Source organism: Nocardioides coralli, from assembly GCF_019880385.1.
GTDB lineage: Bacteria > Actinomycetota > Actinomycetes > Propionibacteriales > Nocardioidaceae > Nocardioides > Nocardioides coralli.
Genome location: NZ_CP082273.1, coordinates 956,019 through 1,012,136, shown reverse-complemented (window position 1 = coordinate 1,012,136; position 56,118 = coordinate 956,019). Strand labels below are relative to the sequence as shown.

General features: G+C 72.4%; 56 protein-coding genes (2 of these 56 running past the window's edge). 16 read left to right on the top strand and 40 right to left on the bottom strand.

Annotated features, from left to right (window positions below):
* Window positions 1-25, top strand: partial view of an Rv3235 family protein gene (locus K6T13_RS04930; RefSeq protein ID WP_222897413.1) — the 3' portion only. 476 nt of this gene lie to the left of the window's left edge; only the last 25 of its 501 coding nucleotides appear in the window; its start codon lies off the left edge, out of view; the stop codon is at window positions 23-25.
* Here the strand turns inward: K6T13_RS04930 and secA are convergent.
* The 14 genes from secA to K6T13_RS04860 all read right to left on the bottom strand — a co-directional run bounded on the left by secA (window position 22) and on the right by K6T13_RS04860 (window position 16,442).
* Window positions 22-2,886, bottom strand: a complete 2,865-nt coding sequence (gene secA, locus K6T13_RS04925) for a preprotein translocase subunit SecA (protein WP_222897412.1) — start codon at window positions 2,884-2,886, stop codon at window positions 22-24. The genes K6T13_RS04930 and secA overlap by 4 nt on opposite strands.
* A gap of 57 nt (window positions 2,887-2,943) precedes the next feature.
* Window positions 2,944-4,188 carry a winged helix-turn-helix domain-containing protein gene (locus K6T13_RS04920; RefSeq protein ID WP_222897411.1) on the bottom strand — a complete coding sequence of 415 codons (1,245 nt, stop codon included), beginning with the start codon at window positions 4,186-4,188 and terminating at the stop codon, window positions 2,944-2,946.
* Between the two features lie 59 nt (window positions 4,189-4,247).
* Window positions 4,248-4,928, bottom strand: coding sequence for a response regulator (locus tag K6T13_RS04915; RefSeq protein ID WP_249423940.1), 681 nt, complete (start codon window positions 4,926-4,928; stop codon window positions 4,248-4,250).
* Between the two features lie 73 nt (window positions 4,929-5,001).
* Window positions 5,002-5,625 carry a ribosome hibernation-promoting factor, HPF/YfiA family gene (hpf, locus tag K6T13_RS04910; protein ID WP_222897410.1) on the bottom strand — a complete coding sequence of 208 codons (624 nt, stop codon included), beginning with the start codon at window positions 5,623-5,625 and terminating at the stop codon, window positions 5,002-5,004.
* A gap of 305 nt (window positions 5,626-5,930) precedes the next feature.
* Window positions 5,931-6,656 (bottom strand): ComF family protein, encoded by a 726-nt coding sequence (locus K6T13_RS04905; protein ID WP_222897409.1) that lies wholly within the window; start codon window positions 6,654-6,656, stop codon window positions 5,931-5,933.
* Between the two features lie 60 nt (window positions 6,657-6,716).
* A complete protein-coding gene (locus tag K6T13_RS04900) occupies window positions 6,717-8,447 on the bottom strand; it encodes an LpqB family beta-propeller domain-containing protein (protein ID WP_222897408.1) in 1,731 nt (576 codons plus the stop codon).
* Window positions 8,444-10,054 (bottom strand): MtrAB system histidine kinase MtrB, encoded by a 1,611-nt coding sequence (gene mtrB, locus K6T13_RS04895; RefSeq protein WP_249423939.1) that lies wholly within the window; start codon window positions 10,052-10,054, stop codon window positions 8,444-8,446. Before mtrB ends, K6T13_RS04900 begins: the two co-directional genes overlap by 4 nt.
* Before the next feature lie 11 nt (window positions 10,055-10,065).
* Entirely contained in the window at window positions 10,066-10,767 is a 702-nt protein-coding gene (gene mtrA / locus K6T13_RS04890) for an MtrAB system response regulator MtrA (RefSeq protein WP_222897407.1), read from the bottom strand.
* A 60-nt stretch (window positions 10,768-10,827) separates the two neighbouring features.
* The gene (gene ahcY, locus K6T13_RS04885; RefSeq protein ID WP_222897406.1) at window positions 10,828-12,258 is read right to left on the bottom strand and encodes an adenosylhomocysteinase; all 1,431 of its coding nucleotides are present in this window, start codon (window positions 12,256-12,258) and stop codon (window positions 10,828-10,830) included.
* A 94-nt stretch (window positions 12,259-12,352) separates the two neighbouring features.
* Window positions 12,353-13,375 carry a DUF808 domain-containing protein gene (locus K6T13_RS04880; protein ID WP_222897405.1) on the bottom strand — a complete coding sequence of 341 codons (1,023 nt, stop codon included), beginning with the start codon at window positions 13,373-13,375 and terminating at the stop codon, window positions 12,353-12,355.
* Window positions 13,376-13,468: 93 nt separating this feature from the next.
* Window positions 13,469-14,497 carry an SIS domain-containing protein gene (locus K6T13_RS04875; RefSeq protein ID WP_222897404.1) on the bottom strand — a complete coding sequence of 343 codons (1,029 nt, stop codon included), beginning with the start codon at window positions 14,495-14,497 and terminating at the stop codon, window positions 13,469-13,471.
* A 10-nt stretch (window positions 14,498-14,507) separates the two neighbouring features.
* On the bottom strand, window positions 14,508-14,672 hold the full coding sequence (locus K6T13_RS04870) for a Trm112 family protein (protein ID WP_249423938.1): 165 nt from the start codon (window positions 14,670-14,672) through the stop codon (window positions 14,508-14,510).
* Window positions 14,669-16,045: a phosphomannomutase/phosphoglucomutase gene (locus K6T13_RS04865; RefSeq protein ID WP_222897403.1), complete on the bottom strand. Its 1,377-nt coding sequence runs from the start codon at window positions 16,043-16,045 to the stop codon at window positions 14,669-14,671. The genes K6T13_RS04870 and K6T13_RS04865 overlap by 4 nt, the downstream gene beginning before the upstream one ends.
* A gap of 28 nt (window positions 16,046-16,073) precedes the next feature.
* On the bottom strand, window positions 16,074-16,442 hold the full coding sequence (locus tag K6T13_RS04860) for a DUF3499 domain-containing protein (protein WP_222897402.1): 369 nt from the start codon (window positions 16,440-16,442) through the stop codon (window positions 16,074-16,076).
* A 50-nt stretch (window positions 16,443-16,492) separates the two neighbouring features.
* Here K6T13_RS04860 and K6T13_RS04855 point away from each other — a divergent pair, with 50 nt between their 5' ends.
* Complete coding sequence (locus K6T13_RS04855) at window positions 16,493-16,951, top strand: metallopeptidase family protein (protein WP_249423937.1); 459 nt, start codon at window positions 16,493-16,495, stop codon at window positions 16,949-16,951.
* Window position 16,952: 1 nt separating this feature from the next.
* On the opposite strand, the gene K6T13_RS04850 is transcribed toward K6T13_RS04855, so the two are convergent.
* The 3 genes from K6T13_RS04850 to K6T13_RS04840 form a co-directional block, all read right to left on the bottom strand.
* On the bottom strand, window positions 16,953-18,329 hold the full coding sequence (locus K6T13_RS04850; RefSeq protein WP_222897401.1) for a DUF5719 family protein: 1,377 nt from the start codon (window positions 18,327-18,329) through the stop codon (window positions 16,953-16,955).
* Window positions 18,326-21,145 carry a glycosyltransferase family 2 protein gene (locus tag K6T13_RS04845; protein ID WP_222897400.1) on the bottom strand — a complete coding sequence of 940 codons (2,820 nt, stop codon included), beginning with the start codon at window positions 21,143-21,145 and terminating at the stop codon, window positions 18,326-18,328. The genes K6T13_RS04850 and K6T13_RS04845 overlap by 4 nt, the downstream gene beginning before the upstream one ends.
* 87 nt (window positions 21,146-21,232) lie before the next feature.
* Window positions 21,233-21,487: a WhiB family transcriptional regulator gene (locus tag K6T13_RS04840; protein WP_222897399.1), complete on the bottom strand. Its 255-nt coding sequence runs from the start codon at window positions 21,485-21,487 to the stop codon at window positions 21,233-21,235.
* Between the two features lie 230 nt (window positions 21,488-21,717).
* Between K6T13_RS04840 and cofD the strand changes: the two genes are divergently transcribed.
* The 3 genes from cofD to K6T13_RS04825 are packed head-to-tail and all read left to right on the top strand — an operon-like array spanning window position 21,718 to window position 24,461.
* Window positions 21,718-22,728, top strand: coding sequence for a 2-phospho-L-lactate transferase (gene cofD / locus K6T13_RS04835; RefSeq protein ID WP_222897398.1), 1,011 nt, complete (start codon window positions 21,718-21,720; stop codon window positions 22,726-22,728).
* On the top strand, window positions 22,725-23,669 hold the full coding sequence (gene cofE / locus K6T13_RS04830) for a coenzyme F420-0:L-glutamate ligase (RefSeq protein WP_222897397.1): 945 nt from the start codon (window positions 22,725-22,727) through the stop codon (window positions 23,667-23,669). The genes cofD and cofE overlap by 4 nt, the downstream gene beginning before the upstream one ends.
* A 45-nt stretch (window positions 23,670-23,714) precedes the next feature.
* The gene (locus K6T13_RS04825) at window positions 23,715-24,461 is read left to right on the top strand and encodes a DUF3105 domain-containing protein (protein ID WP_222897396.1); all 747 of its coding nucleotides are present in this window, start codon (window positions 23,715-23,717) and stop codon (window positions 24,459-24,461) included.
* 39 nt (window positions 24,462-24,500) lie between these two features.
* Here the strand turns inward: K6T13_RS04825 and K6T13_RS04820 are convergent, their stop codons facing one another.
* Window positions 24,501-25,580, bottom strand: coding sequence for a mannose-1-phosphate guanylyltransferase (locus tag K6T13_RS04820; RefSeq protein WP_222897395.1), 1,080 nt, complete (start codon window positions 25,578-25,580; stop codon window positions 24,501-24,503).
* A gap of 18 nt (window positions 25,581-25,598) precedes the next feature.
* On the opposite strand from K6T13_RS04820, the gene K6T13_RS04815 reads away from it, so the two are divergent.
* Window positions 25,599-26,303 (top strand): TIGR03089 family protein, encoded by a 705-nt coding sequence (locus K6T13_RS04815; RefSeq protein WP_222897394.1) that lies wholly within the window; start codon window positions 25,599-25,601, stop codon window positions 26,301-26,303.
* 5 nt (window positions 26,304-26,308) lie between these two features.
* On the opposite strand, the gene K6T13_RS04810 is transcribed toward K6T13_RS04815, so the two are convergent.
* The 9 genes from K6T13_RS04810 to K6T13_RS04770 form a co-directional block, all read right to left on the bottom strand.
* Window positions 26,309-29,035: an FG-GAP-like repeat-containing protein gene (locus K6T13_RS04810; RefSeq protein ID WP_222897393.1), complete on the bottom strand. Its 2,727-nt coding sequence runs from the start codon at window positions 29,033-29,035 to the stop codon at window positions 26,309-26,311.
* Window positions 29,036-29,196: 161 nt separating this feature from the next.
* A complete protein-coding gene (locus K6T13_RS04805) occupies window positions 29,197-29,952 on the bottom strand; it encodes an ABC transporter ATP-binding protein (protein WP_222897392.1) in 756 nt (251 codons plus the stop codon).
* A complete protein-coding gene (locus K6T13_RS04800; RefSeq protein WP_222897391.1) occupies window positions 29,952-30,851 on the bottom strand; it encodes an ABC transporter permease in 900 nt (299 codons plus the stop codon). Before K6T13_RS04800 ends, K6T13_RS04805 begins: the two co-directional genes overlap by 1 nt.
* Complete coding sequence (locus K6T13_RS04795) at window positions 30,841-32,889, bottom strand: glycosyltransferase (RefSeq protein ID WP_222897390.1); 2,049 nt, start codon at window positions 32,887-32,889, stop codon at window positions 30,841-30,843. The genes K6T13_RS04800 and K6T13_RS04795 overlap by 11 nt, the downstream gene beginning before the upstream one ends.
* Window positions 32,886-34,067, bottom strand: a complete 1,182-nt coding sequence (glf, locus tag K6T13_RS04790; protein WP_222897389.1) for a UDP-galactopyranose mutase — start codon at window positions 34,065-34,067, stop codon at window positions 32,886-32,888. Before glf ends, K6T13_RS04795 begins: the two co-directional genes overlap by 4 nt.
* Window positions 34,068-34,104: 37 nt before the next feature.
* Entirely contained in the window at window positions 34,105-35,010 is a 906-nt protein-coding gene (locus K6T13_RS04785; protein ID WP_222897388.1) for a glycosyltransferase family 2 protein, read from the bottom strand.
* A complete protein-coding gene (locus tag K6T13_RS04780; RefSeq protein WP_222897387.1) occupies window positions 35,007-35,927 on the bottom strand; it encodes a glycosyltransferase in 921 nt (306 codons plus the stop codon). Before K6T13_RS04780 ends, K6T13_RS04785 begins: the two co-directional genes overlap by 4 nt.
* 53 nt (window positions 35,928-35,980) lie before the next feature.
* Window positions 35,981-37,432, bottom strand: a complete 1,452-nt coding sequence (locus tag K6T13_RS04775) for an LCP family protein (protein ID WP_222897386.1) — start codon at window positions 37,430-37,432, stop codon at window positions 35,981-35,983.
* A gap of 96 nt (window positions 37,433-37,528) precedes the next feature.
* Window positions 37,529-38,038: an acyl-CoA thioesterase gene (locus K6T13_RS04770; RefSeq protein WP_222897385.1), complete on the bottom strand. Its 510-nt coding sequence runs from the start codon at window positions 38,036-38,038 to the stop codon at window positions 37,529-37,531.
* 23 nt (window positions 38,039-38,061) lie between these two features.
* On the opposite strand from K6T13_RS04770, the gene K6T13_RS04765 reads away from it, so the two are divergent.
* Window positions 38,062-39,246: an LCP family protein gene (locus K6T13_RS04765; protein ID WP_222897384.1), complete on the top strand. Its 1,185-nt coding sequence runs from the start codon at window positions 38,062-38,064 to the stop codon at window positions 39,244-39,246.
* A 6-nt stretch (window positions 39,247-39,252) separates the two neighbouring features.
* On the opposite strand, the gene paaI is transcribed toward K6T13_RS04765, so the two are convergent.
* Window positions 39,253-39,675: a hydroxyphenylacetyl-CoA thioesterase PaaI gene (paaI, locus tag K6T13_RS04760; protein WP_249423936.1), complete on the bottom strand. Its 423-nt coding sequence runs from the start codon at window positions 39,673-39,675 to the stop codon at window positions 39,253-39,255.
* Between the two features lie 71 nt (window positions 39,676-39,746).
* Here paaI and K6T13_RS04755 point away from each other — a divergent pair, with 71 nt between their 5' ends.
* Window positions 39,747-40,421: an HAD family hydrolase gene (locus K6T13_RS04755; RefSeq protein ID WP_222897383.1), complete on the top strand. Its 675-nt coding sequence runs from the start codon at window positions 39,747-39,749 to the stop codon at window positions 40,419-40,421.
* 4 nt (window positions 40,422-40,425) lie between these two features.
* Here the strand turns inward: K6T13_RS04755 and K6T13_RS04750 are convergent, their stop codons facing one another.
* Complete coding sequence (locus K6T13_RS04750; RefSeq protein ID WP_222897382.1) at window positions 40,426-41,589, bottom strand: cysteine--tRNA ligase; 1,164 nt, start codon at window positions 41,587-41,589, stop codon at window positions 40,426-40,428.
* 46 nt (window positions 41,590-41,635) lie between these two features.
* On the bottom strand, window positions 41,636-42,415 hold the full coding sequence (locus tag K6T13_RS04745; RefSeq protein ID WP_249423935.1) for a SigB/SigF/SigG family RNA polymerase sigma factor: 780 nt from the start codon (window positions 42,413-42,415) through the stop codon (window positions 41,636-41,638).
* 279 nt (window positions 42,416-42,694) lie between these two features.
* Here K6T13_RS04745 and K6T13_RS04740 point away from each other — a divergent pair, with 279 nt between their 5' ends.
* The gene (locus K6T13_RS04740; protein ID WP_222897380.1) at window positions 42,695-43,267 is read left to right on the top strand and encodes a hypothetical protein; all 573 of its coding nucleotides are present in this window, start codon (window positions 42,695-42,697) and stop codon (window positions 43,265-43,267) included.
* 31 nt (window positions 43,268-43,298) lie between these two features.
* Window positions 43,299-43,745 carry a DUF6328 family protein gene (locus K6T13_RS04735; protein ID WP_222897379.1) on the top strand — a complete coding sequence of 149 codons (447 nt, stop codon included), beginning with the start codon at window positions 43,299-43,301 and terminating at the stop codon, window positions 43,743-43,745.
* Window positions 43,746-43,751: 6 nt separating this feature from the next.
* On the opposite strand, the gene K6T13_RS04730 is transcribed toward K6T13_RS04735, so the two are convergent.
* On the bottom strand, window positions 43,752-44,024 hold the full coding sequence (locus tag K6T13_RS04730; RefSeq protein ID WP_222897378.1) for a DUF7218 family protein: 273 nt from the start codon (window positions 44,022-44,024) through the stop codon (window positions 43,752-43,754).
* Window positions 44,025-44,192: 168 nt separating this feature from the next.
* Between K6T13_RS04730 and K6T13_RS04725 the strand changes: the two genes are divergently transcribed.
* Both K6T13_RS04725 and K6T13_RS04720 read left to right on the top strand, forming a co-directional pair.
* Entirely contained in the window at window positions 44,193-45,143 is a 951-nt protein-coding gene (locus tag K6T13_RS04725; protein ID WP_222897377.1) for a TIGR03557 family F420-dependent LLM class oxidoreductase, read from the top strand.
* Between the two features lie 52 nt (window positions 45,144-45,195).
* Window positions 45,196-45,618, top strand: a complete 423-nt coding sequence (locus K6T13_RS04720; protein ID WP_222897376.1) for a rhodanese-like domain-containing protein — start codon at window positions 45,196-45,198, stop codon at window positions 45,616-45,618.
* Here K6T13_RS04720 and K6T13_RS04715 read toward each other — a convergent pair.
* Window positions 45,575-46,747 (bottom strand): acyl-CoA dehydrogenase family protein, encoded by a 1,173-nt coding sequence (locus tag K6T13_RS04715; protein WP_222897375.1) that lies wholly within the window; start codon window positions 46,745-46,747, stop codon window positions 45,575-45,577. The genes K6T13_RS04720 and K6T13_RS04715 overlap by 44 nt on opposite strands.
* Before the next feature lie 65 nt (window positions 46,748-46,812).
* Here K6T13_RS04715 and K6T13_RS04710 point away from each other — a divergent pair, with 65 nt between their 5' ends.
* The 3 genes from K6T13_RS04710 to K6T13_RS04700 all read left to right on the top strand — a co-directional run bounded on the left by K6T13_RS04710 (window position 46,813) and on the right by K6T13_RS04700 (window position 49,405).
* Entirely contained in the window at window positions 46,813-47,223 is a 411-nt protein-coding gene (locus tag K6T13_RS04710; RefSeq protein ID WP_222897374.1) for a CoA-binding protein, read from the top strand.
* A complete protein-coding gene (gene arfB, locus K6T13_RS04705) occupies window positions 47,220-47,630 on the top strand; it encodes an alternative ribosome rescue aminoacyl-tRNA hydrolase ArfB (protein ID WP_222897373.1) in 411 nt (136 codons plus the stop codon). The genes K6T13_RS04710 and arfB overlap by 4 nt, the downstream gene beginning before the upstream one ends.
* Before the next feature lie 320 nt (window positions 47,631-47,950).
* The gene (locus tag K6T13_RS04700; RefSeq protein WP_222897372.1) at window positions 47,951-49,405 is read left to right on the top strand and encodes an HNH endonuclease signature motif containing protein; all 1,455 of its coding nucleotides are present in this window, start codon (window positions 47,951-47,953) and stop codon (window positions 49,403-49,405) included.
* Between the two features lie 46 nt (window positions 49,406-49,451).
* On the opposite strand, the gene K6T13_RS04695 is transcribed toward K6T13_RS04700, so the two are convergent.
* The 8 genes from K6T13_RS04695 to K6T13_RS04660 form a co-directional block, all read right to left on the bottom strand.
* Window positions 49,452-50,231: an META domain-containing protein gene (locus K6T13_RS04695; protein ID WP_222897371.1), complete on the bottom strand. Its 780-nt coding sequence runs from the start codon at window positions 50,229-50,231 to the stop codon at window positions 49,452-49,454.
* A 2-nt stretch (window positions 50,232-50,233) separates the two neighbouring features.
* On the bottom strand, window positions 50,234-51,376 hold the full coding sequence (locus tag K6T13_RS04690) for a heparan-alpha-glucosaminide N-acetyltransferase domain-containing protein (RefSeq protein ID WP_222897370.1): 1,143 nt from the start codon (window positions 51,374-51,376) through the stop codon (window positions 50,234-50,236).
* A 5-nt stretch (window positions 51,377-51,381) separates the two neighbouring features.
* Window positions 51,382-51,906 (bottom strand): 5-(carboxyamino)imidazole ribonucleotide mutase, encoded by a 525-nt coding sequence (gene purE / locus K6T13_RS04685; protein ID WP_222897369.1) that lies wholly within the window; start codon window positions 51,904-51,906, stop codon window positions 51,382-51,384.
* A 5-nt stretch (window positions 51,907-51,911) separates the two neighbouring features.
* Window positions 51,912-53,078, bottom strand: coding sequence for a 5-(carboxyamino)imidazole ribonucleotide synthase (locus tag K6T13_RS04680; RefSeq protein ID WP_222897368.1), 1,167 nt, complete (start codon window positions 53,076-53,078; stop codon window positions 51,912-51,914).
* 25 nt (window positions 53,079-53,103) lie between these two features.
* Window positions 53,104-53,427, bottom strand: coding sequence for a winged helix-turn-helix domain-containing protein (locus tag K6T13_RS04675; RefSeq protein ID WP_222897367.1), 324 nt, complete (start codon window positions 53,425-53,427; stop codon window positions 53,104-53,106).
* A gap of 63 nt (window positions 53,428-53,490) precedes the next feature.
* Window positions 53,491-54,489, bottom strand: a complete 999-nt coding sequence (locus tag K6T13_RS04670) for an adenylate/guanylate cyclase domain-containing protein (protein WP_222897366.1) — start codon at window positions 54,487-54,489, stop codon at window positions 53,491-53,493.
* Window positions 54,482-54,994 (bottom strand): PH domain-containing protein, encoded by a 513-nt coding sequence (locus K6T13_RS04665; RefSeq protein ID WP_222897365.1) that lies wholly within the window; start codon window positions 54,992-54,994, stop codon window positions 54,482-54,484. The genes K6T13_RS04670 and K6T13_RS04665 overlap by 8 nt, the downstream gene beginning before the upstream one ends.
* 13 nt (window positions 54,995-55,007) lie before the next feature.
* Window positions 55,008-55,778, bottom strand: coding sequence for a biotin--[acetyl-CoA-carboxylase] ligase (locus tag K6T13_RS04660; RefSeq protein WP_222897364.1), 771 nt, complete (start codon window positions 55,776-55,778; stop codon window positions 55,008-55,010).
* A gap of 43 nt (window positions 55,779-55,821) precedes the next feature.
* On the opposite strand from K6T13_RS04660, the gene K6T13_RS04655 reads away from it, so the two are divergent.
* On the top strand, window positions 55,822-56,118 hold the 5' portion of the coding sequence (locus tag K6T13_RS04655) for an acyl-CoA carboxylase subunit beta (RefSeq protein WP_222897363.1). 1,323 nt of this gene lie beyond the right edge of the window; only the first 297 of its 1,620 coding nucleotides appear in the window; the start codon lies at window positions 55,822-55,824; its stop codon lies off the right edge, out of view.

The window sequence follows — 56,118 nt, the reverse complement described above, 5'->3', positions numbered from 1 at the left end:
GGCGGTCGCGCTGGAGTTCGCCTAGCCGCTGGCGCGCGCGGTGAGCCCGGTGGGACCGCCCGGGGCGCCGTGGCACTTCTTGAACTTCTTGCCCGACCCGCAGGGGCAGGTGTCGTTGCGGCCGACGCCTGCGAACGGGTCGTCGGCGTTGGTCACCGTCGAGCGCACGGCCGGGGTGTCCTCGGCGCCGACCTCGCCGATGCCCTCCTGCGGACCGGCGTAGGTCAGCTTCTCGGGCTGTCGGGGCGCCGAGAGGCCCTTGGCGTGGATGTGGGGCGCCGGCTGACGCGACCCGTCACCGGCGCCGTCGGCCGCGTCAGCGGTGGGGACCGGTCGCTGCATCGGCTCGACCTGCTCCTCCTGGTCCGCCGCGTCGCCCTCGTCGTCGTCCTCGTCGACCGACACCTCGAGGTTGAACAGGAAGCCGACCGACTCCTCCTTGATGCCGTTCATCATCGCCGCGAACATGTCGTAGCCCTCGCGCTGGTACTCGACGAGGGGGTCACGCTGCGAGTACGCACGCAGGTAGATGCCCTCGCGGAGGTAGTCCATCTCGTAGAGGTGCTCGCGCCACTTGCGGTCGAGCACGGAGAGCACCACCTGGCGCTCGAGCTCCCGCATCACCTCCTCGCCGATCTCGGCGACCCGGCGGTCGTAGGCCGCCTGCGCGTCCGCCTGGAGGTCCTCCACGAGCTTCTCGCGGCTCAGCGACTCGACGCCGCCCTGCTCCTCGACCCAACGCTCCTGGTCCACACCCACGTCGTAGAGCTGGCGCAGCGCGCTCCAGAGGCCGTCGAGGTCCCACTGGATGGGCAGCTCCTCCGTCGTGGTGGCGACGTAGCCCGCGACCACGTCGTCGATGAAGCCGCGCACCTGCGACTCGAGGTCTGCCCCCTCGAGCACCTGACGCCGCTCCGCGTAGATGACCTCGCGCTGCCGGCTCATCACGTCGTCGTACTTGAGCACGTTCTTGCGCGACTCGAAGTTCTGCGACTCGACCTGGCCCTGGGCGTTGGCGATCGCGTTGGTGACCCGCTTGTTCTCGATCGGCACGTCGTCGGGGATCTTCATGACCTGGAGGATCCGGTCGACCCACTCCGACTTGAACAGCCGCATCAGCTCATCCTGGAGCGAGAGGTAGAACCGCGACTCACCCGGGTCACCCTGACGACCCGACCGGCCCCGGAGCTGGTTGTCGATGCGGCGCGACTCGTGGCGCTCGGTGCCGACCACGTAGAGGCCCCCGAGCTCCTTGACCTCGTCGTGCTCGGCAGCCACCTGGGCCTGGATCCGTTCCACGGCCGCCGGCCAGGCGGCGTCGTAGTCCTCGGGCTTCTCCACCGGGTCGAGGCCCTGGCTGCGCAGGTCCTGGTCGGCGAGGAAGTCGACCGAACCGCCCAGCATGATGTCGGTACCGCGGCCGGCCATGTTGGTGGCGACGGTGACCGCACCCTTGTGACCGGCCAGCGCCACGACCTTGGCCTCGTCGGCGTGCTGCTTGGCGTTGAGGACGGTGTGGGGGATGCCGCGCTTCTTCAGGTGCTGGGAGAGGTACTCGGACTTCTCCACGGACACGGTGCCCACCAGGACCGGTTGGCCCTTCTCGTGCCGGGCCGCGATGTCCTCGACGACGGCGTCGTACTTGGCCTCCTCGGTGCGGTAGACGAGGTCGGCCTGGTCCATGCGTGCCATCGGCTTGTTCGTCGGGATGGGGACGACGCCCAGCTTGTAGATCTTGTCGAACTCCGAGGCCTCCGTCATCGCCGTGCCGGTCATGCCGGAGAGCTTCTCGTAGAGCCGGAAGTAGTTCTGCAGCGTGATCGTCGCAAGGGTCTGGTACTCCTCGCGGATCTGGACGCCTTCCTTGGCCTCGATCGCCTGGTGGAGACCGTCGTTGTAGCGGCGCCCGGAGAGGATGCGGCCGGTGTGCTCGTCGACGATGAGCACCTCGCCGTTCATGACGACGTACTCCTTGTCGTTGCGGAACAGCTCCTTGGCCTTGATGGAGTTGTTCATGAACGAGATCAGCGGCGTGTTGACCGAGTCGTAGAGGTTGTCGATGCCGAGGTGGTCCTCCACCTTCGTGATCCCCGACTCCAGCACCGAGATGGTCCGCTTCTTCTCGTCGACCTCGTAGTCGTCGTCGCGGTGGAGCGTCTTGGCGATCTTCGCGAACTCGCCGTACCAGCGGACCTCGTCCTGGGTGGGGCCGCTGATGATCAGCGGGGTGCGCGCCTCGTCGATGAGGATCGAGTCGACCTCGTCGACGATCGCGAAGTTGTGGCCGCGCTGCACGCAGTCCTCGAGCGAGCCGGCCATGTTGTCGCGGAGGTAGTCGAAGCCGAGCTCGTTGTTGGTGCCGTAGGTGATGTCACAGGCGTAGGCCTCGCGCCGCTCGGCCGGCTTCATCTGCGCCAGGATCACCCCGGTGGTGAGGCCGAGGAAGTGGTGGATGCGACCCATCCACTCCGCGTGGTACTTGGCGAGGTAGTCGTTGACGGTGACGATGTGGACGCCCTTGCCGGAGAGCGCGTTGAGGTAGGCCGGCAGCGTCGAGACCAGGGTCTTGCCCTCACCGGTCTTCATCTCGGCGATGTTGCCGAGGTGGAGGGCTGCGCCACCCATGAGCTGGACGTCGAAGTGCCGCTGCCCGATCACCCGGCGGGCCGCCTCGCGAACGGTGGCGAAGGCCTCGGGCATCAGGTCGTCGAGGGTCTCCCCCTCCTCGAGCCGCTTGCGGAACTCGTCGGTCATCCCGCGCAGCTGCTCGTCGCTCATCGCGACGAAGTCGTCCTCGATGGCGTTGACCGCCTGCGCGACCGCCTCGAGCTCGCGCAGGATCTTGCCCTCGCCGATGCGGAGGATCTTGTCGATGATGGCAGGCACGGTGGGATGACTCCTGGGTGTCGACACTGACGATCGGCCGGTGGGCCGTCGGCCATGCTACCCAGCGGGCGGGGTGAGGTCCGAAACAGTGCTCAGCTCGCTGGCGAGCGCCGCCGCGAGGTCGCCCCGGCTGCCCACCTCGACCTCGTCCAGCCCGAGCCATCCGGCGAGGCTGCGCAGCTCGGCGGCCAGCTGGGCCGCGGTCTCCTCCGGCGCGTGCTGCTCGGCGAAGGCAGCCGGGACCAGCAGCCGGCCGGTAGCCCGGTCGGCCTTGAGGTCGACCCGGGCGACGATCCGCTCCCCCAGCAGGAATGGGAGCACGTAGTAGCCGAAGCGCCGCTGGGGCCTCGGCACGTAGATCTCGATCCGGTAGTGGAAGTCGAAGAGGGTCTCGGTGCGGGTCCGCTCCCAGACCAGCGGGTCGAAGGGGCTGAGCAGCGCCCGCGCCCGCACGGACCGGGGCCGGCGCGCCGAGGCGTGCAGCCAGGCCGGCCGGCGCCAGCCCTCCACCCGCACCTCCTCGAGCTCGCCCGCCTCGACCAGGTCCGCGACCGCCTCGCGCGCGTTGGCCTCGCCGTTGCCGGGCTGCCACCGCATCCGGAAGTAGTCGGCCAGGCAGGGGCCGGACCCGACCCCGTGGGACCGGGCCGCCCGACGCACCAGCGCGCGGGCCGACTCCTGCGGGCTGGGCGTCGGCGCCTCCAGCACCCGTCGCGGCAGCACCCGCTCCGGAACGTCGTAGCGCACCTCGAACTGGGGACTGCGCCCCGCGATGGCGACGTCTCCGACGAGGTAGAGGTAGTCGAGCACCTGGCGGGCGTCGGACCAGTTCCACCCCCAGTGCTCGCGCGTCCGGGGGCCGGAGAACTCGGCGTCCAGCTGGCGCGCGGTCACCGGTCCGCGGTCGCGGACCGCCTGCAGGACCGCCGGCTCGAGCCTCGCGTCCGCGGTGAAGCCCCACTTGCCCCGCTGCGCGCGGTAGTGGTCGCGCCGGAACTGCATGGCCGGCCAGAGGTCGACCGGCATCAGGGCCTGCACGTGCGCCCAGTACTCGACGAGGCGACGCCGCTCGCGGCCGCTCGCCGCCCGCTCGAGCAGTGCCGGGTCGTAGGGACCCATCCGCGAGTAGAGCGGCATCAGGTGGGCGCGGGCCAGGACGTTGACCGAGTCGACCTGGAGCACGCTGGTCCGCTCGAGGGTGCGGGCGAGCGTGCGCAGGGTGGGGACGGCGTGCGGCGGGTCGAGGAAGCCCTGGGCCGCCAGCGCGACCCGCCGTGCCTCGGCCTTGCTCAGCTCGATCACGGGGACGACTCAACCACGTGACGGGGACAGGCTGACCCGGCCTCGTTCCTCGGTCTGCCCTAGGGCAGGTCCAGCAGCTTTTCCTTGACGGCGTACATCACGGCCTCCATCCGCGAGTGCAGCTGGAGCTTCTCCAGGATGTTGCGCACGTGGTTCTTGACCGTGTTCTCGCTGATCACCAGCTCCCGGGCGATCTCGCGGTTGTTCATGCCGGTGGCGACCAGCCGGAGCACCTCGAGCTCGCGCTCGGTGAGCCGCAGCCCGGGGACCTGGCCCTTCTCCGGCCGGGACATCTGCTTGAACTCGTCGATCAGCTTCACGGCCATCGACGGGCTGATCAGCGACTGCCCCTCCGAGACGACGCGGATGGCCTGGGCGACCTCCTCGATGGAGGAGTCCTTGAGGAGGTACCCGGCGGCGCCGCTCTTGACCGCCTCGTAGAGGTCGGCCTCCTCGTCGGACATCGTGAGCATGATGATCTTCGCCGAGGGGACCGACTCTTTGATCGCCCGGCATGCCTCGATGCCCGAGCGACGCGGCATGCGTACGTCGAGGAGGACCACGTCGGGGGCGACGCTCTCGGCCAGGGACGTGCCCTCGACACCGTCGCCGGCCTCGCCGGCGACCTCGATGCCCTCCTCGCCCGCGAGCAGCATCGTCAGCCCCCGCCGGAACAGCTCCTGGTCGTCGACCACCAGCACCCGGATCGGCTCGTCGGACTCGCCTGTGTCGGTCACCACGGCGTCATCATGACACGACCCGCGTCGCAGGAGGCCCGGACGCACACGGGCGGTCCGCCACGCCCCACGTCGGTCAGCCGGCGTCGAGCTCCAGCGAGATCACCCCGTAGTCGTAGCCACGGCGGCGGTAGACCACCGAGGGCCGCTCGCTCTCCTTGTCGACGAACAGGTAGAAGTCGTGACCGACCAGCTCCATCTCGTAGAGGGCCTGGTCGAGCGTCATCGGTTCGGCGGGATGGCTCTTCTCGCGGACCACCAGCGGGCCGTCCCCGGTCACCGAGATCGGACCCACGTTGCGCTCGGTGACCGTCTCCTCCTCGGCCGCCGCCGCCGGCGGCGGCACCGTCTCCATCCCGGCGAGGGTCTCCCCCACCGAGGCCGGCGGCCGGCCGCGGTGCACGCGGCGCCGGTCGGCGGCGCGTCGCATCTGGGCGGCCATCTTGTCCAGCGCGAGGTCGAGGGCCGCCATCTTGTCCTCGGCCGCCGCCTCGGCCCGGATCACCGGGCCCTTGGAGAACGCCGTCAGCTCCACCTTGATCGCCCGGTCGTGCTGGCGGGGGTTCCGCTCGCTCTCGACCTCGACCTGGACCCGCATGATCCGGTGATCGTGCTTCTCGAGCTTGGTCAGCTTCTCGGAGACGTGCTCGCGGAAGCGCTCCGACAGCTCGATGTGACGCCCAGTGACGACGACTTCCATGTCAACCTCCGGTGCGGTGAGGGATGTGAGCGGAGTCCGTCCGGCCGACCTGGTCTTCGACCCCACAGCCGCCTGCTGAGGTTCTCGCAGCTTCTCTGCCACTACTGACCTTCTCCCGGCCGGGCACGCATCTGGCGTGGCGCCGGGGCAGGACTTACGTCTAAGCCGCACCGTGATCCCCCGTCTCCGGGGTTACGTGGACCGCTTCGCCTGCGACTGGCATCGGCTTGTCGGTACGACGCTCCGGGTTCCCGGGGCGTCTCACCGACGCAACCACGGACCCGGACGGACTCCATGCACAGACGCTAGTCCACCGCGGGTGGTGGCGAAAGCCGTCGCGGCGACAATTCGCCCGATCTGGCGACGGCGCGCCGTCGGGTGGCCGCGACGGCCGCCACGGCGACGACCTCGACGCCGGAGGCACCCAGCGCCCGCTGTGCCTCGCGCAGCGTCGCGCCGGTCGTGATGACGTCGTCACAGACCACGACACGGCCCGCCCGTCCCGCCAGCCGCGCGAGGGACCGGCTCGGGCACCACATCGACCCCCGGAGGTTGTCGGCGCGTTCCTCCGCGCCGAGCCCTGCCTGGTCGGCCACCCCGCCACGGGAGCGCAGCAACGGCGCCACGCGGGCGCCGTCGACGAGGCCGGCGGCGCGCCGGACCAGGTCGAGGAGGGGGTCGTGGCCGCGGGCCCGGGTGGCTCCCGGACGGCTCGGGACGGGGACCAGCAGCAGCGGCCCGGCGGCCGCCTGCCGGACCGCGCGGGCGAGCAGGACCGCGAGTGGCCCCGCGAGGCCGGCCACGTGGCGCTCCTTGTGGGCCAGCAGCGCGGCGCGCAGCACCCCGTCGTAGGGGCCGGCCGCCCACGGCGGTGCGAGCCCGGGCGGGGTGGGCGTGGGCCAGGCGGGCTGGACCCCCACCGGGAGGGCGTCCCGGCAGCCGCGGCACAGCGAGCGCCCGGGGCGGGCGCAGGCGACGCAGCCGCCACCCAGGAGCAGGTCCAGCGCGGCGTCGCGCAGGTCGTGGCTCACGCGCCGATGCCAGCACGCAGCCGACGCCCTCGCAACGGGGCCGCGACCGCTTGTGGAGGGTCAGCCGACGTAGGTGAGGAAGCTGGCCTCGGGCTCGGCCACCACCTGCTGGCCGGAGAGCACGTCGACCAGGCCGGCACGGCTCACCACGTAGACGGGGTCGGTGGCCCGCGGCGTCGACAGCACGGCACGGGTCCGTTGGGAGAACGTCGACGCGATGCCGGTGAGCCCGACCGGCGCGCCGTCGACGGCCATGGTCCGCGCCTGGGACAAGGCGCCGTTGAGCCGGTGGAGCACGGCCAGGGAGGTGGGCGACGACCACGCCAGGTCGATGACCGAGGGCCGCGGGATGTCGTCCCAGGCGATCTCCCGGGCCCGGCTGCCGGCCCGGGGCCGGCCCCGGGCGTCGTAGGCGATCCGGCTGACGAGCACCCGGTCGGCCCGACGGTCCCTCACGACCGCGACGAGCCGCGACCCGTCGCGGGAGACGATGGCGTGGGTGACGTCCTCCCCCGTGATGCCGGGGACCCTGACCTCACGCGGCTCACGACCGCGCACGACGGACACCCTGGCGTCGCCACCGCCCCGGTCGACCAGCCACAGGCGCCCGGCGAAGTCCCAGGCCGGTGGCAGCAGGTCCTCGGCCCCGCTCACGACCTGGGTCAGGTCGGCACCGGGGTCGCGGACCTCGGAGACCAGCACCCGGTCACCCTGGACGCTGACGCCCGCCACGCGCGAGCCGGTCAGGTCGACGCCCACCGAGCGCAGACCCTGCGCCTCGGCCCCCATCGGGCCGTCCGCGTAGGACAGCACGTCCGGCGGACCCGAGACGAGCCGGCCCTCCCGCAGCCCGAAGAGCAGGGAGGTCGACTGGATGGCGTCCGCGTCGAAGGAGTCACCCTGGTCGATGGCGAAGGTGGTCCGGCCGCCGGGAAGCGCCACGGGCTCCCCGGCGATGGTGACCCGGAAGCCCGTGAGGGAGGGGTCCTGCGCGAGGGTTCGTGCGAGCTGGGCCACCATCAGCTGGGCGTCCTGCGGTGCCGGGACGACGCCGTCGCCCGTGAGCGCGACCTCGGCGACCCCGTCGCCGGTCACCGGCACCGAGAGGTCGACCTCCAGACCGGACGGGATGAAGCTCCGCTCGACCTGGCCGCCGGCGGTCGGACCCTGCAGCAGTCCGGCGACGAGCGCAGACGCGAGTCGCTCGCCCCGGGGGACGTAGACCGGCTCGGGGATGAGGATCCGCGCGGAGGGGTCGAAGAAGTAGAGCGAGACCCGTCGGTAGGCCTGGGAGAACCAGGACTCCGGCACCACGAGCGCGTCGGGCGCGTCGGCGATCCGCCACTCCCCGTCCTCACGCTGCATGGAGAAGGACAGCTCCTCGGCACGCTCGGGGAGGCTGCCGCGCCAGCGGCCCCGGCCGTCGATCTGGTTCGCCCCGTCCAGCTCCACCGTGATCTGGTTGCTGCCCTGCGGGAGCGACGCCGCGGCATAGGTGATCGTCCGCTGCTGCGGGCGCCAGGTCGAGGCGAAGTCGCGGGTCAGGAACTCCGAGGCCGTGTTGGTCTGGATGGGGATCGCGGCCTGCGCGTCGAGGAAGTGCTTGACGATGTCGGTGGGCGACTCGCCGGGGACCGGCGACTGCGGGTCGTTGTAGTAGCCCAGCTCCTCACCGGTGTCGACCTCGGCCTGGGTCTCCACGACCGGCCCCTCGTCGGGCATGCCGACGCAGCCGGTGCCGAGCAGGCACAGGCCGGTGAGCACGAGGCCGAGCCTCCTCCACCGCGTCATCCGGTCGGCTCCCTCACGTCGTCGGGGACGAGCGGGAGCGGGCTGTGCCGCAGCACGGTCCCCGACCGGCGGGGCAGCGTCAGCCGGAACTGGGAGCCCTCCCCGGGCCGTCCCCAGGCCTGGAGCCAGCCGCCGTGGAGGTGCGTGTCCTCCAGCGAGATGGACAGCCCCAGCCCGGTGCCCCCGCTGGTGCGGGCCCGGGCCGGGTCGGCGCGCCAGAACCGGTTGAAGACCAACGCGCTCTCCCCCGCGGCCAGGCCGACCCCGTGGTCACGGACGGCGATCGCGGCGGCGTGCTCGTCGCCGGCGACCCGGATCAGGATGTCTCGGCTGTCCGCGTGGTCGATGGCGTTGGTGACGAGGTTGCGGACGATGCGCTCGACCCGACGTACGTCGGCCTCGGCCAGGCAGGGACGGTCCGGTGCGTCCACGAGGACCTGGATCCCGTGCTGCTGGGCCAGCACCAGGGTGGCGTCGGCCATCCGTCGGGCGACGTCGACCAGGTTGACGTCGTCGAGGTCGAGGCCGGCTGCACCCGCGTCGAACCGACTGATCTCCAGCAGGTCGACCAGGAGCCGCTCGAAGCGGTCCAGCTCGGTCTGGAGCAGCTCGGCGGCCCGCGCCGTCACCGGGTCGAAGTCCTCGCGCGCGTCGTGGAGCACGTCGCCGGCCATCCGCACGGTCGTCAGCGGTGTGCGCAGCTCGTGGGAGACGTCGGCCACGAAGCGCCGCTGCATCCGGGACAGCTCCTCCAGCTGCCGGATCTGGCGCTGCAGGTTGGACGCCATCTGGTTGAAGGAGGTCGCCAGCCGCGCCAGGTCGTCCTCACCGGACACCTTCAGCCGCTCCTGCAGCTGCCCCGCGGCCAGCCGCTCCGCCACCCGGCGGGCCATCCGCACCGGCGTCACCACCTGGCGCGTCACCAGCCAGGTCAGGGCTGCCACCAGGAGCAGCAGCAGACCGGCTGCGGTCAGCATGGCTCGCCCCAGCAGGCCGAGGGTGCGACCCTCCTCGGTCAACGGGAAGAGGTAGTAGAGCGTGTAGGTGCGCGAGTCGGCCGGGAGCCGCACCTGCGACCCCACGACGATCCCGGGCTCGCGGTCGAGTGATCCGTCCTCGGTGGAGCGCCGGATCTCGGTGTAGGTGAACGCGGTTCCGGCGAGGCCCTGGAAGTGGGACTCCAGGGAGTCGGGCACGCTCGAGGTGTCCAGGCGCGGGGTGTACTGGGCGCTGTCGGCGATCCGCGACTCCCCCGCGGGTCCGCTCAGCACGACCGCGAACTCCCGGGTCTCGCCGAGGGCGATGATCGGCTCCACGAGGTCCGCCAGCTGCTGGGGGGCGTCGGTCTCGGTCGGCGGTACGGCACGCAGCCGCTGCCGGGCCTCCTCGGTCACCCGGGTTGCCTCCGTGACGGCCGCGCGCTCGGACTGCTCGAGCAGCCCGTCGCGCGTCTGCTGCAGGAGGAACCAGAAGACCGCCCCGATCACCACCGCCGACAGCACCACGGTGCTCGCCACGACCCGGACCTGGATCGAGCGGCGCCACACCGTGAGGGCGCGGGTCAGCGCCGCGGCTGCCCGCTGCCGACCCCAGCTGTCGAGCGCCACGGACCCCCGCCTCAGGACGTGCCGGCCTTGTAGCCCACACCCCGGACGGTCACGACGATCTCCGGGTTCTCGGGGTCGTGCTCGACCTTGGAACGGAGCCGCTGGACGTGCACGTTGACCAGCCTGGTGTCGGCGGCGTGGCGGTAGCCCCACACCTGCTCGAGGAGGACCTCGCGGGTGAACACCTGGCCGGGCTTGCGGGCCAGGCACACCAGCAGGTCGAACTCCAGCGGCGTCAGGTTCACCGGGGTGCCCTCGCGGGTCACGGTGTGACCCGCCACGTCGATCTTGAGGTCACCGACGCCCAGCACCTCCGCTGCCGGGGAGTCGAAGCGGCGTACGCGGGCCCGGATCCGGGCGACGAGCTCCTTGGGCTTGAACGGCTTGACGATGTAGTCGTCGGCGCCCGACTCGAGGCCCAGCACGACGTCGACGGTGTCGCCCTTGGCGGTGAGCATGACGATGGGGACGCCGGACTCGGCCCGGATCTCCCGGCACACGTCGATGCCGTCGCGGCCGGGCAGCATCAGGTCGAGCAGCACCACGTCCGGACGGAAGGACCGGAAGTCCGCCATCGCCTGGTCACCGCGCGCGCAGACCAGGCTCTCGAAGCCCTCCTGGCGCAGGACGATCGAGAGCATCTCGGAGAGGGGGGCGTCGTCGTCGACCACGAGGACGCGCCCCCGCGTCGCGAGATCAGCTGCCTGGCTCATGCGCTCAATACTGCCGCACCCGGGGTCGACATCCCCGGGATCGGGTGCTCCGGGACGTGATCAGTAGCGGTAGTGGTCGGACTTGTAGGGGCCGGAGACCGGGACGCCGAGGTAGGTGGCCTGGTCCTCGGAGAGGGTCGTGAGCTTCACGCCGAGCGCCTCGAGGTGGAGCCGGGCGACCTCCTCGTCGAGGTGCTTGGGCAGCACGTAGACCCCGACGGGGTAGTCCTCGGGCTTGGTGAACAGCTCGACCTGCGCCAGCACCTGGTTCGTGAAGGAGTTCGACATCACGAAGCTCGGGTGGCCGGTGGCGTTGCCGAGGTTCATCAGCCGACCCTCGGAGAGGACGATCACCGACGTACCGGTCGGGAAGGTCCAGACGTCGACCTGCGGCTTGATGTTGGTGTGCTCGACGCCGGGGTAGCTCTCGAGGCCGGCCATGTCGATCTCGTTGTCGAAGTGCCCGATGTTGCCGACGATCGCCTGGTGCTTCATGCGCGCCATGTGGTCGACGGTGACGACGTCCTTGTTGCCGGTCGCCGTGATGATGATGTCGGCGACGTCGAGCACGTTGTCGAGGGTGTTGACCTCGTAGCCGTCCATCGCGGCCTGCAGCGCACAGATGGGGTCGATCTCGGTGACGATGACGCGAGCGCCCTGGCCCCGCAGCGACTCGGCACAGCCCTTGCCGACGTCCCCGTAGCCGCACACGACCGCGACCTTGCCGCCCATGAGCACGTCGGTCGCGCGGTTGATGCCGTCGATCAGGGAGTGGCGGCAGCCGTACTTGTTGTCGAACTTCGACTTGGTGACCGAGTCGTTGACGTTGATGGCCGGGAAGAGCAGCGAGCCCTCCTTGAGCATCTCGTAGAGCCGGTGGACCCCGGTGGTGGTCTCCTCGGTGACACCCTTGATCTCGCCGGCGATCTGGGTCCAGCGGTCGGTGCTCTCCGCGAGCGAGGCCTGCAGCACCTCGAAGACGACCCGCTGCTCGGCGCTCGCCGCGGTGGCGGGGTCGGGGGCGTGGCCGGCCTTCTCGGCCTCGACGCCGAGGTGGACGAGCAACGTGGCGTCGCCGCCGTCGTCCAGGATCATGTTGGCGAACCGACCCTCCGGCCAGTCGAGGATCTGCTGGGTGCACCACCAGTACTCCTCGAGGGTCTCGCCCTTCCAGGCGAAGACCGGGGAGCCGGCGGGCGCGTCGACGGTGCCCTCGGGGCCGACGACGACCGCGGCGGCCGCGTGGTCCTGGGTGGAGAAGATGTTGCAGGACGCCCAGCGCACCTCTGCGCCGAGGGCGACGAGGGTCTCGATGAGCACCGCCGTCTGCACGGTCATGTGGAGCGAGCCGGCGATGCGGGCCCCGGCCAGGGGCTGCTCCGCGGCGTACCGCTCACGCATCGCCATGAGGCCGGGCATCTCGTGCTCCGCGAGCGAGATCTCCTTGCGGCCGAACTCGGCCAGGGACAGATCGGCGACCTTGTAATCCACGAGCGACTTCCCCCTCAGGGCTAGGCATGGGCCAGCGGAGCGTGCACTCCGAGGGTAGAAGGCAGGGTGAAGGAACGCAGAATCCTCGACGCGGCTACCGGCCGTCGGCCGGGTCGCCGGTTCCGCCGTCCGCGGTGGACTGCTCCGATGCGTGGCTCTTCCGGTGGCCGAAGGGAAGGACGTGCATGACGGCCACCACGACCGCCCCGACGACGAGCCCGATGACGGCGGAGGCGAGGGTGTTGACGAGCCAGGCCAGCACGCCCCCGAGTGCGCCGGCCACCGCCGCCCGGATGTCCTCCTCCCAGTGGTGGACGACGTCGTAGGGCGCGTGCAGCCCCAGCTCGTCGGCGTTGACGAGCAGGATGTGTCCGCCCACCCAGATCATCGCGGCGGTACCGATCACCGAGATGACGGCGAGCACACGGGGCATCGCTGCGACCAGACCCAGGCCCACGCGACGCGCCCGGCCCGAGCGGCGTAGCGAGAGGTGGAGCCCGACGTCGTCCATCTTCACGATGAGCGCCACGGTGCCGTAGACGACGGCGGTGATGAGGACCGCGACCACGGCCAGCGTGATGCCGCGGATGACGAGGCCGGCATCCGGGTCGCTGCTGACGACCTCCTTGAGGGCGATCGCCATGATCTCGGCCGAGAGGATGAAGTCGGTGCGGATCGCCCCCGCCACCGTGCGTGCCTCGTGCTCGGGGGTGAACTCCCCGCGTCCGGCGAGCTCCTGCTCCTCCTCCTCGAGGTGGTGCCCGGTGACCCGCTCCCACACCTTCTCGGCGCCCTCGTAGGCGAGGTAGGTGCCGCCGATGATGAGCAGCACCGGCAGTCCCTCGGGCAGGAACTCGGCCAGCAGGAGCGCCGCGGGCAGGATGAAGACCAGCTTGTTGCGCAGCGATCCCGTGGCGATCTTGCGGATGATCGGGAGCTCGCGCTCCGCGGCCGACCCCTCGAGGAACTGGGGGGTGACGGCGGTGTCGTCGACCACGACGCCGGCGGCCTTCGCGCTGGCGCGACCGGCAGCAGCGCCGATGTCGTCGACCGAGGCCGCGGCCACCCGGGCGAGGGCAGCCACGTCGTCGAGGAGGGCGAAGAGTCCGCCGGCCATGGGGGAGCCTTTCGGGTCAGTGGGCCGGACCAGCCTATCGGCGGGCGCCGTCGTCCCCGGAGCCGCGTGGTCGGGGAAGCCGTCCCGAGGGGGTCACTCCTCGGTGAGACCCAGGCCGAGGTACTCGGCGGCGTAGCGGCCTTGCAGGAGCAGCGAGGCGTAGCGGGCGATCTCCGTCGGCGCCTCGGTCGTCAGGGTCTCGACCCGCACGCCACGGGAGCCGGCCGCCGCACGCAGCCGTCCCCGCTCCTCGCGCACCAGCGCCTCCTCGTTGCCGTCGTCGAGGACGAGCAGCATGGGGCCCAGGTCGCGCGCATCGCCGGCGAAGGGGTCGTCGAAGACGTCGTGCTGCCGGGCTGCCTCGAGCACCGGCAGCAGGTGCTCGGCGTCGCCGGCCAGGGCGCTGCGACCACTGGTACGTCGCAACGACTCGGCGATCCGGCGGGCGGCCCGGGCTGCGAGGACGCTCCCGCCCCACACCATCGGCACGGAGTCGGCCATCGAGATCGCCAGCTCCTTGGCCGGGTTGCCGGCCAGGTCACGGTGCGGCGAGCAGGCCGTCGCGACCTCGTCGAGCGCCGTCGCCACGCCCTCCGAGTCGGTACGCGGACCGAGCTGCACCTGCTCGAGGTACTCCAGCATGACCACCGCCGTGGCCAGCTGGTCACGCGTCGAGCTCGGCAGGATCGTGCTCCACCGGCCGGCGGCGTGCTCGGCCACCATCGATCCCGGCGGGCAGGCGACCACCACCTGGCAGCCGCGGCGGACGGCCTCGGCGACCGCCGACGCCGAGCCGGCGCCCCCGTCGTGGGCCAGCACCACCACGAGGTCCAGCCCACCTGCCCAGCCCGGCAGCGAGGGGGCCGGCCAGGCCACGAACGGCACCGGGCACCACGGCTCCAGGACCGCGCGGAGCAGCCGGGAGTCGGGGCCGGCGGCGACGACGGCCCGCGGTCGCTGCTGCCCGGCCGCCCGGGTCACCCCGTCGGAGATCGCCTCGGTGGCCTCGACCACCTCGCGGCGTACGCGGGCGCCCGACTCGGCCAGGAGGCGCAGCGTGGCGTCGTGGCGCTGCCACGCCGCCTCGTCGTCGAGACGGGACTCGTCGAACCAGGTCGCCATCGTCAGCTGCTCACTCGGGCCGGCGTGCCTCGTCGACGAGGAGCACCGGGATGTCGTCGCGCACCGGGTAGGCGAGCCCGCAGGACCCGCACACCAGCTCCTCGCCCTCGGCGGCGAGATCGCCGCGGCAGTCCGGGCAGACGATGATCTCGAGCAGGGTGGGGTCCAGGTTCATCGGTGGCTCCTGATCGTGCGGAGGACGGCGTCACGGACGCGCCTCATCGTGGCCTCGTCGCGGCCCTCGACGTTGAGGCGCAGCAGCGGTTCGGTGTTGGAGGGACGGACGTTGAACCACCAGTCGTCGTGGGTGACGGTCAGGCCGTCGAGGTCGTCGAGCCGGACCCCGTCGAGGCCGGCGTGGTCGGCGCGGACCTCGTCGATGACGGCCTGCGGATCCACCACCGTCGAGTTGATCTCGCCGCTGAGCGGGTAGCGGGCGAACTCGCCGAAGAGCTCGGAGGCGGTGGCCTCGGTGCCCGCCAGGGCGGCCAGCGCGTGGAGGGCGGCCAGCAGCCCGGAGTCGGCGCGCCAGAAGTCGCGGAAGTAGAAGTGGCCGCTGTGCTCGCCGGCGAAGACGGCGTCCGTCTCGGCCATCATCGCCTTGATGAAGCTGTGGCCGACGCGGCTGCGGACGGGGGTGCCGCCACGCTCGGAGACCAGCTCGGGCACCGCCCGGCTCGTGATCAGGTTGTGGATCACCGTCGAACCCGGGTGGCGCTCGAGCTCGCGGGCGGCGATCAGGGCGGTCAGGGTCGAGGGCGAGACGGGCTCGCCGCGCTCGTCCACCAGGAAGCACCGGTCGGCGTCGCCGTCGAAGGCGAGCCCCAGGTCGGCGTCCTCGGCGACGACCCGTTTCTGCAGGTCGACCAGGTTGGCCGGGTCGATCGGGTTGGCCTCGTGGTTCGGGAAGCTGCCGTCGAGCTCGAAGTAGAGGGGGACCAGCTCGATCCGGTCCGCACCGAGCCGGTCGGCCACGGCGGGCACGGTGAGTCCGGCCATGCCGTTGCCGGCGTCGACGACGACCTTGAGCCGGCGACCCGCCACCGGCGCGAGGCCGACCAGGTGGGCGGCGTAGGCCGCCAGCAGGTCCATCTGCTGCAGCGTGCCGAGCCGGGCGGCCGACCGACCGGCGCCCTGGGCGACCCGCTCGCGCACCTCGCGCAGGCCGGTGTCCTGGCCCACGGGGCTGGCGCCGCGTCCGCACAGCTTGATGCCGTTGTAGTCGGCCGGGTTGTGGCTGGCGGTGAACATCGCGCCGGGCAGGTCGAGATGGCCGCTGGCGAAGTAGAGCTGGTCGGTCGAGCAGAGGCCGATCGCGACGACGTCGGCACCGGCCGACGCAGCGCCGTCGGCGAAGGCGCCCGCGAGCTCGGGCGAGCTGGGGCGCATGTCGTGGCCGACGACGACCTCGCGGGCTCCGGTGACCTCGACGAAGGCGTTGCCGATCGACCGGCACAGCTCCGCGTCGAGCTGCTCCGGGACGAGACCGCGCACGTCGTAGGCCTTGAAGACGGCGTCGAGCGCGGCGTCGTCGAGGATGGGGGCCATGGCCCGGGAGCCTATCCCGGTGGCGGCGTCAGTCGGAGGTGAGCACCCGCAGGTGCCCCCGCCTGCTGGTCTCGCGGCCCGTCTCGTCGGCCAGCGTGGGGCCGGTGACCTCCGGCGGCGCCGGGGGCCGGCCGGCCTCGCGGACGGCGTCGGCCAGGGCCAGCAGGTCGTCGGGGCTCGGGCCCTGGGCGGCAGGGTCGGGAGCCAGCCGCAGCACCTCCCAGCCCCGCGGCGCGGAGAGGCGCTCGCTGTGCACGTCGCACAGGTCGTAGGCGTGCGGCTCGGCATAGGTCGCGAGGGGACCGAGGACGGCGGTCTGGTCGGCGTAGACGTAGGTGAGCGTGTTGACCGCAGTCCGGCCACACGCCGTTCGCGAACACCGCCGGCCTGCACTCACGGGGCCGACGGTACCCAGTGATCCCGCGGAAGCCGATTAGGCTCGCGGTCATGCGGGTGGGAGTCGATGCCTCGGAGCCCCCGCGCCCCCGGGCACCCCGTCGGGACCGGCGCGGGCGCGGCATGCGGGGGCCCGGAGTCCTCCCCCGGACCCCGGGGGTGCCCGAGCTCCGCACCGCCCGGGAGCGCTTCGACGACCTCGTCGTCGAGGTCGTGGCGGAGCTCGACGAGCGGTGGTCGGACCGGCTCGGCCTGCTCGAGTACGCCGTCGAGGACGCCCCCCAGATCCCGGACGACTGGCACGGCACCGCACCACTGTCGTCCTTGGTCCGCGGCGCGCGCGGCGCTCCCACCCGGCTGGTGGTCTTCCGGCGGCCGATCGAGCACCGGGCGGAGTCGCTGGCCGACCTCGAGGCGCTCGTGCTGACGGTGGTGGTCGAGCAGGTGGCAGAGCTGCTCGGGGTCGACGCCGAGCTGGTCGACCCCCGCTACCGCCGGCGCGAGGACTGAGCTACAGCAGACCCGGTCGGACCGCAGGGACCAGGCTGCGACGCACGAGCTCCTCCAGCGGCACCACGGTCGCACCGCGGCCGGTGACCACGACGGCGGCGGCCACGGTGGTGCGCTTCGAGGACACCCGGACCAGGGCGGTGCCGCGGCGCAGCTCCACCTCTCCCCCGCTGCCGTCGGTCAGCTCGACCCGGCGCCGCTGCAGCCGCCGGCCGTCGGCGTCGTACGCCGTCACCTGCGCGATCCCCGAGCCCTCGGCCCCCGCCAGCACCAGGCGGGCCTCACCGGGCGGCACCAGCGCCGTCATCGCGTTCGTCGAGCCCGCGACGCGGGTGGCGTGGACGAGGTCCTCTCCCACCACGGAACGCAGCGTCGCACTCACCGGTTCGGTGGCGGAGAGCTCGAGCCCCAGGGCACCCTCCTGCACCTGCCGTCGCAGCACCTCCGAGAGCGTCACCGTCTCGACCGACATCGGGCCGACCCGGACCTCGGCCAGCCCTTCCGGCACGAACGAGGCGTCCTGGGTGACCACCCGGAGCTCCACGCGTGCCTCGTCGGCGCCGGGATTGGTCAGCACCAGCGTGTCGCTGCCCTCGCCCGCGGCCAGCCCCAGGAGCAGCTGCTCGGTGGCGGGCTCGCCGGACTCGGGCAGCCACCCGCGCGTGGCGGCGCGGGCGCCCAGGGAGGGGATCTCGTCCTCCACCGTCGCGGCCAGCCGGCCCCGCGACACCACCACGGAGATCCCCAGCTCGGTCCGCCGCGGCACCTCCTGCGCCAGGTCGAGCCGCAGCGTCTCCCCGCCGGGGACGATCACGCCGCGCAGGGTCGGCACGTCGAGCTGGCCGCTGCGCGCCCAGACCGTGACGTCGGCGACGGCCGGCCCGTCGTCGGGATTGGTGAGCTCGAGGACGGAGACGTGCTCGGCCCCCGCGCCGACCCCCGAGAACCAGTAGTCGGGCCGGGGCAGCACGCAGTCGGTCGCGGCGAGCCCGCGTTCCTGGACCCGGGCTGCGATGAGCGACGACGCGAGGTCGCCCTCTCCCCGCAGCTCGGTGACCTCGGGGCTCGAGAGACGCGTCACCGCGTCGTCCTCGACCTCGACCGGCTCCGCGTCCCCGCTCTCGGGGATCGCGGTCGCGGTTCCCGCCACCTCGGCACCCGCCACCGCGACGGCGAGCAGCGGCTCGGTCAGGGCGCTCGGGCAGACCAGGTCGACCCGGTCGGGCCGCACCTCCTGCGCCCCCTGCGCCGGGATCGAGGCGGGATCGGGACGCACCAGGGCGAGCGCCCCGACGGTCAGCAGCGGCAGCACGACCGCGATGACACCGGTGGGGCTCAGCGTGCGCCGCATCGCGCTGCGTCGGCCGGTCTCGCTCATCGCCGCTCCCCCCGCCGGGTGGGCGCACACAGCACGGCCACCACCACGATGCCGAGGCACTGGAGGGCCACCAGGCCCGTCCGCCACCACGGCGTCGTCCGGGTGACGGCGTCCTCCTGCACGGGCTCCGCCACGCGCCAGGCCCGGGTGGAGCGGTCCTCGGCGCTGGCCTGCTCCAGCCCCGTGGTGGCGTCGAGCACGGCCGCGATGTTCCCGTCGGCGGGCGAGGGCAGCACGATGTGCTCGATCCCGTGCCCGGGCAGCGTCGCCACGGCGCCGCTCTCCGTCGAGGAGACCAGCTCCTGGACGTCGGCGTCGAGCTCCCGGTCGGCGTCCATGAGGCCGACGATCTCGTCCTCCCCGAGGGTGAGGCCGTCCTCGCGCTGGACCGCCCACGTGAGGCCGGTCTCCACGTCGCCCTCGATGACGAGGATGCCGTGGGCGGGACCGAGCTCCGCGCTCTGCATCATGTACGCCGGGATGTCGGTGTCGGGGGCGTCGTCGAGCTCGCCCGGGCCGTGGACGACGAACCAGCCCAGCCCGACGAGCGGCACCACCGCCGCCACGGCAATGCCGGCGTGGAGCAGCCGTCGCCACCAGCCCTGCAGGGTCTGGCTGCGCACGGCCCCGAGGGCCGCGACCACCGCGGCGACCACGAACCCGCCCTGGATGACGACGACGAGGAAGCCGAGCCCGGCGCGGGTCGCGACGGCGTCGCGCTCGAAGGTGACGAAACCGAGGGCCAGCGCGACCAGCGACGCCGACAGCGCGACGATCCAGCAGACGATGACGGGGATCCGGGTGCGGGCCGGCACCAGGGCCACCACGGCGACGAGCAGCAGCAGCAGCCCGAGCCACCCGGGTGCACCGGCGTCACCGAGGTGACCGGTGACCAGGTCGCGGTAGTCCACGAACGCCATCGGCAGCCGTCCCGTGTCGAGGGCGAGGGCGGCTGCCGACCCGGTCACCACCAGCGGCACCCACCACGGCGCCAGCAGCACCACGGGGCAGAGCAGGGCGGTCGCCGGCGGGCCCCACACCGACCGCTCGCGCATCGACCGCGGGCTGATCCAGAAGCCGGCGCCGACGACCAGCACACCGAGGACCAGGGAGAACCAGAACGCGAGCGGCGCGAAGGCCGCGGCGAGCGCGAGCAGCAGGCCGGTGCGCCACGCCGCACGCCAGCGGCGGTCGGGGTCGGGGTCGGCGAAACCGAGGGCGGCGTGCGCCAGCCAGGGCAGCACCGTGGCCGCCACGACCACGCCGAGACGGCCCAGCCCCCAGGCCCCCGAGGCGGCCGGCACCAGGGCATAGGTGGCCGCCCCCAGGAAGAGGAGCCAGGACGGCGGTCCGACCGGGTCGAGCAGCCGGCCGACGACCCGCAGGAACCGCCAGGCCCCCCAGAACGCCACCGGGGTCGCGAGCACGAGCACCGCGCTGACCGTCGTCGCCGGGCCCAGCAGGGAGCCGAGGAGCGCCATCGGGAGCAGGTACGCCGGCGCCGGGACCGGGGTCCCCTGACCGAGCGGGTGCTGCGCCTCGGCGTACAGCTGCCACCACTGGGCGGCGGAGGCCGGGGCGGGCGACAGGGCGCCGCCGGCCACGGTGCCGAAGGCCTCGCGGGCCCCGACGAGTGCGAGCAGCACGAAGAGCAGCCCGGCCACCGCGACCGGGTTGGTGAGGAAGCGGGCCACCCAGCCCTGCTCGGCGGCCCACGGGTCCTCCTCGTCGACCACGGCCACGGGGGCACCGCGCGCGATCCGCCGCCGCTCGGCGACGTCGGCCGCCTGGTTGGTCGCCGCTGTCACCAGGTCACCGACGAAGTCGAGCCCGTGCCGGTAGGGCAGCCACCAGGGCGCGAGCAGCGGTCGCACGTCGGCGGGCTCGCCGGGCTGGCGGTCGCGTCGGTCGCGCCGGGCACGGCGGACCAGGCGCGGGTTGCCGTAGAGGGACACCAGGGCCGCGAGCTCGTCGAGGGCCTGGCCGACCTGTCGGACCAGCAACAGCCCCACCATCCGGACCAGCGTCCCGAGCGCGAGCCGCACCACGCGCCACGGGAGCGCGGCCCGGCTGGAGTTCGCCAGCAGGGTGTAGAGCGCCGCCCGCCTCTCCTGGTAGTGGATGTGCCGACCCGTGAGCGGCGTGCGCCGGACGCCGCGGTGGGCCGCCTCGGCGTGGAAGACCACGGCGGGGGGCACGACCAGGGTGCGGTGGCCGGCAGCGGCGGCCCGCCAGCCGAAGTCGATGTCGTTGCCGAAGATCGGCATCTGCTCGTCGAAGCCGCCGAGGGACTCCAGGACGCGGCGTCGGACGAGCATGCCCGCGCTGTTGACGGCCAGCACCGGCCGGACCTCGTCGTGCTGGCCCTGGTCGTACTCGCCACGCTCGAGCCCCGTCTCGCGCCGACCCGTGCCCGAGATGGTCACCCCGAGCTCGAGCAGGCGTCGCAACGAGGGCCACTCGCGGAGCTTGGGCCCCAGGATGTCGGCCTGCGGGTCCTCCTCGGCGGCGGCGAGCAGCGCCGCCAGCGCCCCCGGCTCCGGTGTCGAGTCGTCGTGGAGGAGCCAGACCCACTCGGCGTCACCGACCTCCTCGAGCCCCAGCCGGACCGCAGCCGGGAAGGAGGTGCCACCGGGGGCGGTCACCACCGCTCCGAAGGCCGCGGCGAGCAGCTCTGGGGACTCGTCACGGCTGGTGGTGTCGACCGCGACCACGCGCGCGAGGGGATGGGTCTGGGAGCGGATGCCGTCGATCACCGTCGGCAGCCAGCGAGCACCGTCGTGGCTCACGAGCAGGGCGACGACGGAGGGAGACACGACCGAGAACCCTAACCGGGCCCGGACGCGTCGGCCGAACTCAGCCGCGGCCGGGGCACCTCGCCCCGGGCGTCGGCTGCGCTCGGATCAGACCGCGCGCTTCTTGAGCTTGCGGCGCTCGCGCTCGGACAACCCTCCCCAGATGCCGAAGCGCTCGTCGTTCATCAAGGCGTACTCGAGGCACTCGTTGCGTACCTCGCAGGTCAGGCAGACCTTCTTGGCCTCCCTGGTCGATCCGCCCTTCTCGGGGAAGAACGCCTCCGGGTCGGTCTGCGCGCACAGCGCGCGCTCCTGCCACCCGGCTTCGTCGGCGTCTCCGTCGAGGAGAAGAAGTTCTCTCACGGCTCTCGCCCTTTCGACCCGGACGCCGGGACGTCGCCGCCCCGGAGCCCCCCAATGTGTCCAGCGTGTGCATCCCCCGTGCCCCCGGCCCCTAGCGGGACTGGCCTCGTGCGACCTGGAAGAACACTGTGGGAATTACACGCCTGTCGTACAAGCAAAGTCAAGCGTGGTTCTGGTATGGGTGACAACCACCCAGAATGACTATTTCTGATGTACGGCAGGCTGATCCCATGCCCAGGTCCATCCGGCGGATCACCGTCCTGTCCGGCGGCGTCGGCGGCGCCCGCTTCGTGCGCGGACTGCGCCACGGCGTCGCGGCGGGCACCCTACCCGGGGTCGCCCGCGACGCCGAGGTCACCGTCGTCGCCAACACCGCCGACGACTGGTGGCTGCACGGCCTGAAGGTGTGCCCCGACCTCGACACCCTCATGTACACGCTCGGCGACGGCATCGACCTCGACCGCGGCTGGGGGCGTCGCGACGAGACGTGGCACGCCCGGGAGGAGCTGGAGGCCTACGGCGTGGACCGGAGCTGGTTCGGGCTGGGCGACCGCGACCTCGCGACCCACCTGGTCCGGACCCAGATGATCGACGCCGGCTACCCCCTGTCGCAGGTCACCGAGGCGCTCTGCCGTCGCTGGCAGCCCGGCGTCCGCCTGCTCCCCATGACCGACGACCGCGTGGAGACCCACATCGCGATCACGGATCCCGAGGCTCCCAGCGGACGGCGGGTGGTCCACTTCCAGGAGTACTGGGTGAGGCTGCGGGCCGAGGTGCCAGCCGAAGCCGTGCTCGTGATCGGCCTCGACGACTGCTCGCCGGCACCGGGGGTCGTGGATGCGATCACCGACGCCGACCTGGTGGTGCTGCCGCCGTCCAACCCCGTCGTCTCGGTGGGCACCATCCTCGGTGTGCCGCGGGTGCGCGACGCCCTGGCCGCCACCGACGCCCGTGTCGTCGGCCTCTCCCCCATCATCGGCGGGCGACACGTCCACGGCATGGCGCAGCAGCTGCTGCCGGTGATCGGCGTGGAGGTCAGCGCGCTCGGCGTGGGACAGCACTACGGCGCGCGGGCCGGCGACGGGGTCCTCGACGGCTGGCTGGTCGACGACGCCGACGCGGGCGACGTCGACGCCCTGCGACGGCACGGCCTGGCTGCCGCGGCCGTGCCGCTGCTGATGACCGACGACGACGCGACCGCCTCGATGGCCGCCGCCGCCCTCGAGCTGGTGTCGCCGTGACGGAGCTGCACCTCGTGGCCCCCGAGGGCGTGGGCGAGGTCGGCCCCGGGGACGACCTCGCCGAGGCGCTCACCGCCCTCGTGGAGCTCCACGACGGCGACGTCGTGCTCGTGACCAGCAAGGTCGTGAGCAAGGCGGAGGGACGCGTCGTGCCGGGCACCCGCGACGACGCGCTCGCGGGCGAGACGGCGCGGGTCGTCGCCCGCCGCGGCGCGACGCGCATCGTGCGGACCCACCACGGCCTCACCCTCGCGGCAGCCGGGATCGACGCGTCCAACGTCGAGCCGGGTCGGGTCGTGCTGCTCCCCGTCGACCCCGACGCCTCCGCCCGCCGCCTCCGTGACCGGCTCGCCCAGCTCACCGGCCGCAACGTGGGTGTGGTCGTCACGGACACCGCCGGCCGCGCCTGGCGCACGGGACAGACCGACCTGGCCGTCGGTGCCGCCGGCGTCCACGTTCTCGACGACCACGCGGGCCGTCGCGACGGCTACGGCAACGACCTGGCGGTGACGGCCCCCGCCGTCGCCGACGAGCTGGCGGCGGCCGCGGAGCTGGTCCAGGGGAAGCTCGGCCGCCGGCCGTTCGCCGTGGTGCGGGGGCGGCCCGACCTGGTGCTCCCTCCCGGCGACCACGGACCCGGCGCCGCGGCACTCATCCGCCCGGAGGACGCCGACATGTTCGGCCTCGGCAGCCGGGAGGCGGTCGTCCGTGCCCTGGCCGGTGACCCCTCGACCCGGGTGGGTTTCGGTGCCGTCGCCGCCAGCGACGAGGTGGCGGAGGCGGTCGTGGCCGTCACCGGCGTACCCCCGCAGGCGGCAGGCTCCGGGCTCCTCGCCGAGGGGGCGTGGGAGGCGCTGTGCGTGCTCGCCTTCGCCCACGGCTGGCACGCCGTGCGCGCCGACCCGCCCGCCACGGCACGGTTGCTGCCGGGCACTCCGTAGACTGCGCCCGACGACCACCCAGACGAGACGAGGAAGTCCCCGACCGTGGCCAAGCCCGCCAAGTCCGAACGCCAGGCGAAGATCGACGCGATCCGGAGCAAGCAGCAGAACGCCGAGCGTCGGCGCGGCCTGATGATCGTCGGCGTCTGCGCCGTCGTCGCCCTGCTCATCGTCGGGGCCGCCGCCTTCCAGCCGATCAAGAACTGGTGGGACACACGGCAGTTCCGCGCCCTCGAGCTCTCCGAGATCGGTGCCCCCGCGTCCTCGTGCCAGGAGACGGAGACCAAGGAGGCCACCGGCAACGCCGAGCACGTCGACACCAGCCAGCAGGTCGAGTACGACGAGGCGCCCCCGGCCTTCGGCCCCCACTGGAACGAGTTCGGGGTGGCCCCCGCGCCGTTCTCCAAGAAGTTCTACACGACCGGCGACCGCCCGGAGCTCGAGTCGCTGGTCCACAACCTCGAGCACGGCTACACGGTCCTCTGGTACGACGAGACCATCGCCGAGGACGGCGAGGCCATGGACGCGATCCGGGGGATCGCCGACAAGTTCGAGGGCACCGACAACCTGCGCAGCAAGTTCATCGCCGTGCCCTGGACCGCCGAGGACGGCGACTCCTTCCCGGACGGCCAGCACGTGGCGTTCAGCCACTGGTCGGTCGGCGGTGACGGTGACCCCAACAGTGGGCAGCAGGGTGTCTGGCAGTACTGCTCCGACCCCAGCGGTGAGGCCCTCGAGGCCTTCATGGAGGAGTACCCCTACACCGACTCCCCCGAGCCGAACGCCATGTGAGGTGGTCCGGCCGGCACGGCCGGACCACCGCAGGGCGGGCTACACCAGGTCGCCCCGTCCCCCGTCCCGCAGTCCCACGACGACGTCCTTGACGTGCTGCGCCCGCTCGCGCGTGGTGACCAGCAGCGCGTCCGGGGTGTCGACCACCACCACGTCCTCGAGCCCGACCACCGACACCAGGCGCCCCGACCCCGGCACCACCAGGCCGGAGGCGTCCAGTGCCCGCACCAGCCCGGGGTCACCGAGCACGGTCGGGCTCCCGGCCCCGCCGCCGAGCAGACCCGCGAGGGAGTCGAAGTCACCGATGTCGTCCCACCCGAGGTCGGCCGGGACGACGGCGACCCGCCCGGCCGCCGCGGCGGGCTCGGCGACGGCGTGGTCGAGCGCGATCCGCGGGAGCCGCGGCCACCGCTCCGCCAGGCTCTCGGGATCGCCGGCGATCTCGCGGAGCTCTGCGGCGAACCCCGGGTCCTCACCCGCGAGCAGGTCCAGCAGCACCCGGGGGCGACACACGAACATGCCGGCGTTCCAGCGGAAGTCGCCGGAGGCGACGTAGCCGGTCGCCACGTCCGCCGACGGCTTCTCGACGAACTCCCCGACGACGTGCACGCCCTCGTGACCCGGCAGGCCCTCGCCCAGCCGGATGTAGCCGAAGCCCGTCGCGGCGTACGTCGGCGCGATGCCGAGCGTGACGAGCCAGTCGTCCTCGGCGGCCGCGACGGCCCGGCGGACGGCGTCCTCGAAGGCCAGCGGGTCGGCGATGACGTGGTCGGCGGCGAAGGACCCCATGACGGCGTCGGGGTCGCGACGCTCCAGCAGGGCGGCAGCCAGCCCCACGGCTGCCATCGAGTCGCGGGGCGACGGCTCGGCGACCACCGAGGAGGGGTCGAGCTCCGGGAGCTGGGCGACCACCGCGTCGCGGTGGGCGGCCCCCGTGACCACCACGACCCGGTCCGCGGCCAGCGGCCGCAGCCGGTCGACCGTCTGTTGCAACAAGGACCGCCCCACGCCGGTCAGGTCGTGCAGGAACTTGGGCGACGCGGCCCGGGACAGCGGCCAGAGCCGGGTGCCGGCACCGCCGGCGGGCACCACGGCCCAGAAGTGCTGGAGGTCCGACATGGGTGGAACCCTAGGGGGATGACGACCTTCGCGACGATCCTGGCGGGGCTGCAGCGCGCCGACCCCGGCCGCCCGCTCGTGACCTTCTACGACCATGCCTCCGGGGAGCGCACCGAGCTGTCGGTGACCACCTACGCCAACTGGGTCGCCAAGACCGCGTCGCTGCTGGCCGAGGAGCACGACCTCGAGCGCGGGCAGTCGCTGCGCCTCGACCTCCCGTGCCACTGGCTGGGACCGGTGTTCCTCGGCGCGGCGTGGACCGTGGGGCTGACGGTGGTGTGGGACGAGGCGGCGGACGCCTTCGTGTGCGGCCCCGGGGGTGTGGACCGGTGGGCGCCGTACGCCGACGACGCCGTGGTCCTCGCCTCCGCGCTGCACCCGCTCGGCCGGCCCTTCGACGCGCCGCTCCCGGCGGGGGTCCACGACGTCGGTGCGACCGTGTGGAGCCAGCCCGACGCGTTCGCCCCGCTGGACCCGCCCGGCCCCGACGACGCCGCGGTGGGCACCGAGACCCACGCCGCGGTGTGGGAGGCGGCCGCCGCCGGGAGTCTCCTCGCCGACGGCGGCCGCCTCTACAGTGAGGCGAACCCGGCTTCCCCTTCCGGTCTCTCCTCGTTCACCGAGCCGCTCGTCCGCGGCGGCTCGGTGGTCCTGGTGGCCCACCCCGACCCGGACCGGGTCGGGGCGACGTACGCGTCCGAACGTGCGACGTCCCGGGCCTGACGCTCCTATCCCCCGAGGTCGTAGGCCGCTCCCTCGCCGAGGTAGCGCGGCGTACCGAAGCTGCGCCGCCGCCCGTCGAGCCGGTAGAGCAGGCCGTCGCGGTCGCGGGCGACCACGTCGGCGACACCGCGACCCGCCAGGTCGCTGATCGGCAGCATCCAGTCGTAGGTGGCGCTCTTCTCGAGCGGGTGCCGCTCGGTCGCCCGGACGGTGGTGCCGGCGGTGACGAGCTCGGCGCCCCGGCCCTGCCACAGGGTCCAGGAACCGTCCCGCTCGAGCCCCACGAGGTCGTGCTCACCGTCCCCGGTGACGTCGGCGGTCACGCGGAGCTCGACCAGCCGCCCGAAGTACTTGCCACCGATCCGGACCGGCTTCCCGAGCCGACCGGTGCCGTTGCCGGTGTAGAGCCACAGCGAGCCGTTGCCGCGGCGCAGGATGACGTCACCGTGCCCGTCGCCGGTGAAGTCACCCGCGTTGAGGAGCAGCTCGCCGCGCGAGAAGGACCGACCGGTGTCGACCGGCTTGCCCAGGTCGAACGTGCCGCGGTTGGGCAGGACGACGAGCGCGCCGTTGCCGGTGACCGCCACGAGGTCCGGGGCCTCGTCGCCGACCAGCTGCCCGGCTCCACTGACCATCGAGAGCACACCGCCGCGGACCGGGCCGGTGGCACGCCCGAGGGTGCCGTCACCCCGCCCCGGCAGCAGGAACAGGCCGTCGGAGCCGCGGGCGACCAGGTCGGGCACGCCGTCGGCGGTGTAGTCGACGCCGCCGGCGTACCAGTCGTAGTCACCCCAGCTGCCGGCCACCCGCTCGCGGGCGCGGAAGCGGCCGTCGCCGGTGTTGCGGTGGAGGTGGAGCCGGCCCTTGCGGTCGGTCATCCAGAGGTCGGGACGGCCGTCGCCGGTGACGTCACCGGCACCCACCACCTGGGTGGCGCCACGCAGACCGGTCGTGGTCGTCACGCGGCGGTAGCCGCCCTTGCGGTTGCTCAGGAAGGAGACCAGTCGCCCCCGGTGGCGCGCCACGAAGTCGGGGCGTCGGTCCCCGTTGACCCGGCCCGCCAGGGCCAGCAGCTGCGCCCCCTCGAAGCGTCGCATCCGTCGGTGGACACCGGCGGCCGGGCCCGAGGGCTTCAGCGCACGGACCTCCACGGCCCCGGCGGCATCACGCGTGACCAGGTCCGGCCGGCCGTCACCGGTCATGTCGGGCACCGCGAGGGTGGTGCGCGTGCCCCAACCCTCGGCGAGGACCCGGGGCTTCGTGAACCAGGTGAGGCCGCCGGTGGGCACGATCAACCCGCGGCCGTCGGACGCCCGGCGCACGACCAGGTCCGGGTAGCGGGTGCCGACCAGGTCGGAGTCGACCTGGTCCAGCTGGATCTCCGGCGTCTCCGGCTCCTGGGGCGGCTCGGGCTCCGTGGGGACCTCGCCGGCGTTGGCGGCGTGGCGGCGGATCGTGGGCAGCTCGGCGTACAGGTAGCGCCCGGGGCACGCCGTCGAGCCGGCGTCACGGTGCCCATTGATCGCCCGGAACCGGTCACCCGCCACGACCTGGTTCGAGTCGCGCGGGTCGACCCCGTGCAGGCCGAGCTTCCAGGCGAAGAGGGCGCCGTAGGCCTGCAGCATCGCGGCTGTGGGCTCGGCGGTGTCGAAGTTCCCGATCGCCGACATGGCGAAGGACTCGTGGTTGTAGCCGAGGGTGTGGGCGCCGATGACGGGGCGCTTGACGCCACCGGCCCGGCCCTCCCAGATCCGGCCGAACTTGTCGACGAGGAAGTTGTAGCCGATGTCGCTCCAGCCGCGGGACTGCGTGTGGTAGGCGTAGATGCTCCGGAGCATCCCCGGGACGTCCGAGCGGCTGTAGTCGTTGGCGTTGACCGTGTGGTGGACGAAGCCGGCCTTGACGGTCCCGTAGCTCGGCCGGCCGTCCCGGAGCCGCTCGTCGGCGCCCCACTGCTTGCGGGAGAAGATCGTCGGCCGCGGGGCGCTGGTGGACCGTGCCGCGAGCTCGAGCGCGACCTCGCCGTCCTCGGTGCCCTCAGCCTGCGTCGTCGCAGCGGCGTCGGCACCCGGTCCCAGCTCCGGCAGCTCCTGGGCGGTGCCCACCTCCTCGCCGGGCGTCACGACGGACAGTCGCAGTCCGGCGGGGGCGCCCTCGGGGGCGGTGGCGCGGACCTGGACCTCGTCCACCTCGCCGACGAAGGTCACGTCCGTCCCCGGGCGGACGCCGAGCCCCTCGGGGCTGTCGGGGTCCGGCCCGTGCTCGGCGTGGTACTCGAGGCCCGTCCACTCCGACCAGGTGTCCCCCGTCCGGGTTCGCACGGAGACCGCGATCAGGTCCTCGTCCACCTCCGCGGTCGGGTCCCACGTGACGCCCACGCCCCCGAAGCCGTCGACCGGCTCGGCCTCGCTGGTCACCACCCGGCCGCCCAGGGTGGTGCGCGCCCGCGTGGTCACCCGACCGCGCACCCCGGGGTCGGGGGTGAGCTGGTGGTCGGTGACCTCGGCGTCGACCGGTGCCGTCGACACCCGCGAGGGCGTCTGGGCTGCGCGTGTGTACGCCGAGAACTCGGCGGGGCGTCCACCACCGGCCGCCCCGGGGACCGGCTGCGGCGCCTGGCGCACGACGTCGAGGCTGACGACGGAGGCGGCCGGCGTGAGCACGGCGAGCACCGCTCCCAGGGCCAGCAGCTGCTGGCAGGAGGTGACGAACTGGGACTGACTCCGACGCATGGGGGGCTGCTCCTGTGTGGGGGAAGATTCACACGAGTAGCAAGTGTCACACCAGTCACAGGGGGGCCCGCAAGCAGAACTGAGTAACTACATTCCTGTAATTTCCACCCGACACGCCGAGCGCGGCCGAAATCCCTGCCGGCACCCCTGCGGGCGGGTCCTCAGATGTCGTCGTCCTCGTCGTCGTCGTCCTGCTCGTCGTAGTGCAGGTAGTGGATCCCCTCGTCCACCGCACCGTCGAACCCGAGCTTGCCCTGCTCCATGACGAGCACCCGGTCGCAGAGGTTGCGCACGGCCCCCGCCGAGTGGCTCACGAAGAAGATCGTGGTGCCCTGCTTGCGGATCTCGCGCATCCGCTTCTTGCACTTGCGCTTGAAGGGCTGGTCGCCCACGGCCAGGGCCTCGTCGGCGATGAACACGTCGGCGTCGACGTTGATCGCGACGGCGAAGCCCAGCCGCGCCTTCATGCCCGAGCTGTAGTAGGCGACCGGGGTGTCGAGGAACTTGCCGAGGTCGGCGAAGTCGATGATCTCGTCGAGCTTGCGCTTGGTCTCCGCTTCGCTCATGCCGAGGATGGCGGCGTTGAGCCAGAGGTTGTCGCGACCACTGAGCTGGGCCTGGAACCCGGCACCGGTGGCGATCAGTCCCGCCACGCGACCACGAGTCCGCACGGTGCCACCGTCGGGGCGCATCACCCCGCTGATGAGCTTGAGCAGCGTCGACTTGCCGGACCCGTTGAGGCCCATCACCCCGATCGACTCGCCCTCCTGGACGGTGAAGCTCACGTCGTCGACGGCGTTGAACCGGTCGTGCGTCTTCATGCCGCGCGCCCGGGCCATCACGATCTGCTTCAGGGAGCGGTGGTACTGCATCGTGAACGACTTGGTGGCACCGTCCACCTCGATCATGGTGGTCATCAGAGCCGCTCCGGGATCCGGCGCTCCAGCCGGGTGAAGACGATCTGGGCGACCACCAGCAGCGCCACGGAGATGCCCAGCATCACGCCGCCGCGCTGGAACAGGTCGTCGGGGAGATGCCGCGCGGCCGTGGCCGCCGGGTCCTCGGTGGTACCGGTCCAGAAGCAGCGCTGCACCAGCAGCACGGCCTCGGCCAGCGGGTTCAGCAGGTAGTACTGAGCGAACTCGCCGAACCGGATCTCCACGAACGTGAAGGGGTAGATCATCGGCACGCTGAACGTGGTGAACTGCGTCAGCGTCTGGACCACCTTGCTGAAGTCCCGGAAGAACACGTTGGCGACGCTGAACACCAGGGCGAGGGCGAGACCGAGCGCGATCAGGATCCCGAAGCCGAGCAGGCCCGCGGCGATTCCGGTGGGGTCGGGCACCCAGCCGAGCAGCAGGCTGATGCCGGAGATGATCACGATCATGGGGATGGTGTGCCACAGCGCCACGAGCATCGTCGCCACGGGGAACAGCTCCCGCGGCATCGCCAGCTTCACGATGAGCGAGCGGTTGCTCACCAGCGAACGGGTGCCCCCGTTGAAGGTCTCGGTGAAGAAGTGGACCGCGATCATCCCGGCCACGAGGTGGACGGCGAAGTTCTCGACGTACCGCGCGCTGCCGGGTTCGCCGCCACGTCCGATGAAGACCTGGAAGATGAAGTAGTACATGCAGAAGCGCACCGCGGGCTGGAGGTAGCTCCACGCCCACCCCAGGAAGGTGCCCTGGTAGCGCGACTGCACGGTGCTGTGGACCAGCAGGCGCAGCAGGTAGTGCCGCCGGAAGACCTCCAGCAGCCCGTTGTGGTGGCTCGCCGGGGTCAGCGGCGGCAGCTCCGCCTCCGGACTAGCGCTCATCCACACCACCGTCGAGCCAGGGCCGGAAGGTCTCCTCCCACGCCTCGGGCGAGGTGATCTGGGGCAGGGCGGCCCGGTAGCGCGCGGCCAGCTCGTCCCACTCGGTCGCCAGCCGCCGGTGGATCGCGACCGTACGCCGCAGCCCGTCCAGGAAGCGCTCGCGGTCGCGCCGGTAGAACGCCGCCGACGTACCGTCGGGCATCGAGACGATCGCCGAGTCGTAGCGGGCGATCTTGTGCCACTTGGCGTCCTGGGCCATGATCTCGGACTCCGGGTGGACCTGCGCGAGGTCGCGCGGCCGGCGCAGCTGGCGCAGCGGCTGCAGCAGGGCCTGCAGCGTGGCCTGCTTGCCGGAGATCACCGGCGAGGCCTCCTTGCCCTTGCGGGGCAGCTTGTGCCGCTTCACCTCGGGGAACTCGGCCGGGTCGGCCACGAGGGTGGCGTCGTCGTAGCCCTTCACAAGCTCCTTGATCGCCGGCAGGGTCGTGGGGAGCAGCTCGTGCAGCCCCTCGGGACCGGCGAGCACGTCCTCGAGCGCCTTGTGGCGCAGCGCGACGGTGGAGTACTGCATGGACACCAGGTGCTTGATCTGGTGGTTGAGGCTCTCGCGGACCAGCCGCCCGCCGCGCGGGTAGGGCGAGTGCAGCAGCGCTGCGATGAACCGGTTGCGGTGGTGGAAGTAGGACTGCCAGTCCAGGGCGTCGTTCTTGTCCGTCCACGGCACGTGCCAGACCGCCGCGCCCGGCAGGGACACCGTCGGGTAGCCGGCGTCCTTGGCCCGCAGTCCGTACTCGGAGTCGTCCCACTTGATGAAGAGGGGCAGCGAGAGGCCGATGTCGGCGAGCACCTCGCGCGGGATCAGGCACATGAACCAGCCGTTGTAGTCCACGTCGACGCGGGCGTGCAGCCACCGGCTGGAGCGGAGGTTGCGGTTGCCGAGGTCCCAGTTGTTGAACACCCCGGGCGCCGAGCCCCACCAGAACGAGTAGGGGGACACCCGCTCACCGAAGCTGTGCAGCGAGGCCTTGGCGAACAGGCTGAACATGTGCCCGCCGACGATCGTCGTCTTGCGGCAGAGGTCGCCGAACGTGATCGCGCGGACGATGCCCTCGGTCTCGCACTCCACGTCGTCGTCGAGCATCATCACGTACGTCGAGCGGCCGGCCCGCAGGCCCTCGTACTGCGCCCGTGCGAAGCCGCCGGAGCCGCCGATGTTGCCCTGCTCGATGATGCGCAGGCGCTCCCCCAGCGCCTTCTCGGCCTCCGGGAAGTACTCGGAGTCGACCACCTTCTCCTTGCCCTGCTCCATGACCAGGACCTCGTCGAGGTAGTCGCCGAGCCGGTCGGACTCGCCGAGCTGGGTGAGCAGCTTGGCGCAGAAGTCCTGCCGGTTCATCGTCGTGATGCCGATGGTGACCGTGCCGTGGCCGGCCCGGTCCTCGGGCACCTCGGCGGTCCACTCGGCGGACTCGACCACCACCTCCTCGTCGGCGGCGACGACGTCGTACCAGTACCAGCCGCCGTCGACGAAGGGCTTGAGTGGCAGGTCGAAGGAGTACTCCCCCTTCTTGCCCTCGTTGGTGGCCGAGTCGACCCGCTGGGAACGACCGTTGGCCATCGACTTGTAGACGGTGACGGTGGCGCCCCTGCCGGTGAGGCGGATGGTCAGGCGCACGTCCTTGACGATGGTCCAGCGCCGCCAGTAGGAGGCCGGGAAGGCGTTGAAGTAGGTGCCGAAGGAGAGCTTGTCGCCCAGCTTGAGCCGGTAGGCGGTGCGGGAGACGATCTGGTCGGGGTGGACCTGGGTGCCGGTGCCGACCGCCTGGCGCATCGCGACGGCGTTGAGCTCCTGGGCGGTCTTGTTGTGGCCGACCTCGTACTTGTCGGCGTCGAGGACGGCGGGGTCCGGGTCGATGTAGAGCCGGATCACGTCGGTGTCGCGGTCTGCCGGCATGATCTGGCGCTGCAGCAGCACGCGCGCGGTGCCCGGAGCGGCGGCCGCGGCGTCGCCGGTGGTCTGGGTGTGGGTGACGGTCATTCGTCGACTCCTCCGCTGGTCAGCTCGGTGCCCTCCGCGAAGTGGGGGCGGAGCTTGTTCTCGTACATCGACAGCGCCGACCCGATGGCCATGTGCATGTCGAGGTACTTGTAGGTGCCCAGCCGGCCACCGAAGAGGACCATCGGCTCCTGGCGCGCGAGGTCGCGGTACTTGAGCAGCTTCTCGCGGTCCTCGGCGGTGTTGATCGGGTAGTAGGGCTCGTCGCCCTCCTCCGCGAACCGGCTGTACTCGTGGACGATCACGGTCTTGCCCGGCAGGTGCGTCTTCACCCGCTCTGGGTGGAAGTGCTTGAACTCGATGATGCGGGTGAAGGGGACGTCCTGGTCGTTGTAGTTGACGACGCCGGTGCCCTGGAAGTCGTCGACGTCCTCGACCGACTCCTCGAGGTCGACGGTCCGCCACGAGAGCCGTCCCTCGGCGTTGCCGAAGTACTCGTCCACGGGGCCGGTGTAGACGATCGGGACCTTGCCCTTGTAGTCGTCGGCCACGTCGAAGAAGTCGGTGTCGAGCCGTACCTCGATGTTGGGGTGGTCGGCCATGCGCTCCAGCCAGGCGGTGTAGCCGTCGACCGGCAGCCCCTCGTAGGTGTCGCTGAACCACCGGTTTTCGAAGGTGTAGCGGACCGGCAGCCGGGTGATGATGTCGGCGCTCAGCTCGGTGGGGTCGGTCTGCCACTGCTTGGCGGTGTACCCCTTGATGAACGCCTCGTAGAGCGGCCGCCCGATGAGGCTGATCGCCTTCTCCTCGAGGTTCTGGGCGTCCTCGGTGGCGATCTCGCTCGACTGCTCCCGGATGAGGGCGCGCGCCTCGTCGGGCGTGTGCGACTTCCCGAAGAACTGGTTGATCAGGCCGAGGTTCATCGGCAGCGAGTAGACCTGGCCCTGGTACTTGCCGAAGACGCGGTGCTTGTAGTCGGTGAACGAGGTGAACCGGTTGACGTACTCCCACACCTTTTCGTTGGAGGTGTGGAAGAGGTGGGCGCCGTACTTGTGCACCTCGACGCCGGTGGTGGGGTCCTTCTCGCTGTAGGCGTTGCCGCCGAGGTGGTGGCGACGCTCGAGGACGAGCACCTTCAGGTCGAGCTCGTTCGCGCAGCGCTCGGCGATGGTGAGTCCGAAGAAGCCGGAGCCGACGACGACCAGGTCAGGGTTGGACAAGGCTTGATGTCTCCTCTGTGGGGTATCGCGCGATGGGTCAGTCTACGGATCCCGGCGGCGGCTGCCGCATCGAGCGCGCCGCCCGTAGGGCGCGGATCACATTCCGGGCCTCGCCACGTCCTCCTCGGAGCGGGCTGAGCACGACGACGACCCCGGTCACGAGCCACGGCTTGAGGCGGACCGCGGCGTTCTCGCCGTACCGGAAGTGCACCGCGAACAGGTTCCGGAACATGTAGAACCCCTTCCACGAGCCCAGGTCGTGCTGCTGGTCGAAGTCCAGCTGGCGGACCAGCACGGCGTCACGGACGCCCCAGATCCGGTAGCCGGCCCGCCGGGCACGCACCGCGAAGTCGACGTCGTCGTAGAAGATGAAGTACGTCGGGTCGGGCAGCCCGATCCGGTCCACCACGTCACGCCGCACCAGGAACCCCTCGAACGCCACGTTCTCGAGCTCGACCAGCTCCGGCATGGCCGCCCGGTCGCCGTACTCGGTCTCGACCATCCCCGTCTTGGGCCGGATCGCCAGGGGGTTGCGCAGGTCGAAGCGGGTGGCCGCCTTCTCGACCAGCCGGCCGGAGGTGTCCTCACGGACGGCCATCAGGCACGGCTCGTCGTGCCCGAGCAGCACCTCGAGGCAGTCCGGCGCCGGGACGACGTCGTCGTCCATCAGCCAGATCCGGTCGTGTCCGGCGTGGTGCGCCTGCTGCAGGCCGAGGTGGAAGCCTCCCGCGCCCCCGAGGTTGTCAGGGCAGTGGGTGACGTGGAGGGGCAGGCCCGCACCGTGGTGGCGTTCCAGCACCTCGCGCGTGTGGTCGGAGCTGGCGTTGTCGACCACGTAGACCGCGTCGGGCGACCGGGTCTGGGCAGCGAGGCCGTCGAGCATGCGGGCCAGCAGGTCGGCGCGGTTGAAGGTGACGACGACGACGGCGACGGACTCGCTCACAGCAGCTCCTCGTGGCCGGTGAAGTCGCCGCGGAGCGCGGCGCGCACGGCGCGGGCGCTCAGCCGGAGACGACCGGGGACGCGCCGGGTCAGGGTGTAGAACCACAGCGTCTTCGCCCAGAACATCAGCACGTGCGCCCAGCCGCGGTAGTCACGCAGGTTCAGGGTGTTGTTGCGCGCCATGCAGTAGTGCTTGAGGTCGCTGGGGCTGTGGTTGTAGGTGGTGCGTCCGAACATCATCGGCGTCCCCAGCTCGCCCACCGACGGATGGTGGACGCGGGCCACGGCGACCGTCGCGATCCGGGCGCCCGCGCGCTCGGCGCGGAGCCGGTACTCGTGGTCGTCGCCCCAGATGAAGTACTCCTCGCGCGGGTAGCCGATCCGCTCGGCGAGCTCACGCGTGACGAGGACGCCGTTGAAGGGGATCACCACGTCGCGGACCAGGCCCTCGACGGCCGCCTTCTCGACCGCGACCGTGTCGTGGACGACGCGGGTACCGCCGGGCAGCCGGATGGGGAACACCAGCCGGTCGGGGTCGGCCTCGTCCACCACCACCGGCCCCCAGAAGTCGAGGTCCTCACGGTCCAGCAGTCGTGGCAGGCAGTCGGGGTCGGGCAGGCCGTCGTCGTCCATCAGCCACAGCAGGTCGGCCCCGCGCTCCTCCACGGCGAGCCGCATCCCCTCGTGGAAGCCGCCCGCCCCGCCCCGGTTGCGGTCGAGGGTGCGGGCCAGCAGCCCCGGCTGGCCGGAGAGCCACGCACCGGTGCCGTCGGTGGAGGCGTTGTCGACGACGACGACGTCGTCCACCGCCGGGATCTCACCGAGCCGCGCCACCAGGCGCTGGAGCAGCGGCAGCCGGTTGAACGTGACGACGACCGCCACCACCCGCCGGTGGGGTTCCTGGCCGTCGGTGCTCACGGCTTCACCCTAGAGATCACCCCCGGAGGGCCGTCGGGCACCTCGGGGTCGGGTCAACAGGCCGCCCCGAGGTCCTCGGCCTCGTTGGCGGCGTAGCCCTCGGCGAGGCTGCCGATGGACCCACCGGTGGTCGACGTGGAGGCGCGACGCTTGCGCGGCTTCTTCTCGGGCGGGGCGGCCTCGCCCGACGCCCGGTCGAGGGCCTGGTCGATCATCGCGTGGATCTCCGCCACGTCGGGGTCACCGGTGTTGATCCGGGGCGGCACCAGGGACACGGTCGACACCCGCTGCGACTTCGCCTTGAGCGCCAGGTCGAGGAAGCGCCCGACCTCCGAGGTCGGGATGGAGGTCGAGACCATCTGGGACCCGGCACGGGCGATGCGCTCGAAGTTGCGCAGCGCGACCTGCGGGCTGACCTGGTGGAGCATCGCGTTCATGACGCACTTCTGGCGCGCCATCCGCGAGTAGTCGTCGGAGCCGTAGCGTGCTCGCGCGAACCACAGCGTCTCCAGTCCGTCGAGCTGCTGGCGCCCGGGCTCGATGTAGCGGAAGTAGGACTCGTGCGGGAGCCCCACCGGGATCCGGTCGCGGACGGTCAGCGTCACCCCGCCGACGGCGTCGACGAGCTGGCGGAACCCCCGCAGGTCGACCATCGCCCAGTAGTTGATGTCGAGGTCGGTGATGCCCTCCACCGCCATGAGGGTGGCGTCGATGCCGGGGGTCTCGGAGCCGCGGAAGAGCTCGGGCCGGTCGGTGGCCCAGGTGCTGACGCCGTTGAGGTAGCAGCCCTCGCAGTCGAAGCCGTCGGGGAACTCGCGGGCCATGACCGAGCCCTCCCGGAAGGGGAACCTGGCGAGGTTGCGCGGCAGGCTGATCAGCACGGTGCGGCCGCTCTCGGCGTCGATGCTCGCCACCGTGATGCTGTCGGGGCGCAGCCCGAACCGGCCGGCGCCGGCGTCGCCGCCGAACAGGGCGACGTTGTAGCGGCCGTCCGCCGCGGCCACGGCCTCGCCGTCGCCGAACACCGTCACCAGCGAGTCCCGGTAGACCCCGGTGAGGTGGGACCCGAAGAGCAGGGCGCCGGCCACGGAGAGGCACAGCACGCCGTTGACGCCGACGACCGCACGGCGGTGGGCGAAGGAGAGGGTGAGCGGCTGGCCGATCCGCCAGGCGTCGACGAACAGGGCCGCCCAGCCCAGCGCGAGGGCGATGAGCCCGAAGCGCACCAGCGCCAGGACCGTCGTGCTCGACACCAGCCAGAACGCGAACACCGGCCAGATCAGCACGGCGGCGAGCGTCAGGACCGCCCCGAGGACGAGGCCGAACCAGACCCGCATCGCGATCCGGCCGACGTCACGGTTGCCGGCGACCAGCTGGGCCGAACCCGGGAGCACCAGCGTCATCAGCATCAGTGCGACGGCACGACGGAACCGGACGCGCGCGGCCCGCTCGTCGGCGGGGCGCCGACGGTAGGGACCAGGGGCGGCAGGTGGCGTGCCGGGCATGGGTGCCTCTCGGTGCTCGGGGAAGGAAGCAGCGTGAGGCTCAGTATCACCAGTCACACGGGTCACACGCGGGAGGACACACCCACCGGCCCGCGGTCAGCCGTCGCGGCGTCCCGACTCGATCTCCGCCCTCCGGGCCAGGCGGTGCGCCCGCCGGATCTCCGCCTCGCGCCAGCGTCGCTGCTCGTCGGGGGTGTCGCGCACCAGGTCGGGCACCGGTCGCGGCCGGCCCTCGTCGTCGATGGCCACGAACACCAGGTACGCGGAGGCGACGTGGAGCGGCTCGTCGGCGGCGCTCCCCCACGGCTGCGCCTCGACGCGCACGCCGATCTCCATCGAGGAGGTGCCGACCCAGTTCACCTGGGCGAGCGTGCGCACGATGTCACCGACGTGCACGGGCTGCAGGAAGGCCATCTCGTCCATGAAGGCGGTGACGGCGGGGCCGTCGCCGTGGCGGTTGGCCACAGCGCCTGCCGTGGAGTCCACCAGCTTCATGACCTCGCCACCGTGGACGGTGCCGAGCAGGTTGGCGTGCTCGGAGTCGGTCATCATCGCCAGCGAGACCCGCGAGTGGCTGGCGGGGAGGGAGGGACGGTCCTGGGCCATGGCGGCACGGTAGTTTCTCCCGCATGGCAGATCGTCCCCAGGGTGGCCCGGAGAAGGGCTCGCCCGAGTACCGCTGGCTCTACGGCTCGAAGGGCCAGCAGCCGTCCGATGACGAGACCCGGGCGATCCCGGAGCAGCAGCGGGGCGACGAGACCCGGGTGATGCCCGCAGCCCGTCGTGAGGCGCGCGGCGGCGGTGCCGCTCCCGCAGCGCCGCCGCGGCGTCCCGCCGGAGGAGGACCTCCGGCCCGCTCCCGCCGCCCCCGCTTCCGGCTGCGCTGGCTCTGGCTGCTGCTCGTGCTGTGGCTGGTCTTCCTCGTCGTGGTCCCGCTGCTGGCCTGGAGCCGGGTCGACAAGGTCAACGCGTTCCCGAAGGGTGACCGTCCCGCCGACCAGCCGGGGACGACCTACCTCATGGTGGGCTCGGACTCCCGCGGCGACCTGTCCCCGGCCGAGCGCCGCCAGCTCGGCACCGGGAACGCCTCGGGCAACCGGACCGACACCATCATGCTGCTGCACACCGGCGCCGGCCCCAACCTGCTGATGTCCATCCCCCGCGACTCCATCGTCGAGGTGCCGGGCTACGGGCAGACCAAGATCAACGCCGCCTACGCCTACGACGGTCCCCGGCTGCTGGTCCGCACCGTCGAGGGCGCGACCGGGATCCGCATCGACCACTTCGTCGAGGTGGGCTTCGGTGGTTTCGTCGACCTCGTCGACGCCGTCGGCGGCATCGAGGTGTGCCCGCCGTTCCCCATGAACGACCCGTTGGCGAAGATCAAGCTCAAGGAGGGGTGTCAGGAGGTCGACGGCCCCGACGCCCTGGGCTACGCCCGCTCCCGGAAGACCGACGAGAAGTACGGCGACCTGGGTCGCGCCTCGCGGCAGCGCGAGGTCGTGTCGGCCATCGGGCGCGAGGCCGTCTCCCCGTGGTCGGTCCTCAACCCGGTGCGCTACTACCGGCTCAACATGGCCGGCGCACGCGCCGTCCGGGTCAGCGAGGGCACCTCGCCGTTCTCCATGGCGCGGTGGGCGCTGGCGATGACCCGCGTCAACGGCGAGAACGGCCTGACCTGCGGTGTCCCGGTCGCCGACTTCGCCGTCAACTGGGACCAGGAGCGCTCCGAGCAGATGTTCACCTACATCCGCGAGGACGACACGGAGAGCATCCCCAAGCAGCTCTGCACCCCGACCGGGTTCCCGCGCTGAACCACCTCAGCCGTCGAGGAGGGATCCACCGATCTCGCGTGCGTGGCCGACGAGCTCGGCGACCACCGCGTCCCCGACCCGGACCGTGACGTCGTAGACGCCCTCGCGCCCTGCCCGCGTCCGCTCGACGGCGGTGGCGACCAGCTCGTCGTGGAGGCGGGTGGGCGCCCGGAACCGGATCTCCGCGCCCGCGGCGACCGTGCGGCGCCCGTAGGAGTTGCAGGCGAAGGCGAAGGCGCTGTCGGCCAGGGCGAAGGTGAGCCCGCCATGGCCGATGGCGTGGCCGTTGACCATGTCCTCGCGGACGCGCATCGCGAGCACCGCACGGCCGGGGCCGACCTCCACGATGCGCATGCCGAGCGCCTGGCTGGCCCGGTCCTCGGCCCACATCGCCTCCGCGCTCTGCCGGGCCACCTCCTGCGCGCTCACCGGGCCACGGTAGCGACGGCCTGCCGGCGTCGGTGCCGCATGGCGTCCAGGGACACGGGTACGGCATCCCCATGACGTCTCCGGCAGCCCACGTGGACACCGTCGTCTTCGACATCGACGGCACCCTGGTCGACTCCAACTACCACCACACCATCGCCTGGCACCGGGCCTTCCGCGCCCACGGCCACGACGTGCCCTGCTGGCGGATCCACCGGTGCATCGGGATGGGCGGCGACCGTCTCGTCGCGGCTGCCGCGGGTCAGGAGGTGGAGGACCGGGACGGTGACGCGGTGCGCAAGACCTGGGAGCAGGAGTACGACGAGATGCTGCGTGAGCCGACCGCCCTGCCCGGCGCGCGCGAGCTGTTGAGCACGCTGCGCGACCGCGGGATGACCGTCGTGCTGGCCAGCTCGGCCATCCCCCGGCACGCCTCCCGTGCCCTGGAGCTGCTGGGGGCCGACGAGCGGGTGGACGAGGTCACGACGAGCGAGGACGCCGAGGAGTCAAAGCCGGACCCCGAGCTGCTGGAGGCCGCGATCGCCCGGGCCGACGCCCGCAGCAGCGTGCTGGTCGGGGACTCGGTCTGGGACGTCGAGGCCGCCAACCGCGTGGGGATCCGCACCGTGGCGGTGCTCACCGGCGGGTTCTCCGAGGCCGAGCTGCGGTCGGCAGGCGCGGCCTGGGTCCTCAGCGACACGCGCGACCTGCTGGCGCGGCTGGACGACGTCGTGGGTCGACGCTCCTGAACGATCAGGCCGAGAGGCGCAGCACCGAGAGCAGGGTGCGCGCGGCCTCTCCCCCGCGCTCCTCGGCCACCCCGACGGCCTGCGGGACGTCGAGGTCGTCGAGCAACGCGGTCAGGACCGCCTCGCGGCCGCCGCTGGCCGGGCGACCGGCCGCCGCCCGCAGCCGGTCGAGCAGGGCGGTGGCCTCGGCCAGCTGGCCGGGGTCGTAGTCCCACGGCTCGTCCCAGCGCCGGTGGAGCAGCAGCAGCCGGATCGCCGCCCCCTCGTGGTCGGCGAGCAGGTCGCGGACGTGGACCAGGTTGCCGGTCGACTTGGCCATCTTGGCGCCGGCGACGTGGACGGTGCCGACGTGCATCTGGCGGCGGGCGAACGGCTGAACACCGGTCGCCGCCTCCACCATCGCCGCCTGGTAGGCGTGGTGCGGGAAGACCAGGTCGGCACCGCCGACGAGGACGTCGACCCCCGTCCCGAAGACGCTCATCGCCATCGCCGAGCACTCCACGTGCCAGGCCGGGCGCCCCCAGCCCCAGGGGCTGGGCCAGGCGGGCTGCTCGTCGTCGGAGGGCCGCCACAGCGGCACGTCCCACGGCTGCTGGCGCCCGTCCTCGGCGTGGTCGCCGAAGTCACCGAGCGCAGCCAGGGCCTCCTGCTCGTCCAGGCCGGCGCGGTCGAGGTCGGCCGGGGCGCGGAAGAAGACCGTGCCGCCGGCCTCGTAGGCATGGTCGAGGCGGAGCAGCGCGTCGGCCAGCTGCACGACCTGGGTGACGTGGGCGCGCGCTCGCGGCGTCGCGTCGGGGCGGGCGACGGCCAGGTCGCGCATGTCGCGGTCGAAGAGGAACTCCTGGGTGACGGCGACGTCGTCGTAGGGTCGGTGCCGTTCCCTCGCCGCCGCAGTCAGCACGTCGTCGACGTCGGTGACGTTGCGGCAGGTCACCGGAGGGACCTCGACCGCGCGGGCCACGCTCGCGAGCAGGTCGGCCCAGACGAAGGTCGCCGCGTGGCCGAGGTGGGTGACGTCGTACGGCGTGATGCCGCAGGTGTAGATGCGCGCCGCGCCGGTCAGCGGGAGCGGCGCCCCCGCCAGTGTCAGGTCTGCTGCGCGGGGTCGGGTCGGGTGCAGCGTGTAGCGGCCGCCACTGCCGATCACCCCGGGCGTGCTCACTCCCATGCGTCCGATCATGCCCGACGCGGGGCGCGACCGCGGGCGAGGAGTCTCAGGCGGCCTCCTGGACCAGCTCGGCGCGGAGCCGGTCGAAGAGGTTGGCCAGCAGCCGGGAGACCTGCATCTGCGTCACGCCGATCTCCCGCCCGATCTCCGCCTGCGTCCGGCCCTGCCCGAACCGGAGCTCGAGGATGCGTCGCTCCCGGTCCGACAGCTCGCGCAGCAGCGGCCGCAGGGCGACCCGTGCCTCCGCCTGGGTGTAGCCGGGGTCGCTTCCGCCCAGCCGTTCGACGGGCGCCGCGTCGTCGTTCTCCGGCCCGGCGTCCAGGGAAGCGGGGACGAAGCAGCCGTTGGCGCTCAGCGCCTCGAGGACGGGCTCGGTGTCGACGTCGAGGTGCTCCGCGAGCTCGGACGAGACCGGCTCGCGTCCCAGCAGCTGCCAGAGCTCCCCGCGAGCCCGACTGATCCGCGCCTGCATCTCCTGGACCGAACGGGGTGGTCGGACGACCCATCCTGCGTCGCGGAAGTGGCGCCGGATCTCGCCACGGATGGTCGGGACGGCGAAGCTGAGGAAGTCGGTCGCCTTGTCCGGGTCGTAGCCCCGGACGGCCTTGACCAGTCCCACGCAGGCGACCTGCTCGAGGTCGTCGGTCGAGATGCCGCGGCCGTGGTAGCGGGCGGCCACCTCGCGGGCGACCGGGACGTTGAGGGTGATGAGCTCGTTCTCGAACACACGCCGGCGCGGCCCCGTGGCCAGCGCGAGCTCACCCAGCAGCTCCTCGGTCGCGGCTCGCCGTTCGGCTCTCTCGGTCTGTGCGGATGGTGAGACCAATGTCGGAACACCTCCCGAATGGTGCGTGTTGGCACGGCCTGTCGGCTCGACCGCCGTTCTCCACACAACCACCGGGTCGGGCTCGCCGCAATCGCCTGACCGGGTGAGATCAGGCTGGGCACGCCCGGTTGCCGCCGCGGCCTCGATGACCCCGGTCACTGGTCGGGCCCGTCGTGGGCCGGTCGGGACACCAGCTGCGTGAGAGGCGCACCGACCGGCCACGACCCGTGGGAGTCCGCCGCAGCGGAGCCGGGCCCGTACCCAGCACACCGATCGGGCATGCATGCCCGTACAGGCACGGGGTACGACGCCGCCATGCACACGGCCGAACCCGCGTTCCGCATCGACCCGGGCACGCAGCTGAGCACCCGCGACGACCTCGTCGCCCTGCTCCGAGACCAGCACGACGACCTGAGGGTGACCCTCGAGCGACTGCCGCGGCTCGCGGGTCCAGCCCGCGACGACGAGTTCTGGCAGGTACGCCGGCGGCTGGCCGTGCACCACGCCCTCGAGTCGCTGCTGCTCGCAACCGGGGCGGCGCGGGACCTGCGGCCCGATCTCGGCGAGGCGATCGGCGACGTCGAGCAGCTGGACACCGACGACTCGGCCTTCGCGGCCGCCGCGCGACGGGTGCTGCTCGCCCACGAGCAGCACGTCGAGCACCAGGAGCCGGTGCTGCGCGACCTCGCCGGCGAGCTGACCGAGGTCGAGCGGGCGGTCGCGGAGACGGCCGTGGCGCTGTGGCTGGGCGAGGGCGACACCTACCTCGGCCACGACTACCGCGACATGGTCGCGGCCGCCCGTTCCCAGCTCGAGGACGCCAGCGCCCCCGGTCACGGTCCCCGCCCCTGACGCGACCACGCGGTCCGTGGAGGATGGGGGGATGAGCGCGCCGGGACCGGAACGACTCACGCGCAACTGGAACGAGATCCTGCAGGAGCTGCGAGTCGCGCAGACCGGCGTGCAGATCCTGACCGGCTTCCTGCTGACCGTGCCGTTCGCGAGCCGGTTCACCGACCTCACGGACCGGCAGGTCACCGTCTACCTCGTGGTGCTGTCGGGCTCGGTCCTGACCACGGCCCTGGTCACGGCGCCGGTGGCCTACCACCGGGTGCTGTTCCGCCGCCGCGAGCGGGAGTGGCTGGTGGAGGCGGCCAACGTGACGGCCCGGCTGGGGCTCACCACCATGGCGCTGACCAGCGCCGGCGTGCTCTTCCTCGTCTTCGACGTGGTCGTGGGGTTGCTGGCGGCCGCGCTGGCGCTGACCGCCGCACTCGCCTGCTTCGTCGGGCTCTGGGCCGTGGTGCCGTGGTGGACCCGGCGGAGCTGACCGGTCTCAGTGGTTGCGCAGCGCCTCGATCAGCTCGTCCTTGGTCATGTCCGAGCGGCCCTCGACGTCGAGCTCCGCCGCGCGGTCGCGGAGCTCCTCGACCGTCCACTCCTCGTAGGCGGGTGAGGACCCACCCCGCTGGCCGACCTCGGACCGCGAGCTGTTGGCAGCGGCGTTCGCGATGCGCGCCGCCTTCTCCTTGCTGTTGCCCTCGTCGCGCAGCTTCTCGTACAGCTCCTCGTCCTTGACGCTGGGCCCCGGCGTCTTCTTCTCGGGCATGGCGACCTCCTGTCGTCGTTCTGTCGTCGTCCGGCTGACGGGACGTACCCCGACCTCGCCTCCCGCATCCCTCCCGGCCCGGTCAGGCGACGTGCATGCGCGTGGCCACGACGGGTACCGGAGCCTGGCGGACGCGTTGTCCCGACCCCCGAGCTGAGGAGCACCACGATGAGGATCGGCTACTTCCTGTCCTGCGAGGAGTACACACCTGCCGAGCTGCTGCAGCAGGCTGCGGCCGCCGAGCGGGCGGGCTTCGACGCCCTCTGGATCAGCGACCACTTCCACCCGTGGAACGACGAGCAGGGGCAGAGCCCCTTCGTCTGGTCGGTCATCGGCGCCCTCTCCCAGGTCTGCTCCCTGCCGGTCACGACGGCCGTGACCTGCCCGACCGTGCGCACCCACCCCGCCGTCATCGCCCAGGCGGCCGCCACCTCCTCGGTGATGCTGGGCGGCCGCTTCGTCCTCGGTGTCGGCACCGGCGAGGCGCTCAACGAGCACGTCCTCGGAGACCCGTGGCCCTCGCTCGACGTACGGCTCGAGATGCTGGAGGAGGCCGTCGCCCTGATGCGCAAGCTGTGGGAGGGCGGGTTCGTCACCCACCGGGGACGCCACTACCGCACCGACACGGCCCGCATCTACACCCTGCCCGACGAGCCTCCCCCGATCTACATGTCGGCGTTCGGACCCAAGGCACTGGACGTCGCCGGCCGGATAGCCGACGGCTTCATCAACACCAGCGACGACGCCGACATGGTCGCCACGTTCAAGAAGGACTCCGGTGGCAAGCCGGCCCAGGGCGGCTACAAGGTCGCCTGGGCGGACTCCGTGGACGAGGGAGTCGACCACGCGCACCGGATCTGGTCCAACGCCGGCCTGCCCGGAGAGCTGGCCCAGGTCCTCCCCTCACCACGTCACTTCGAACAGGCCTCGCAGCTGGTCACCCGGGAGTCGACCGCCGAGAGCGTGGTCGCGGGGCCGGAGGTCGAGGCCCACGTCGAGCAGCTGCGGTCCTACCTCGCCGCGGGGTACGACGAGGTCTACGTGGCCAACATGGGGCCGAACCACGCGGCGATGATCGAGGCCTACGGCCGCGACGTGCTCCCCGAGATCCGGGGCTGACCAGCCCGTACGGGCTATTCCGTCCCGTCCCTCCCGGGCGGACACTCGGAGCATGGCTGTCGTCGGCCACCCCGCGGTGGACGAGCTGCTGGCCCGGGCGCGGGCCCGGCTTGACCGCGTCACCGTGGCCGGGCTCGCCGCCGAGGTGGCGGCCGGCGCGGTGGTCGTCGACGTACGTCCCCTCGAGCAGCGGCAACGGGACGGTGCGCTGCCCGGGGCCATCGTGGTGGACCGCAACGTGCTGGAGTGGCGTCTGGACCCCGGCAGCCCGTTCCGGCTCGCGGTGGCGACGTCGGCGGACGTGCGCTACGTCCTCGTGTGCAACGAGGGGTACGGCTCGAGCCTCGCGGCGGCCACGCTGCAGGACCTCGGCCTCGGCCGCGCCACCGACCTCGTGGGCGGCTACCAGGCGTGGCTGGCGGCCGGGTCGGTCACAGCTGGGCCTGCACGCCCGCCAGCAGCTGCCGCGCCATGACGATCCGCTGCACCTGGTTGGTGCCCTCGTAGATCTGGGTGATCTTGGCGTCGCGCATCATCCGCTCGACGGGGTAGTCGCGGGTGTAGCCGTAGCCGCCGAGCACCTGCACGGCGTTGGTGGTCACCTCCATCGCGACGTCGGAGGCGAAGCACTTGGCGGCGGCGCCGAAGAAGGTGAGGTCGGGGTCGTTGCGCTCGGAGCGCCCAGCCGCGGCGTAGGTGATCTGCCGGGCGGCCTCGACCTTCATGCCCATGTCGGCGAGCATGAACTGCAGGCCCTGGAACTCGGCGATCGACTTGCCGAACTGCTGGCGCTCCTTGGCGTAGTCGAGGGCGTAGTCGAGGGCGCCCTGCGCGACGCCGACAGCCTGGGCGGCGATGGTCACCCGGGTGTGGTCGAGGGTGCGCATCGCGATCGAGAACCCCTCGCCCTCCGACCCGATCATCCGGTCACCGGGGATCCGGACGTTGTCGAGGTAGACCTCCTTGGTCGGGCTCCCCTTGATGCCGAGCTTCTTCTCCGGCGCTCCGAAGGACACCCCCTCGTCGGCCTTCTCGACCACGAACGCAGTGATGCCGCCGCGGGTGCCCTTCTCGGGATCGGTGACCGCCATGACGGTGTAGTACGCCGACTCCTCGGCGTTGGTGATCCACCGCTTCACACCGTTGAGGACCCACTCGTCACCGTCGCGCTCGGCGCGGGCCTTCATGCCGCCGGCGTCCGACCCCGCGTCGGGCTCGGACAGGCAGTAGGAGAAGCCGCCCTCGCCCGCGGCCAGCTTCGTCAGGTAGGTCTTCTTCAGCTCCTCGGACCCGGCGAGCTGCAACGGCAGCGAACCCAGCTTGTTGACCGCCGGGATCAGGCTGGAGCTGACGCAGGCACGGGCGACCTCCTCGATGACCAGGCAGGTCGCCAGCGCGTCGGCGCCGGCTCCGCCGTACTCCTCGGGCACGTGGGGGGCGTGGAAGTCGGCGGCCTGCAGCGCCTCGGCGGCCTCGCGCGGGTAGCGGGCCTCCTCGTCGACGGCGGCGGCGTACGGCGCGACCTTGGCGTCGCAGACGGCTCGGACGGCCTCGCGGACCGCCAGGTGCTCCTCGGGGAGTGCGTAGAGCGGGAAGTCGGTCATGCCCCGGATCCTACGGGCGAGTAGGGCGGCCCCCGGACGTGGGCGGCGTCGGGGAGGATGGCGGCATGGCCGAGCCCTGGCGCGACCCTGCGACCATCCAGTCCCTGCTCCGTGACAGCGAGACCTGGGCGGTGGTCGGCCTGTCCGGCAACCACCACCGCACCGCCTACCGGATCGCGGCGACCCTCCAGCGGCGGGGCAAGCGCGTCGTGCCGATCCACCCGGACGCGCCGGAGGTGCTGGGCGAGCAGGGCTACGCCACGCTCGCCGACGTCCCGTTCGCCATCGACGTCGTGGACGTGTTCCGTCGGTCGGAGGCCGCGGGCGAGTTCGCCGACCAGGCCGTGGAGGTCGGGGCGGGCGGCGTGTGGTTCCAGCTGGGCGTCGTGGACGTCGAGGCGTTCCGGCGTACGACGGCGGCGGGCGTGCCGATGGTCATGGACGTCTGCCCCACCATCGAGTGGCGCAGCACGTGACCGACCTGCGCATCCCCGCCGGCCCCGGCATCCCCCACGGCCTGGTGATCCCCGAGACCGAGCTGGTGGAGCGGTTCAGCCGCTCGTCCGGACCGGGTGGCCAGTCGGTCAACACCACCGACAGCCGGGTGGAGCTGGTCTTCGACGCGTCGGCCTCCGCGGTGCTCACGGGTTCCCAACAGGCCCGGGTCGGCACGATCCGGGTCGTGGCGTCCGAGCACCGGTCCCAGCACCGCAACCGCGCGGCTGCCCGCACCCGCCTGGCCCAGCAGGTCCGTGAGGCACTCACCCCGCCACCGCCGCCCCGTGTCCCGACCAAGCCCTCCAAGGCGTCGCGGCGGCGCCGGCTCGAGGCCAAGCGCCGTCGCGGGCAGGTCAAGTCCATGCGTGGCCGGGTGCGGGACTGATGACGCGCACGTCGGTCGAGTGGTCTCGACAGGCTCGACCAACGTGTGGCCCGGTCTCGACGTCGCAGGGGGTGGTCACGCCGGAGGTTGAGGTGCGAAGGCGTACAACGCCTGAGCCACGAAACCCCCGGGCCGTACGACGCCAACCCCACGCCACGTCGGTCGAGGTGGTCTCGACAGGCTCGACCAGCGTGTGGTCCCGGGGTGTTCACGCCGTCTCGACCCCACGGAGGTCGAGCATGTCGAGACCCAGGTCCGGGGTGTGGAGAACCGCTCAACCACGGGGGTTGGTGTCAGTGGTGAGTGCTTGAGTAGGGGTCATGGCGATCACCGCTCCCGAGCAGCCCGACACCCGCGCGGTGCCGGATGACGCTGCGGGGGTGCTGGCCTTCGCCCGCCAGCGTCGGGCGGCCGCTGATCGGGCTGAGGCCGAGTTGTTGGCGGCGGCGGTGCAGTGGGCGGTCATCCACCCCGCCGAGTCGGTGGAGGACGCCGAGACCTACACCTTCCGCTCCGGCCTGGAAGGGGTGATCCCGATCGCGGGCCCCGGCGCACCCCTGGTCGCGGAGTTCTCCGTGGCCGAGTACGCCGCAGCAGTGGGCCTGTCGACCGAGGCCGGCAAGCACTACCTCGGCCAGGCCGTCGAGCTGCGCTACCGGCTGCCGCGGCTGTGGCGGCGGGTGATGGCCGGGGACCTGCCGGCCTGGAAGGCCCGCCGGGTCGCCGACGCCACCATCGGCACCGACCTCACCCCCGAAGCCGCCACGTTCGTCGACCAACACGTCGCCCCGGTGGCCCACAAGATCCGCCCCACCGCCCTGGACCGACTCGTCGAGGAAGCCATCGGCCGGTACATGCCCGACCAGGCCGAACGACGCCGCCGCGACGGCCTCGACCGGCGGCACTTCACCATCGACCGCAACCACGTCTCCTTCGACGGCACCACCTACGTCACCGGCGAGCTCGACCTCGCCGACGCGATCGACCTCGACGACGCCGTACGTGGGCTGGCCACCCAGCTGGCCGACCTCGGCTCCGAGGCGACCCTGGACCAGCGCCGCGCCCTCGCGGTCGGCGAGCTCGCCCGCCGCCAGCTCACCCTCGACCTCACCGACCCCGACGCCGACGACGGTGCCGCCGGTGCCGAGGCTGCCGGGGGTTTCGAGGCTCGCTGCGCTCGCACCTCAACCACCGGCGACCACGCGACCCGCACGCCGGTACGGAAACCGGTCCGCAAGACCGTGCTCTACCTCCACCTCAGCACCGACGCCCTCACCGGCAACAACGGGATCGGTCGCTGCGAGACAACCCGCAAGCCGGTCACCACTCACCAGATCCGCGACTGGTGCGGCCACCCCGACACCCACCTGGTGGTCCAGCCCGTCATCGACCTCAACCAGCACGTCCACGTCGACCAGTACGAGATCCCCGACCGGATCACCGAGCACGTGGCCCTGCGCGACGTCACCTGTGTCTTCCCGCACTGCACCCGCCCCGCCCGCCGCCTTCGGCCAGATGGACACGGCTGCGACCACGACCACATCCGGCCCTACGCCGAGCATCCCCACACCTGCAGCCACGGCATCGCACCCCTGTGCCGACGCCACCACCGCCACAAGACCCACGGGGGCTGGACGTACGACGCCCTCGAGCCCGGCGGGTACCTCTGGACCTCACCCCACGGCTACCGCTACCTCCGCGACCACACCGGCATCACCGCCATCGATCCCGCGGACGACAATCCGCCCGAGCCCGGCCCACCCACGCGACATTGACGCCGCCCCACACCCCGCCCAGCACAGGGCGGGGCCACCGACACGCTCAGCCGGCCTCGTAGAGCAGCGCCACGTCGCCGGCACCGAGCCGCAGCTCCTGGCCCGTGATGACCCAGTCGACGCGCTCGGCGCCGAGCACCGCCATCACGCCCGCCTCGACCTCGCCACGCTCCCCCGGGCAGGCACGCAGCGTGGTCACGACCTCGGAGAGGACCAGCTGGTCGTCCTCGACCGTCACGTCTCCCCCGCCGCCGTTGCACCCGGTGCGGAACCGGATCCCGCCCTCCTCGATCGTCAGGTCCGCCTCGACGGACCCGACTCCCCGCAGGGACACAGCGTCGCCGTCGACGCGCTCGATGCCGGTGAGTCGCCACCGGGTGCCCTCGAGCGGGGCGGCAGGAGCCATGTCCGGAACCGTATCCGGGCGCAGGAGCTGCAGCTCGGCGTCAGGACCGGTGAGGGACCAGGTGTCGTCCGTCGCGCTCAGCTGCGGCCGGCCGGTGAAGAAGTCGACGAGCCAGGCGTCCTGGTCGTGCCCGGCCCCGGGGCACCCCATCTCCGTCCCGCCGACCCCGTCGACCTCGAGCACCCCGTCGACGACGCGGGCCGTGCCCGTCATGGTGTTGCAGGTGGCGGAGAAGGAGACCTCGCCCTCGCGGAAGTCGACCCGGGCCCGGTCCCCCGACTGGAACGGGGCGGGCAGCGACGCGACGACGAACTCGCCCGAGGGCAGCTCGCCGGGCCAGGGGGGCTCACCCGCGGTGCGGCCCGTCTCGGACCCGCACGCGACAAGGGGTAGCAGGAGCAGCAGCAGCAAGGGCTTCATGGTCATGCGACGGTGGCGGTCGTCGGTCGGTTCCCGGCGAGCCGCCGCAGCAGCCGGGTCGGCAGCCCGACCAGCCACTCCAGGGGCCCGCGCCACCCGAAGAAGGTGAAGACCGCCCCCACCAGCCCCAGCACGAGCACGTGGTAGCCCATGCTCCCTGGTTCCTCGGGCGGCCAGACCGCATCCGTCTTCATCACGACGTGGAGCGAGTAGAGGGTCAGGGTCATCGTCCCGGCACCGAACCAGACGGCAACCGGGCGGCGCCAGCCCACCGGGAGCACGCCGACGAGCAGGAGAGCCACGGCGATGACGAGCAGCGACGTCCCGATGGTGTGGGCGAGGTCGAACGGGGTCGAGCTGTGCGGCGAGACGACCAGCAGCCACTCCCAGCCCTCTCCCGCCGGGGTGTTCCCGAAGAGCCCGAACGCCGCGCGCTCCAGTGTCTCCTCACCGAGCCGTCCCTCGACCAGGACTCCGGAGAGCCAGCTCGACGTGACGGCGAGCAGCAGCCCGCCGCCCGCCACCGCGGCCTGCACCTTCCGTCGACCGAGGTCGCTGCGCCCCAGGGCCATCCCCGCGAACAGGTAGGCCAGCCACGGCAGCACGGGGTAGTAGCCGGTGAGCAGCAGCTCCGAGACGAGCAGCGTCGGCTGCTCGAGCTGCTCCAGGCTCGGGCTACCGAACCGGCGTTCGGGCAGCTCCGGCCGCACCCAGTGGGACACCACCGGCGCCGCGACCAGCCAGGCAGCGGCGAGCACGGCCAGCCCCCGTGCCCCGAGCCCGAGGAAGGGCAGGCCGAGAAGGAACAGCACCCCGTAGTAGGTGAGGATGATCGCGATCCCGCTCTCGAGCCCACCGAGCGCGAGCCCCAGCACCGCGATGAGGACGGCTCGCACAGCGAGGCCGGTCGTCGCTGCCCAGCGCTCCCTTCCACGCACCGGCCGGGTCCGCCCGCTCGCCAGGGCGAGCGAGACACCCGCCAGCACGGCGAACAGGGCGGCGGCACGGCCCCCGGCGACGGCCTGCGGCCAGGCGAGGTCGCCCGCAGGGGTCCGGGGTGCGAGCACATGGGTGGCCACCATCCCCAGTAGCGCGAGGGCTCGCGCGACGTCCAGGCCGACGAGCCGGCGGGACGTCGCGGCCACGGGGCTCAGAACCCGGTACGTCGGGGGCCCGCGCCGCGGCGTACGGCCTCACCCTTGGCCTGCGCCTGCTCCTTGAGCGTCTGCTGGAACGCGACCATGCGCTGCCGCAGCTCCGGGTCGGTCGCCGCGAGGATCCGGACGGCCAGCAGCCCCGCGTTGCGGGCGTTGCCGACCGCGACGGTCGCCACGGGTACCCCGGCCGGCATCTGCACGATCGACAGCAGCGAGTCGAGGCCGTCGAGGTTGGCGAGCGGCACGGGGACGCCGATCACCGGCAGCGGCGTGACCGCGGCGAGCATGCCCGGCAGGTGGGCCGCTCCCCCGGCGCCGGCCACGACGACCTGCAGCCCCCGGTCGGCGGCCTCCTTGCCCCAGGCCAGCATCTCCTCCGGCATCCGGTGCGCCGAGACCACGTCGGCCTCGTGGGGGACGTCGAACTCGGCCAGGGCCTCCGCCGCGGCCTGCATCACCGGCCAGTCGGAGTCGGAGCCCATGACGATCCCCACCCGGGGCGTGGTCTGGTCGGTCATCGTCCTCACTCGCTCTCGTTGCCCAGGTCGCCCCGGAACCAGGCCGCCGCGTGGCGCGCCCGCTCGAGGCAGTCGTCGAGGTCGTCACCGTAGGCGTTGACGTGGCCGACCTTGCGGCCCGGCCGCAGCTCCTTGCCGTAGAGGTGCACCCTCAGCCGCGGGTCGCGCGCCAGCGCGTGCGGGTAGCCGTCGTAGAGCCGGCCGACCCCCTCCTCACCCCCGAGGATGTTGACCATCACGGTCCAGGGGGCGCGTGGAGCCGGGGAGCCGAGGGGCAGGTCCAGCACCGCCCGCAGGTGGTTCTCGAACTGGGAGGTCACCGCACCGTCCTGGCTCCAGTGACCGGTGTTGTGGGGTCGCATCGCGAGCTCGTTGACCAGCACCCTGCCGTCGGTGGTCTCGAAGAGCTCGACGGCGAGCACGCCGGTGACGTCGAGCTCCTTGGCCACCGTCAGCGCGATGCGCTGGGCCTCCGTCGCCAGCGCCTCGTCGAGGTCCGGGGCGGGTGCGACCACCTCGTGGCAGATGCCGTCCCGCTGGGTCGACGCGACGACGGGGTACGCCGCCGCCTGCCCGCTCGGCGACCGGGCGACCAGCGCCGACAGCTCGCGCCGGAAGTCGACCTGCTCCTCGGCGAGCAACGCCACCCCGGACGCCGCAGCCGCGGCGAACGGGGCCTCGCACTCCTCCGCCGTGGACACGAACCACACGCCCTTGCCGTCGTAGCCACCCCGGGTGGTCTTGAGGACGCAGGGGAAGCCGAACGCCTCGACGTCCGCCACGCTGTCAACGACCGCGTTGCGCGGGCACGGGACGCCGAGCTCGGCGAGCCGGCGGCGCATGACCGCCTTGTCCTGGGCGTGGACCAGGGCCTCAGGACCGGGTCGCACGGCCACCCCGTCGCCGGCCAGGGCATGGAGGTGCTCGGTCGGGACGTGCTCGTGGTCGAAGGTGACCACGGAGCAGCCGCCCGTCACCGTGCGGAGCGTGTCGAGGTCGCGGTAGTCGCCGACGAGGTGGTCGGGGATCACCTGGGCGGCGGACACCCCCTCGGCCTCGGCGAGGAGGCGCAGCGGCAGGCCCATGGCGGCTGCGGGCTCAGCCATCATCCGGGCGAGCTGGCCGCCTCCGACCACGGCGAGGACTGGTGCGGAACCGGCGGGAACTGGCACGCAGGGAAGGCTAGGCCATGACCGGTCAGCGCTGGTTCGCGCCCGAGACGGCGCAGGCCTCGAAACGCAGGCCGCGGCCGCGCACCGTGGTGATCAGGCTCGGCTGCCGGCTGTCGTCCCCGAGCTTGCGGCGTACCCAGCCGAGGTGGACGTCGATGGTCTTCGACGACGTCCAGAACGTCGTCTCCCAGACGTCACGCATCAGCTCCTCGCGGGTCACCAGCTCACCGGCCCGGGCCATGAGGGCGTGCAGCAGGTCGAACTCCATCCGCGAGAACTCGATCTCGCGGTCGCCACGCCAGACCCGGCGGTTCTCCGGGTCGAGGCGAACGTCCTGCACGGTCAGCACGGGCCACACGGTAGGAAGACCTGCGGCTCCGCGGGGCGGAATCGGACAAAATCATCCGTTCGGTCAGTGACGACGCACGGTCAGAGGTTCCACCATGCCGAACCCCCGGACCGGGCGGGCGGGCAGCCGACGGGTCTCGAACTGGTCGTCCGGGAGCAGGTCGGCGGTCTCCTGGTCGATGATGATCCGGTTGCGCCGCGCCACCGCCGTCAACCGGGCCGCCATGTTGACCGGCGGTCCGAAGACGTCGCCGAGCCGCATCACCACGGCGCCGCTGGCCAGGCCGACCCGCACCTCCGGCATCCGCGGGTCGCGCCCGACGACGCGGATGATCCCCTCGGCGGTGTCGTAGGCCGCGATGGCGTCACCGGTCACGAAGAGCACCGAGTCACCGAGGCTCTTGATCACCCGGCCCCGGTTGCTGGCCACGACGTCGGCGCAGCGGGACTCGAAGATCTCGACGAGGTCACCGATCCGGTCGCGCGACAGCTCGTTGGTGAGCGCGGTGAAGCCGACGATGTCGGCGAAGCCCACCGTGACCTGGGTGGTGTGCAGGTCCTCCTCCCGCGCCCCCAGCGCCTCCAGCCGCGCCACGGCGGCGGCGAGGTGGCGCCGCCAGGCGTAGATCAGCATCTGCTCGAAGCGTGGGTTGACCTCGTCGACCAGCCGCAGCGCCGAGCCCGCCCGCGAGCCCGTGGCCTGTTCGCCCTGCTCCATCTCCTCCACGCGCTGCAGGAGGGTGGCGACCTCCCAGTCGGCCAGCCGCGCCATCTGCTGGCCGACCGCCCGCGTGAGCATGACGCCCATGTCGAGGTCGATCGCGCCAGTGTCGACGATGGCCTTGAGGACGGTGACGGCCTCCACGTCGGCCGCGGTGAACGCGACCTCGGAGCCGTGCTCGGGGAAGCCGAGGGCGCGCCACAGCCGACGCAGCTCCTCGATCGTCAGACCGGTCTCGGCGGCGACCTCGACGGCGGTGTAGACCGGGTCGTGGCCGAGGATGGCCCGTTCGAGAGGACTGTGGGTGAGGGCCTCCGACGGCGGTTCGAGGGGCTCAGGCACCGTCGTCGTGACCCCGTCCGCGGGCGTTGCGGTCCAGCTCGGCTGCGACCTGCTTCTGGACCTCCTCGACGTGCGGGATGTCGTGGAGCAGCACCTGTCCGTGCTCGCTCGCGTCGGTGACGACCAGCGTCCCGCACCCGAAGACACGGTCGACCACGCCGATCTCGAAGTCGACCCCCGAGATCCGGTTGAGCGGGATGGTGCGCCCCTCCTTGGCGATGAAGCCGGACCGCTTGACGAACCGGCGGTCGGTGAAGGTGTAGGTCGTGGTCCACCACGCGAGGAAGGGCCGCAGCGCGAACCAGACGATCGCGACCACGACGACCACCCAGACCACGATCGTGACGATCCCCCCGAGGGCGCCGCTCACCACCGTCTGGAGCACCACGGCGAGGGCCAGCAGCAGCACGAGGGCCAGCAGCGGCAGCAGCAGCGCCTTCGGATGGGTGCGCGTGGAGAGGACGACGCGCTCGCCGTCGTTGAGGAGCTTCTCGGGGAACGCCACGCCGCCGATCATCTCACCCGGCCGGGCGCACGTGCACCACGTCGCCGGCCGCCACGGGGGTGCCCGCGACGACCAGCCGACCCGCTCCGTCGACGTCGGTCACCCGCCCGGTGAGGTCGTCGCCCCCCGGCATCTGCACCCGTACCTCGCGGCCCACGGTCGTGCAGGCCTCCCGGTACGCCGCGCGCAGCGTCGCGGAGCCACCGGCCGACCACGCGTCGTACGCCCCCCGGAGCCGGGTCAGGATCGTGGCGAGCAGCTCGGTGCGGTCCGGTGCCCCGCCCGTGGCGAGCAGCACCGAGGTGGCGGCCGCGGTGGGCAGCTCCTCCCGGGTGGTGGTGACGTTGAGCCCGATGCCCAGCACCGCCGCCGGGCCGGCCCCGGTCTCGAGGCGCTCGGCCAGGATGCCGGCGGTCTTGTCGCCGTCGAGGAGCACGTCGTTGGGCCACTTCAGCTCCGCCGGCACGCCGTGGTCGCGCAGCGCGGCGGCGACCGCAACACCGGCCAGCAGCGGCAGCCAGGGCCACTCCTCTGCCGGGCGGGTGGGCCGCAGCAGCAGCGAGAACGTCAGTGCCGCCCGGTCGGGTGTCTCCCACGTCCGGTCGAGGCGACCGCGGCCGGCTGTCTGGTGCTCGGTCACCAGCACCAGGCCCTCCGGCTCCCCGGCACGGGCACGGTCGGCCACCAGGGCGTTGGTCGATCCCGCCCGTGGCAGCACCTCCACCCCGAGCGGGGCGAGTCGCGCGGCGTCGAGTGGTGGGCGAGGGTCGGCAGCAGGCGGCACGGGCACTAGATTGGCCGACTGAACCGCGAGGAGGCCAGATCACGTGAGTGCACACCCCGGCGAGGGCACCGACGTCCCCACCGACATCGACATCCACACGACAGCGGGCAAGCTCCAGGACCTCGACCGTCGGCTCGACGAGGCGGTGCACGCGGGGTCGGCGAAGGCGGTGGAGAAGCAGCACGCCAAGGGCCGCAAGACCGCGCGGGAGCGGATCGAGCTGCTCTTCGACGAGGGCAGCTTCGTGGAGCTCGACGAGCTGGCGCGCCACCGGTCGACGGCGTTCGGGCTGGAGAAGAACCGGCCCTACGGAGACGGCGTGGTGACCGGCTACGGCACC

Coding starts and splice junctions, on each gene's coding strand:
- K6T13_RS04805 (WP_222897392.1), bottom strand. CDS start 29,952: ATGACCACCATGATCGAGGTGGACGGTGCCACCAAGTCGTTCACGATG.
- K6T13_RS04855 (WP_249423937.1), top strand. CDS start 16,493: ATGCGGGTGGGAGTCGATGCCTCGGAGCCCCCGCGCCCCCGGGCACCC.
- K6T13_RS04865 (WP_222897403.1), bottom strand. CDS start 16,045: ATGGCCCCCATCCTCGACGACGCCGCGCTCGACGCCGTCTTCAAGGCC.
- K6T13_RS04775 (WP_222897386.1), bottom strand. CDS start 37,432: ATGCCCGGCACGCCACCTGCCGCCCCTGGTCCCTACCGTCGGCGCCCC.
- purE (WP_222897369.1), bottom strand. CDS start 51,906: ATGACCGACCAGACCACGCCCCGGGTGGGGATCGTCATGGGCTCCGAC.
- K6T13_RS04900 (WP_222897408.1), bottom strand. CDS start 8,447: ATGACGCGGTGGAGGAGGCTCGGCCTCGTGCTCACCGGCCTGTGCCTG.
- K6T13_RS04850 (WP_222897401.1), bottom strand. CDS start 18,329: ATGAGCGAGACCGGCCGACGCAGCGCGATGCGGCGCACGCTGAGCCCC.
- K6T13_RS04815 (WP_222897394.1), top strand. CDS start 25,599: ATGACGACCTTCGCGACGATCCTGGCGGGGCTGCAGCGCGCCGACCCC.
- K6T13_RS04820 (WP_222897395.1), bottom strand. CDS start 25,580: ATGTCGGACCTCCAGCACTTCTGGGCCGTGGTGCCCGCCGGCGGTGCC.
- K6T13_RS04875 (WP_222897404.1), bottom strand. CDS start 14,497: ATGGCGACCTGGTTCGACGAGTCCCGTCTCGACGACGAGGCGGCGTGG.
- hpf (WP_222897410.1), bottom strand. CDS start 5,625: ATGGAAGTCGTCGTCACTGGGCGTCACATCGAGCTGTCGGAGCGCTTC.
- mtrA (WP_222897407.1), bottom strand. CDS start 10,767: ATGAGCCAGGCAGCTGATCTCGCGACGCGGGGGCGCGTCCTCGTGGTC.
- K6T13_RS04795 (WP_222897390.1), bottom strand. CDS start 32,889: ATGACCGTCACCCACACCCAGACCACCGGCGACGCCGCGGCCGCCGCT.
- K6T13_RS04765 (WP_222897384.1), top strand. CDS start 38,062: ATGGCAGATCGTCCCCAGGGTGGCCCGGAGAAGGGCTCGCCCGAGTAC.
- K6T13_RS04870 (WP_249423938.1), bottom strand. CDS start 14,672: ATGAACCTGGACCCCACCCTGCTCGAGATCATCGTCTGCCCGGACTGC.
- K6T13_RS04755 (WP_222897383.1), top strand. CDS start 39,747: ATGACGTCTCCGGCAGCCCACGTGGACACCGTCGTCTTCGACATCGAC.
- K6T13_RS04715 (WP_222897375.1), bottom strand. CDS start 46,747: ATGACCGACTTCCCGCTCTACGCACTCCCCGAGGAGCACCTGGCGGTC.
- K6T13_RS04735 (WP_222897379.1), top strand. CDS start 43,299: ATGAGCGCGCCGGGACCGGAACGACTCACGCGCAACTGGAACGAGATC.
- K6T13_RS04730 (WP_222897378.1), bottom strand. CDS start 44,024: ATGCCCGAGAAGAAGACGCCGGGGCCCAGCGTCAAGGACGAGGAGCTG.
- cofD (WP_222897398.1), top strand. CDS start 21,718: ATGCCCAGGTCCATCCGGCGGATCACCGTCCTGTCCGGCGGCGTCGGC.
- K6T13_RS04700 (WP_222897372.1), top strand. CDS start 47,951: ATGGCGATCACCGCTCCCGAGCAGCCCGACACCCGCGCGGTGCCGGAT.
- K6T13_RS04770 (WP_222897385.1), bottom strand. CDS start 38,038: ATGGCCCAGGACCGTCCCTCCCTCCCCGCCAGCCACTCGCGGGTCTCG.
- K6T13_RS04710 (WP_222897374.1), top strand. CDS start 46,813: ATGGCCGAGCCCTGGCGCGACCCTGCGACCATCCAGTCCCTGCTCCGT.
- K6T13_RS04880 (WP_222897405.1), bottom strand. CDS start 13,375: ATGGCCGGCGGACTCTTCGCCCTCCTCGACGACGTGGCTGCCCTCGCC.
- K6T13_RS04750 (WP_222897382.1), bottom strand. CDS start 41,589: ATGGGAGTGAGCACGCCCGGGGTGATCGGCAGTGGCGGCCGCTACACG.
- K6T13_RS04720 (WP_222897376.1), top strand. CDS start 45,196: ATGGCTGTCGTCGGCCACCCCGCGGTGGACGAGCTGCTGGCCCGGGCG.
- K6T13_RS04740 (WP_222897380.1), top strand. CDS start 42,695: ATGCATGCCCGTACAGGCACGGGGTACGACGCCGCCATGCACACGGCC.
- K6T13_RS04695 (WP_222897371.1), bottom strand. CDS start 50,231: ATGAAGCCCTTGCTGCTGCTGCTCCTGCTACCCCTTGTCGCGTGCGGG.
- K6T13_RS04800 (WP_222897391.1), bottom strand. CDS start 30,851: ATGAGCGCTAGTCCGGAGGCGGAGCTGCCGCCGCTGACCCCGGCGAGC.
- K6T13_RS04810 (WP_222897393.1), bottom strand. CDS start 29,035: ATGCGTCGGAGTCAGTCCCAGTTCGTCACCTCCTGCCAGCAGCTGCTG.
- K6T13_RS04725 (WP_222897377.1), top strand. CDS start 44,193: ATGAGGATCGGCTACTTCCTGTCCTGCGAGGAGTACACACCTGCCGAG.